Annotated in this window: 54 protein-coding genes and 2 riboswitches; of the genes, 37 read left to right on the top strand and 17 right to left on the bottom strand. The window is 72.0% G+C overall.

Annotation, left to right across the window (positions count from 1 at the left end; translation table 11 throughout):
• The coding region (locus tag AB0B01_RS22400) for an aminotransferase class V-fold PLP-dependent enzyme (protein ID WP_361721784.1) at positions 1–1,447 on the bottom strand (1,447 nt) is incomplete at its 3' end.
• 338 nt (positions 1,448–1,785) lie between these two features.
• On the opposite strand from AB0B01_RS22400, the gene coxB reads away from it, so the two are divergent.
• The 4 genes from coxB (at position 1,786) to AB0B01_RS22380 (ending at position 6,237) form a co-directional block, all read left to right on the top strand.
• Complete coding sequence (gene coxB / locus AB0B01_RS22395) at positions 1,786–2,760, top strand: cytochrome c oxidase subunit II (protein ID WP_361721781.1); 975 nt, start codon at positions 1,786–1,788, stop codon at positions 2,758–2,760.
• Positions 2,757–4,484, top strand: coding sequence for a cytochrome c oxidase subunit I (ctaD, locus tag AB0B01_RS22390; protein ID WP_361721778.1), 1,728 nt, complete (start codon positions 2,757–2,759; stop codon positions 4,482–4,484). The genes coxB and ctaD overlap by 4 nt, the downstream gene beginning before the upstream one ends.
• Positions 4,481–4,879, top strand: a complete 399-nt coding sequence (locus AB0B01_RS22385) for a cytochrome c oxidase subunit 4 (protein WP_361721775.1) — start codon at positions 4,481–4,483, stop codon at positions 4,877–4,879. The genes ctaD and AB0B01_RS22385 overlap by 4 nt, the downstream gene beginning before the upstream one ends.
• A 113-nt stretch (positions 4,880–4,992) precedes the next feature.
• Positions 4,993–6,237, top strand: a complete 1,245-nt coding sequence (locus AB0B01_RS22380; protein WP_361721772.1) for an Ig-like domain-containing protein — start codon at positions 4,993–4,995, stop codon at positions 6,235–6,237.
• 85 nt (positions 6,238–6,322) lie between these two features.
• Here AB0B01_RS22380 and AB0B01_RS22375 read toward each other — a convergent pair whose 3' ends face one another.
• Positions 6,323–6,724: a hypothetical protein gene (locus AB0B01_RS22375; protein WP_361721769.1), complete on the bottom strand. Its 402-nt coding sequence runs from the start codon at positions 6,722–6,724 to the stop codon at positions 6,323–6,325.
• Positions 6,725–6,923: 199 nt separating this feature from the next.
• Here AB0B01_RS22375 and AB0B01_RS22370 point away from each other — a divergent pair, with 199 nt between their 5' ends.
• The 7 genes from AB0B01_RS22370 to AB0B01_RS22340 all read left to right on the top strand — a co-directional run bounded on the left by AB0B01_RS22370 (position 6,924) and on the right by AB0B01_RS22340 (position 14,974).
• Positions 6,924–7,544, top strand: coding sequence for a heme-copper oxidase subunit III (locus AB0B01_RS22370; RefSeq protein ID WP_356853362.1), 621 nt, complete (start codon positions 6,924–6,926; stop codon positions 7,542–7,544).
• A 75-nt stretch (positions 7,545–7,619) separates the two neighbouring features.
• Positions 7,620–8,429, top strand: coding sequence for a c-type cytochrome (locus AB0B01_RS22365; protein ID WP_361721766.1), 810 nt, complete (start codon positions 7,620–7,622; stop codon positions 8,427–8,429).
• Positions 8,426–9,484 (top strand): Rieske 2Fe-2S domain-containing protein, encoded by a 1,059-nt coding sequence (locus tag AB0B01_RS22360; protein ID WP_361721763.1) that lies wholly within the window; start codon positions 8,426–8,428, stop codon positions 9,482–9,484. The genes AB0B01_RS22365 and AB0B01_RS22360 overlap by 4 nt, the downstream gene beginning before the upstream one ends.
• Positions 9,481–11,109, top strand: coding sequence for a ubiquinol-cytochrome c reductase cytochrome b subunit (locus AB0B01_RS22355; protein WP_361721760.1), 1,629 nt, complete (start codon positions 9,481–9,483; stop codon positions 11,107–11,109). Before AB0B01_RS22360 ends, AB0B01_RS22355 begins: the two co-directional genes overlap by 4 nt.
• A 145-nt stretch (positions 11,110–11,254) precedes the next feature.
• Complete coding sequence (trpD, locus tag AB0B01_RS22350) at positions 11,255–12,319, top strand: anthranilate phosphoribosyltransferase (RefSeq protein WP_361721757.1); 1,065 nt, start codon at positions 11,255–11,257, stop codon at positions 12,317–12,319.
• An 87-nt stretch (positions 12,320–12,406) separates the two neighbouring features.
• Positions 12,407–12,523: riboswitch (SAM riboswitch) on the top strand.
• Positions 12,524–12,738: 215 nt separating this feature from the next.
• On the top strand, positions 12,739–14,115 hold the full coding sequence (locus AB0B01_RS22345) for an aminotransferase class V-fold PLP-dependent enzyme (protein ID WP_361721754.1): 1,377 nt from the start codon (positions 12,739–12,741) through the stop codon (positions 14,113–14,115).
• 70 nt (positions 14,116–14,185) lie between these two features.
• Positions 14,186–14,974 carry a DUF2785 domain-containing protein gene (locus tag AB0B01_RS22340; RefSeq protein WP_361721751.1) on the top strand — a complete coding sequence of 263 codons (789 nt, stop codon included), beginning with the start codon at positions 14,186–14,188 and terminating at the stop codon, positions 14,972–14,974.
• A gap of 27 nt (positions 14,975–15,001) precedes the next feature.
• Here AB0B01_RS22340 and AB0B01_RS22335 read toward each other — a convergent pair whose 3' ends face one another.
• Together AB0B01_RS22335 and AB0B01_RS22330 are read right to left on the bottom strand one after the other, a co-directional pair.
• Positions 15,002–15,283, bottom strand: coding sequence for an Lrp/AsnC ligand binding domain-containing protein (locus AB0B01_RS22335; protein ID WP_030291798.1), 282 nt, complete (start codon positions 15,281–15,283; stop codon positions 15,002–15,004).
• The gene (locus AB0B01_RS22330; protein ID WP_361721748.1) at positions 15,280–16,002 is read right to left on the bottom strand and encodes a rhomboid family intramembrane serine protease; all 723 of its coding nucleotides are present in this window, start codon (positions 16,000–16,002) and stop codon (positions 15,280–15,282) included. The genes AB0B01_RS22335 and AB0B01_RS22330 overlap by 4 nt, the downstream gene beginning before the upstream one ends.
• Before the next feature lie 161 nt (positions 16,003–16,163).
• Here AB0B01_RS22330 and AB0B01_RS22325 point away from each other — a divergent pair, with 161 nt between their 5' ends.
• From AB0B01_RS22325 to AB0B01_RS22295, 7 genes are all read left to right on the top strand, one after another.
• A complete protein-coding gene (locus AB0B01_RS22325) occupies positions 16,164–16,403 on the top strand; it encodes a hypothetical protein (RefSeq protein WP_361721745.1) in 240 nt (79 codons plus the stop codon).
• A 43-nt stretch (positions 16,404–16,446) separates the two neighbouring features.
• Positions 16,447–17,811, top strand: coding sequence for an NYN domain-containing protein (locus AB0B01_RS22320; RefSeq protein ID WP_361721793.1), 1,365 nt, complete (start codon positions 16,447–16,449; stop codon positions 17,809–17,811).
• Positions 17,812–18,063: 252 nt separating this feature from the next.
• A complete protein-coding gene (locus tag AB0B01_RS22315) occupies positions 18,064–19,089 on the top strand; it encodes an NlpC/P60 family protein (protein ID WP_361721742.1) in 1,026 nt (341 codons plus the stop codon).
• A 266-nt stretch (positions 19,090–19,355) separates the two neighbouring features.
• Entirely contained in the window at positions 19,356–20,399 is a 1,044-nt protein-coding gene (locus AB0B01_RS22310) for an NlpC/P60 family protein (RefSeq protein WP_361721740.1), read from the top strand.
• Between the two features lie 33 nt (positions 20,400–20,432).
• A complete protein-coding gene (locus tag AB0B01_RS22305) occupies positions 20,433–21,554 on the top strand; it encodes a hypothetical protein (RefSeq protein ID WP_361721737.1) in 1,122 nt (373 codons plus the stop codon).
• 51 nt (positions 21,555–21,605) lie between these two features.
• On the top strand, positions 21,606–22,748 hold the full coding sequence (locus AB0B01_RS22300) for a glycosyltransferase family 4 protein (protein ID WP_361721734.1): 1,143 nt from the start codon (positions 21,606–21,608) through the stop codon (positions 22,746–22,748).
• A 108-nt stretch (positions 22,749–22,856) separates the two neighbouring features.
• Positions 22,857–24,473, top strand: a complete 1,617-nt coding sequence (locus AB0B01_RS22295) for a GMC oxidoreductase (RefSeq protein ID WP_361721731.1) — start codon at positions 22,857–22,859, stop codon at positions 24,471–24,473.
• Positions 24,474–24,542: 69 nt separating this feature from the next.
• Here AB0B01_RS22295 and AB0B01_RS22290 read toward each other — a convergent pair whose 3' ends face one another.
• The gene (locus AB0B01_RS22290; protein WP_361721728.1) at positions 24,543–26,339 is read right to left on the bottom strand and encodes an AMP-dependent synthetase/ligase; all 1,797 of its coding nucleotides are present in this window, start codon (positions 26,337–26,339) and stop codon (positions 24,543–24,545) included.
• Between the two features lie 229 nt (positions 26,340–26,568).
• On the opposite strand from AB0B01_RS22290, the gene AB0B01_RS22285 reads away from it, so the two are divergent.
• The 6 genes from AB0B01_RS22285 (at position 26,569) to AB0B01_RS22260 (ending at position 31,615) form a co-directional block, all read left to right on the top strand.
• Entirely contained in the window at positions 26,569–27,351 is a 783-nt protein-coding gene (locus AB0B01_RS22285) for a metallophosphoesterase (protein WP_361721725.1), read from the top strand.
• Between the two features lie 109 nt (positions 27,352–27,460).
• Entirely contained in the window at positions 27,461–27,910 is a 450-nt protein-coding gene (locus tag AB0B01_RS22280) for an SRPBCC family protein (protein WP_361721723.1), read from the top strand.
• 88 nt (positions 27,911–27,998) lie between these two features.
• Complete coding sequence (locus AB0B01_RS22275; protein WP_361721720.1) at positions 27,999–29,207, top strand: ArsA-related P-loop ATPase; 1,209 nt, start codon at positions 27,999–28,001, stop codon at positions 29,205–29,207.
• An 84-nt stretch (positions 29,208–29,291) separates the two neighbouring features.
• Positions 29,292–29,771: a DUF5304 domain-containing protein gene (locus AB0B01_RS22270; RefSeq protein WP_361721717.1), complete on the top strand. Its 480-nt coding sequence runs from the start codon at positions 29,292–29,294 to the stop codon at positions 29,769–29,771.
• Positions 29,772–29,832: 61 nt separating this feature from the next.
• Positions 29,833–30,774: an ROK family glucokinase gene (locus tag AB0B01_RS22265; protein ID WP_361721714.1), complete on the top strand. Its 942-nt coding sequence runs from the start codon at positions 29,833–29,835 to the stop codon at positions 30,772–30,774.
• A 76-nt stretch (positions 30,775–30,850) separates the two neighbouring features.
• A complete protein-coding gene (locus tag AB0B01_RS22260; protein ID WP_361721711.1) occupies positions 30,851–31,615 on the top strand; it encodes an endonuclease/exonuclease/phosphatase family protein in 765 nt (254 codons plus the stop codon).
• A 97-nt stretch (positions 31,616–31,712) separates the two neighbouring features.
• Here the strand turns inward: AB0B01_RS22260 and AB0B01_RS22255 are convergent, their stop codons facing one another.
• Positions 31,713–32,351 carry a hypothetical protein gene (locus AB0B01_RS22255; protein WP_361721708.1) on the bottom strand — a complete coding sequence of 213 codons (639 nt, stop codon included), beginning with the start codon at positions 32,349–32,351 and terminating at the stop codon, positions 31,713–31,715.
• Positions 32,344–33,129, bottom strand: coding sequence for an alpha/beta fold hydrolase (locus tag AB0B01_RS22250; protein ID WP_361721705.1), 786 nt, complete (start codon positions 33,127–33,129; stop codon positions 32,344–32,346). Before AB0B01_RS22250 ends, AB0B01_RS22255 begins: the two co-directional genes overlap by 8 nt.
• Positions 33,130–33,295: 166 nt before the next feature.
• Here AB0B01_RS22250 and AB0B01_RS22245 point away from each other — a divergent pair, with 166 nt between their 5' ends.
• The 5 genes from AB0B01_RS22245 to AB0B01_RS22225 all read left to right on the top strand — a co-directional run bounded on the left by AB0B01_RS22245 (position 33,296) and on the right by AB0B01_RS22225 (position 37,579).
• On the top strand, positions 33,296–34,036 hold the full coding sequence (locus AB0B01_RS22245; RefSeq protein ID WP_361721790.1) for a lysophospholipid acyltransferase family protein: 741 nt from the start codon (positions 33,296–33,298) through the stop codon (positions 34,034–34,036).
• A gap of 48 nt (positions 34,037–34,084) precedes the next feature.
• Positions 34,085–35,296, top strand: coding sequence for a DUF5931 domain-containing protein (locus AB0B01_RS22240; RefSeq protein ID WP_361721702.1), 1,212 nt, complete (start codon positions 34,085–34,087; stop codon positions 35,294–35,296).
• 23 nt (positions 35,297–35,319) lie between these two features.
• Positions 35,320–35,964, top strand: coding sequence for a response regulator transcription factor (locus AB0B01_RS22235; protein WP_361721787.1), 645 nt, complete (start codon positions 35,320–35,322; stop codon positions 35,962–35,964).
• 174 nt (positions 35,965–36,138) lie between these two features.
• Positions 36,139–37,167 carry a 6-phosphofructokinase gene (locus AB0B01_RS22230; RefSeq protein ID WP_361721699.1) on the top strand — a complete coding sequence of 343 codons (1,029 nt, stop codon included), beginning with the start codon at positions 36,139–36,141 and terminating at the stop codon, positions 37,165–37,167.
• A 118-nt stretch (positions 37,168–37,285) separates the two neighbouring features.
• Positions 37,286–37,579, top strand: a complete 294-nt coding sequence (locus AB0B01_RS22225; RefSeq protein WP_361721696.1) for a hypothetical protein — start codon at positions 37,286–37,288, stop codon at positions 37,577–37,579.
• An 89-nt stretch (positions 37,580–37,668) separates the two neighbouring features.
• On the opposite strand, the gene AB0B01_RS22220 is transcribed toward AB0B01_RS22225, so the two are convergent.
• The gene (locus tag AB0B01_RS22220; RefSeq protein ID WP_361721693.1) at positions 37,669–39,567 is read right to left on the bottom strand and encodes an anthranilate synthase family protein; all 1,899 of its coding nucleotides are present in this window, start codon (positions 39,565–39,567) and stop codon (positions 37,669–37,671) included.
• 274 nt (positions 39,568–39,841) lie between these two features.
• Between AB0B01_RS22220 and AB0B01_RS22215 the strand changes: the two genes are divergently transcribed.
• Positions 39,842–41,197 carry a class II 3-deoxy-7-phosphoheptulonate synthase gene (locus AB0B01_RS22215; RefSeq protein ID WP_361721690.1) on the top strand — a complete coding sequence of 452 codons (1,356 nt, stop codon included), beginning with the start codon at positions 39,842–39,844 and terminating at the stop codon, positions 41,195–41,197.
• A 141-nt stretch (positions 41,198–41,338) separates the two neighbouring features.
• Positions 41,339–41,587 carry a (2Fe-2S)-binding protein gene (locus AB0B01_RS22210; RefSeq protein ID WP_361721687.1) on the top strand — a complete coding sequence of 83 codons (249 nt, stop codon included), beginning with the start codon at positions 41,339–41,341 and terminating at the stop codon, positions 41,585–41,587.
• 51 nt (positions 41,588–41,638) lie between these two features.
• Here the strand turns inward: AB0B01_RS22210 and bfr are convergent, their stop codons facing one another.
• Entirely contained in the window at positions 41,639–42,118 is a 480-nt protein-coding gene (gene bfr / locus AB0B01_RS22205) for a bacterioferritin (protein WP_356853755.1), read from the bottom strand.
• Positions 42,119–42,289: 171 nt separating this feature from the next.
• On the opposite strand from bfr, the gene AB0B01_RS22200 reads away from it, so the two are divergent.
• A complete protein-coding gene (locus AB0B01_RS22200) occupies positions 42,290–42,922 on the top strand; it encodes a sulfite oxidase-like oxidoreductase (RefSeq protein ID WP_361721684.1) in 633 nt (210 codons plus the stop codon).
• Between the two features lie 13 nt (positions 42,923–42,935).
• On the opposite strand, the gene AB0B01_RS22195 is transcribed toward AB0B01_RS22200, so the two are convergent.
• The 6 genes from AB0B01_RS22195 to thiO all read right to left on the bottom strand — a co-directional run bounded on the left by AB0B01_RS22195 (position 42,936) and on the right by thiO (position 48,606).
• Entirely contained in the window at positions 42,936–43,436 is a 501-nt protein-coding gene (locus AB0B01_RS22195; RefSeq protein ID WP_361721682.1) for a DUF4396 domain-containing protein, read from the bottom strand.
• An 89-nt stretch (positions 43,437–43,525) separates the two neighbouring features.
• Positions 43,526–44,395 (bottom strand): deoxyribonuclease IV, encoded by an 870-nt coding sequence (locus AB0B01_RS22190; RefSeq protein WP_361721679.1) that lies wholly within the window; start codon positions 44,393–44,395, stop codon positions 43,526–43,528.
• 5 nt (positions 44,396–44,400) lie between these two features.
• Entirely contained in the window at positions 44,401–46,317 is a 1,917-nt protein-coding gene (pknB, locus tag AB0B01_RS22185; protein WP_361721676.1) for a Stk1 family PASTA domain-containing Ser/Thr kinase, read from the bottom strand.
• Positions 46,318–46,441: 124 nt separating this feature from the next.
• Positions 46,442–47,236, bottom strand: coding sequence for a thiazole synthase (locus tag AB0B01_RS22180; protein ID WP_361721673.1), 795 nt, complete (start codon positions 47,234–47,236; stop codon positions 46,442–46,444).
• A gap of 3 nt (positions 47,237–47,239) precedes the next feature.
• Positions 47,240–47,440, bottom strand: coding sequence for a sulfur carrier protein ThiS (gene thiS, locus AB0B01_RS22175; RefSeq protein ID WP_030156043.1), 201 nt, complete (start codon positions 47,438–47,440; stop codon positions 47,240–47,242).
• Entirely contained in the window at positions 47,437–48,606 is a 1,170-nt protein-coding gene (thiO, locus tag AB0B01_RS22170; RefSeq protein WP_361721670.1) for a glycine oxidase ThiO, read from the bottom strand. The genes thiS and thiO overlap by 4 nt, the downstream gene beginning before the upstream one ends.
• Positions 48,604–48,716: riboswitch (TPP riboswitch) on the bottom strand. Its footprint overlaps the gene before it by 3 nt.
• A 91-nt stretch (positions 48,717–48,807) precedes the next feature.
• On the opposite strand from thiO, the gene AB0B01_RS22165 reads away from it, so the two are divergent.
• The 5 genes from AB0B01_RS22165 to AB0B01_RS22145 all read left to right on the top strand — a co-directional run bounded on the left by AB0B01_RS22165 (position 48,808) and on the right by AB0B01_RS22145 (position 53,201).
• Positions 48,808–50,028 (top strand): FAD-dependent oxidoreductase, encoded by a 1,221-nt coding sequence (locus AB0B01_RS22165; protein ID WP_361721667.1) that lies wholly within the window; start codon positions 48,808–48,810, stop codon positions 50,026–50,028.
• 73 nt (positions 50,029–50,101) lie between these two features.
• A complete protein-coding gene (locus AB0B01_RS22160; RefSeq protein ID WP_361721664.1) occupies positions 50,102–50,467 on the top strand; it encodes an Rv2175c family DNA-binding protein in 366 nt (121 codons plus the stop codon).
• Between the two features lie 97 nt (positions 50,468–50,564).
• Positions 50,565–51,215 carry a thiamine phosphate synthase gene (thiE, locus tag AB0B01_RS22155; RefSeq protein WP_361721661.1) on the top strand — a complete coding sequence of 217 codons (651 nt, stop codon included), beginning with the start codon at positions 50,565–50,567 and terminating at the stop codon, positions 51,213–51,215.
• An 83-nt stretch (positions 51,216–51,298) separates the two neighbouring features.
• Positions 51,299–52,216, top strand: a complete 918-nt coding sequence (gene metF, locus AB0B01_RS22150) for a methylenetetrahydrofolate reductase [NAD(P)H] (RefSeq protein ID WP_361721658.1) — start codon at positions 51,299–51,301, stop codon at positions 52,214–52,216.
• A gap of 40 nt (positions 52,217–52,256) precedes the next feature.
• A complete protein-coding gene (locus AB0B01_RS22145) occupies positions 52,257–53,201 on the top strand; it encodes a hypothetical protein (RefSeq protein WP_361721655.1) in 945 nt (314 codons plus the stop codon).
• 43 nt (positions 53,202–53,244) lie between these two features.
• On the opposite strand, the gene AB0B01_RS22140 is transcribed toward AB0B01_RS22145, so the two are convergent.
• Together AB0B01_RS22140 and AB0B01_RS22135 are read right to left on the bottom strand one after the other, a co-directional pair.
• Complete coding sequence (locus AB0B01_RS22140; RefSeq protein WP_361721652.1) at positions 53,245–54,660, bottom strand: NAD(P)/FAD-dependent oxidoreductase; 1,416 nt, start codon at positions 54,658–54,660, stop codon at positions 53,245–53,247.
• Positions 54,661–54,682: 22 nt separating this feature from the next.
• A complete protein-coding gene (locus AB0B01_RS22135; RefSeq protein WP_361721649.1) occupies positions 54,683–55,315 on the bottom strand; it encodes a DUF4126 domain-containing protein in 633 nt (210 codons plus the stop codon).
• Between the last annotated feature and the right edge of the window lie 159 nt (positions 55,316–55,474).

Below are 55,474 nucleotides of genomic sequence, written 5' to 3'. Positions count from 1 at the left end.
CAGGGAGGCACGTGACCGTGCCCGGGCCGGCAGCGGATGAAAAATACGTTGGCCGGTCCTCCGGAGAGCTGCGCCGGCGCCGGACCGTGTAGGCCGTGCCCGGGGGGCGGGGGGACTCGCCCAGGTAGGTGTGGCCGCGCAGCGTGCACCACGCCGGGATGTCCAGGCGGGCGACCTCGTCGTCCGAGACGACGGTGACGGTGCCCCCCACCGGCACCGAGCCGATCACGCGCGCCAGCTCGATCACCGGCTGCGGACAGCGCAGGCCCAGCGCGTCGATCTCCAGGGAGTCGGCCACCGGCCCGCCCTCCACCGGCTCCGTCACGCCGAGCGTGCCGCGCACCCCGGCGACCACTCCCGGCAGGACCTCCAGGAAGCCGTTGACCTCCTCCGCGGTCGTGCCCGCCGGCAGGGAGACCCGTACGTTGCCCTCCGACAGCACCCCCATCGCCCGCAGCACGTGACTCGGGGTCAGGGTCGAGCTGGTGCAGGAGGACCCGGACGAGACGGAGTACCCCGCCCGGTCCAACTCGTGCAGCAGGCTCTCCCCGTCGACGTAGAGGCAGGAGAAGGTGACCAGGTGCGGCAGCCGCCGCTCGGGGTGGCCGACCACCTCCACGTCCGGCACCAGCCGGACCACCCGCCGCCGGATCCGGTCCACCAGGACCCGCAGCCGCTCCGCCTCCGCGTCGGCCTCGGCCCGGACGGCCCGCAGCGAGGCCGCCGCCGCCACGACGGCCGGGAGATTGGTGAAGCCGGGGGAGCGGCCGAACTCCCGCTCGTCCACCGGGCCTTGCGGTGAGAAGCGGGCGCCCTTGCGGACGGCCAGCAGGCCGACCCCCGCCGGGCCGCCCCATTTGTGGGCGCTGGCCGTCAGTACCGACCAGCCGCCCTCCACCGGCCCCCAGCCCAGCGACTGCGCCGCGTCCACCAGCAGCGGCACCCCCGCCGCCGCGCAGACCTCGGCGACCTCCGCCACCGGCTGCACCGTGCCCACCTCGTGGTTGGCCGACTGCAGGCAGGCCAGGGCGGTGGCCGGTCCGAGGGCAGAGGCGTAGTCGGCCGCGGAGACCGCGCCCGTGCGGTCCACCGGTACCTCCGTCACCGTCCCCCCGGCCGCCTCGTGCGCCGCCGCCGCGTGCAGTACAGAACTGTGTTCGACCGCCGATACGACCAGATGACCGCCGACGCGTCGGCGCCCGGCGAGGGCTCCCGCGAGGCCCGAGTGAACCGCGTGCGTCCCCGAAGGAGTGAACACGAGCTCGTCGGGGCGACAGCCCACCGCCTCCGCGGCCGCTTCCCGGGCCGCGTCCAGCAGCAGTCTGGCGCGCCGGCCCTCCCGGTACAGCCGGGCGGGGTCCGCCCAGCCCTCGTCCAGGGCTGCCTGCAGCGCCTGGCGGGCCACGGGGTGCAGGGGGGCGGCGGACGCGGTGTCGAAGTACGGCATCCGGTCACCGTAAAGGAGGAGTCGTGCGCAGCACGCCCTGGCGGGGTGGTGGTCGGGCGACGGGCGGGACGGCGGGGCGCGCCGTTCGAGGTCAGGGGCCGTCAGATGGGGTCCGCAGGCGGCCGTCCAGGGGGTGTTGGGCCGTCCCCCGTACGGCGGATCCATCCCTTCGGGGGCCGTAGCGGCGCGTTGGGCACCCTCCCCGCGCGACCCCAAATAGCGTCCAGTAGGGTTTGGTCCGCATAAACATCCAAACCCCTGCCTGCGTCAGGGCCGGCGACCGACCCGAATACGGCCGCGGCCGGCCGCGCGGGCCGAGACTCTCGGGAAGGCGCTACGTGAGTCCCTACGGCTCCGACCGCTCGCCGCGGCGCCCGATGCGGCGGAAGCTGCTGCAGGCGCTGACTGCGGGCGTGGTCCTGGCGACCGCCACTGGTTGCTCGTACAACTGGAAAAGCTTCCCCCGCCTCGGAATGCCCACCCCGGTCACGGAGGAGGCGCCTCGCATCCTCTCCCTGTGGCAGGGGTCGTGGGCGGCCGCTCTCATCACGGGCATCCTGGTCTGGGGCCTGATCCTGTGGAGCGTCATCTTCCACCGGCGCAGCCGGACGAAGGTGGAGGTCCCTCCGCAGACCCGGTACAACATGCCCATCGAGGCGCTGTACACCGTGGTCCCGCTCATCATCGTCTCGGTGCTGTTCTACTTCACCGCGCGTGACGAGTCGAAGCTGCTCTCCCTCTCCGCCAAGCCGGCGCACACGATCAACGTGATCGGCTTCCAGTGGAGCTGGGGCTTCAACTACGTCGAGAACGTCGACGGCGACGGTGGGACTCCGAAGGCCGGTGAGGTTCCCAAGGAGCTCGCCGCCATCCCGGACCGCTTCACCAAGGAATTCCCCGCGGGCGCCGAAGGCGTCTACGAGAAGGGCGTTCCCGGCGACCGCAACTTCCAGACCGGCAACCCGGGGCCGACCCTCTGGCTGCCCAAGGGCGAGAAGGTCCGCTTCATCCTGTCGTCGAACGACGTCATCCACTCGTTCTGGGTGGTTCCGTTCCTCATGAAGCAGGACGTCATCCCCGGTCACACCAACGTCTTCGAGGTGACGCCCTCGCAGGAGGGCACCTTCGTGGGCAAGTGCGCCGAGCTCTGCGGCGTCGACCACTCCCGGATGCTCTTCAACGTCAAGGTCGTCTCGCCCGAGCGATACCGGGCACACCTGAAGGAACTGGCCGAGAAGGGGCAGACCGGCTTCCTCCCGGCCGGCATCAAGCAGACCGACCCGGCCCGGAATGCGGAGACGAACAAACTGTGAGCATCCTCAACGAATCTCAGGGTGCCGCCGCCGACTCGTATGAGAACGAGCTGCCGGTGCGGCGCAAGCAGCCGGGCAATGTCGTCGTGAAGTGGATGACCACTACCGACCACAAGACCATCGGCACGATGTACCTGGTCACCTCGTTCGTGTTCTTCCTCATCGGCGGGATCATGGCGCTCTTCATGCGCGCCGAGCTGGCCCGTCCGGGTACGCAGATCATGTCGAACGAGCAGTTCAACCAGGCGTTCACCATGCATGGCACGATCATGCTGCTGATGTTCGCCACCCCGCTGTTCGCCGGTTTCGCGAACTGGATCATGCCGCTGCAGATCGGCGCGCCCGACGTGGCGTTCCCGCGGCTGAACATGTTCGCGTACTGGCTGTACCTCTTCGGCTCGACCATCGCGGTGGGCGGCTTCCTCACGCCGAACGGCGCCGCCGACTTCGGCTGGTTCGCCTACACCCCGCTGACCGACGCGGTGCACTCGCCCGGTATCGGCGGCGACATGTGGATCATGGGTCTGGCCTTCTCCGGCTTCGGCACGATCCTCGGCTCGGTCAACTTCATCACCACGATCATCTGCATGCGCGCTCCGGGCATGACGATGTTCCGCATGCCGATCTTCACCTGGAACGTGCTGCTGACCGGTGTCCTGGTCCTGCTCGCCTTCCCGGTGCTGGCCGCCGCGCTCTTCGCGCTGGAGGCCGACCGCAAGTTCGGTGCGCACGTGTTCGACCCGGCCAACGGCGGCGCCCTGCTGTGGCAGCACCTCTTCTGGTTCTTCGGACACCCCGAGGTGTACATCATCGCCCTGCCGTTCTTCGGCATCGTCTCCGAGATCATCCCGGTCTTCTCCCGCAAGCCGATGTTCGGTTACATCGGTCTGATCGGTGCGACGATCGCGATCGCCGGCCTCTCGGTGACCGTGTGGGCCCACCACATGTACGTCACCGGCGGTGTGCTGCTGCCGTTCTTCTCCTTCATGACCTTCCTGATCGCGGTCCCGACCGGTGTGAAGTTCTTCAACTGGATCGGCACCATGTGGAAGGGCTCGCTGTCCTTCGAGACCCCGATGCTCTGGACGATCGGCTTCCTGGTCACCTTCACCTTCGGTGGTCTGACCGGCGTCATCCTGGCCTCGCCCCCGATGGACTTCCACGTCTCCGACTCGTACTTCGTCGTCGCGCACTTCCACTACGTCGTCTTCGGCACCGTGGTGTTCGCGATGTTCGCCGGCTTCCACTTCTGGTGGCCGAAGTTCACGGGCAAGATGCTGGACGAGCGCCTCGGCAAGATCACCTTCTGGACGCTGTTCATCGGCTTCCACGGCACGTTCCTGGTGCAGCACTGGCTGGGTGCCGAGGGCATGCCGCGCCGTTACGCGGACTACCTCGCGGCCGACGGCTTCACCGCGCTGAACACGGTCTCGACCATCAGCTCGTTCCTGCTGGGCCTGTCGATCCTGCCCTTCCTGTACAACGTCTGGAAGACGGCGAAGTACGGCAAGAAGATCGAGGTCGACGACCCGTGGGGCTACGGCCGTTCGCTGGAGTGGGCGACTTCCTGCCCGCCGCCGCGGCACAACTTCCTCACCCTGCCGCGGATCCGTTCCGAATCCCCGGCGTTCGACCTGCACCACCCGGAGATCGCGGCCCTCGACCACCTTGAGGACCACGCCGGCACCAAGGCCGTCACCGGTGGCAAGGAGGCCGGCAAGTGAAGATCCAGGGCAAGATGTTCCTCTGGCTCTCCTTCTTCATCCTGATCATGGCCGTCGTGTACGGCGTGTGGTCGAAGGAGCCCGTCGGAACCACCGCGCTCTTCCTGGCCTTCGGCCTGAGCGTCATGATCGGCTACTACCTGGCCTTCACCGCCAGGCGCGTCGACGAGATGGCCCAGGACAACCTGGAGGCCGACGTCGCCGACGAGGCGGGCGAGCTGGGGTTCTTCTCCCCGCACAGCTGGCAGCCGCTCTCGCTGGGCATCGGCGGTGCGCTCGCCTTCATGGCCGTCATCTTCGGCTGGTGGCTCATGTACTTCTCGGCCCCGATCATCCTGATCGGCCTGTGGGGCTGGGTGTACGAGTACTACCGCGGTGAGAACGCCAACCAGTAGCGGTACCCGTGCATGACACCTGGGGCCCGGACACCTCGAACAGAGGAGTCCGGGCCCCTCGTTTGCAGTCACCCCGCGCGCCGTAATGCTCATACCTTCATAGCGTTGGCTCCATGAAGCACTCACCGCGTCTTTGGACGGTCATCAGCAGCTCCGTGCTGGTCGCCTCCCTCGGTGCCGGCGCCACCGCATGCGGGTCCGGCGACAACCCGCTGTCAGCCCGCCCGTACGACGCGGGCGACCAGGTCGCCATCAACCAGCCCTCGGGCGGCCGCCCCGTCGACCCCAAGCGGCCCCTGGAGGTCACCACCAAGGGGCACGGCGCCCGCATCACCGACGTGACCGCCGTGGACACCCACGGCCGCCGTCTCGCGGGCGAACTGTCCGCCAAGGGCGACCGCTGGCACAGCACCGCCTCCATGGCCGCAGGTACCCGCTACACGGTCACGGTGAGCACCGAGAACCAGCGCGGCGCCCCCGGCCAGCGCACCATGACCTTCGACACCACCCCGTCCAAGGCGCTGCTCCAGGTGAAGCTCGGTCCCCAGGCCGGCAGGTACGGCGTCGGGCAGCCCCTCACGGCCGAACTCAGCGAGGCCGTCAAGGACAAGGCCGCCCGCGCCGTCGTGGAGCGCGGCCTGGTCGTCGAGTCCTCGCCGGGAGTCGAGGGCGCCTGGTACTGGGTGGACGACAAGACCCTCCACTACCGGCCGAAGGACTACTGGCCGGCCCACTCCACCGTCTCGCTGCGGAGCAACCTGGAGGGGGTCAGGATCACCGACGACCTCAACGGGGCCGCGAGCAAGCCGCTGAAGCTGGAGATCGGCGACCGGGTCGAGGCCATCACCGACGCCGCGGCCCACTCCCTCACCTTCAAGCGCAACGGAGAAGTGATCAACACCATTCCGGTGACCACCGGAAAGCCCGGCTTCTCCACCCGCAACGGAGTCAAGGTGGTGCTCGGCAAGCAGTACTTCGTCCGGATGCGCGGCGACACCGTCGGCATCGGCGGCAGTGAGAACTACGACTTGCCCGTCTACTACGCCACGCGCGTCACCTGGAGTGGTGAATACGTCCACGCCGCCCCGTGGTCCGTGGGCTCCCAGGGATACGAGAACGTCAGTCACGGCTGCACCGGCATGAGCACGGGCAACGCCGCCTGGTTCTTCGAGAACATCACCGAGGGCGACGTCGTCAAGGTGATCAACAGCATCGGCGAGGACATGGCCCCGTTTGGAAACGGCTTCGGCGACTGGAACGTGGACTGGAAGGACTGGCGCCAGGGCAGCGCCCTGCTCAAGGGCACCCACGTGAACCACAACCCCGTCGACCAGGCCCGTCTGCGCCCCCAGGTCTGAGCGGCCCCGGCGGGGCCTGCCCCACTCGGGCGGGCCCCGCCGCGCAATGCCCCGTACGGGGACCCCCACGGGCCACTCGTACGGGCTACGCGTCCAGCGAGAGCCGGCAACGCAGCAGGCGGGCCAGGGCGTCCGCGAACTCCACCGGGTCGACCGGAAGGGTCACCGCCGCGTCCGCGCGGCTCCAGGTGGCCAGCCAGGCGTCCTGCGGGCGCCCCATGAGCAACAGGACGGGCGGGCAGCGGAAGATCTCGTCCTTGATCTGCCGGCACACCCCCATGCCCCCGGCCGGAACCGCCTCACCGTCCAGCACGCACGCGTCGATCCCGCCCGCGTCCAGCTCGCTCAGAACGGCCGGCAGCGTGGCGCACTCCACGAACTCGACCGGCGGCAGGTCCGCAGCGGGCCTGCGACCGGTCGCCAGCCGCACCTGCTCCCGCGTGCCCGCGTCGTCGCTGTAGACCAGAACCCGTGCAGTCGACTGCATTTCGTTCCTCCACGGTGCCGTGAAACACATTGATGATGCGCGGGATGCTACTCCGTCCGACCCGGTGTCAACATCGGTTCGCGCACCCTCGCCCGTGCCACGCGGAGGGCCGCTCTGATGGGCCGTTCGGGCCTTGCACACGCCCCTGACACTCCGAACGGCACCCCCCGGGGTGAGGGCGGGATAAGCGACCGACATAATGTCGGTCGTGGCGACAGCAACGACAGTAGATACCGGGCACGCGCACCCGACGGTCAACCGGCCGAACCTCGTCAGCGTCGGAACCATCATCTGGTTGAGTTCCGAGCTGATGTTCTTCGCGGCCCTCTTCGCGATGTACTTCACCCTGCGATCCGTGACGGGTCCCGAGTACTGGGCAGAGCAGGCTTCGGCCCTCAACCTGCCCTTCTCGGCAACGAACACGACGATCCTGGTGCTCTCCTCCCTCACCTGCCAGCTCGGCGTTTTCGCCGCAGAGCGCGGTGACGTGAAGAAGCTCCGGTCGTGGTTCGTGATCACATTCGTGATGGGTGCGATCTTCATTGGCGGCCAGGTGTTCGAGTACACCGAGCTGGTCAAGCACGAGGGCATGTCTCTCAAGTCAGGTCCGTACGGCACGGTGTTCTACCTGACCACCGGCTTCCACGGCCTGCACGTGACAGGCGGTCTCATCGCCTTCCTGCTGGTCCTCGGCCGGACGTACGCGGCCAAGAGGTTCACCCACGAACAGGCCACGTCGGCCATCGTCGTGTCCTACTACTGGCACTTCGTCGATGTCGTCTGGATCGGCCTCTTCGCGACGATCTACTTGATCAAGTAGCGAACACGTCGCCGGGCCCGACCCGGCACTCATCCAGAAACACCGACGCAGAAGATCCTGACACCGGGGTAATCCGTGAAAAAGCTCTCCGCACGACGACGCCATCCGCTGGCGGCGGTCGTCGTTCTACTCCTCGCGCTGGCGGCCACTGGGGGGCTGTACGCCGCCTTCGCCCCTGCGGGCAAGGCGCAGGCCGATGAAACCGCCCAGTCCCTCGCCATCGAGGAGGGCAAGAAGCTCTACGCCGTGGGCTGCGCAAGCTGCCACGGAACCGGCGGTCAGGGTTCCACTGACGGCCCCAGCCTGGTCGGCGTCGGCTCCGCGGCCGTCGACTTCCAGGTGAGCACGGGCCGCATGCCCGCCCAGCAGCCCGGCGCCCAGGTGCCGAAGAAGCCGGTCATCTACTCCCAGGCTCAGATCGACCAGCTGGCCGCGTACATCGCCTCCCTCGGCGCCGGCCCGATCAGGCCGACCGAGAAGCAGTACGACCCGGCGGGCGCCGACGTCGCCAAGGGTGGCGAGCTGTTCCGCAACAACTGCGCGCAGTGCCACAACTTCACCGGCGAGGGCGGCGCGCTGACGAACGGCAAGTACGCTCCCAACCTTGAGGACGTCTCGCCCAAGCACATCTACGAGGCCATGCTCACCGGCCCGCAGAACATGCCCTCCTTCCCCGACAGCACGATGCCGGAGAAGCAGAAGAAGGACATCATCGCGTACCTCCAGAACGTGAACGGCGAGAAGTCGGTCAGCCCTGGCGGCCTGAAGCTCGGTGGCCTCGGCCCCGTCTCCGAGGGTCTGTTCGGCTGGATCTTCGCTCTGGGTGCGCTGATCGCTGTCGCCGTCTGGGTCGCGGCCCACACCGCTAAGGCCAAGAAGTCATGAGTAGCCAAGACATTCCCGAAGACAAGCACCTGCCGAGCGAGCAGGGCGACGCGCACCACGGCGCCGTAGCGGTCGCGGACGACCCGTTCGCCGACCCCGGCCTGCCGGTCCACAAGCCGCGTATCCAGGACATCGACGAGCGGGCCGCGAAGCGCTCCGAGCGCACCGTGGCGATGCTGTTCACGCTGTCGATGCTGGCGACGATCGGTTTCATCGTCTCCTACGTGGCCATCCCGATCGAGAAGATCGTGTACATCTTCCCGCTCGGGAAGGTCAGCGGGCTCAACTTCGCGCTGGGCCTCACGCTGGGCACCGCCCTCTTCTGCATCGGCGCGGGCGCGGTCCACTGGGCCCGCACCCTGATGTCCGACGTCGAGGTCGCCGACGAGCGCCACCCGATCGGGGCCTCGCCGGAGGTCCGGGCGAAGGTGATGCAGGACTTCGCCGACGGTGCGAACGAGTCCGCCATCGGCCGCCGCCCGCTGATCCGCAACACCATGCTCGGCGCGCTGGCCCTGCTGCCGCTGTCCGCCGTGGTGATCATGCGCGACCTGGGCCCGCTGCCCGAGGACAAGCTGCGCAAGACCCTGTGGGCCAAGGGCAAGCTGCTCATCAACCAGAACACGAACGAGCCGCTGCGTCCCGAGGACGTCCAGGTCGGGTCGCTGACCTTCGCCATGCCCGAGGGCCTGGAGGAGACCCAGCACGACTTCCAGAACCAGATCGCCAAGGCCGCCCTGATGATCGTCCGGATCAAGCCGGAGGACATCAAGGACAAGCAGGAGCTGGAGTGGTCCCACGAGGGCATCGTGGCCTACTCCAAGATCTGCACCCACGTCGGCTGCCCGATCAGCCTGTACGAGCAGCAGACGCACCACGTGCTCTGCCCGTGCCACCAGTCCACCTTCGACCTCTCCGACGGCGCCCGAGTCATCTTCGGCCCGGCCGGCCACGCGCTTCCGCAGCTGCGGATCGGCGTGAACGGTGAAGGCTTCCTCGAAGCGCTCGGCGACTTCGAGGAGCCCGTCGGTCCTGCATTCTGGGAGCGCGGATGAGCACTGCCACTGACACGAAGCGCACGGCGCCTTCCAAGGGCGAGCGCGTAGCCGACTGGGCGGACGGCCGCCTGGGCATCTACAGCCTCGCCAAGGCGAACATGCGCAAGATCTTCCCGGACCACTGGTCCTTCATGCTCGGTGAGATCTGCCTCTACACCTTCATCATCATCATCCTCACGGGTGTGTACCTGACCCTGTTCTTCCACCCGAGCATGAACGAGGTCGTCTACCACGGCTCGTACGTGCCGATGCAGGGCGTCCAGATGTCCGAGGCCTTCTCCTCGACGCTGGACATCAGCTTCGACGTCCGCGGCGGTCTGCTCATCCGGCAGATCCACCACTGGTCGGCGCTGGTCTTCGTCGCGGCCATGGTCGTGCACATGATGCGCGTCTTCTTCACGGGCGCCTTCCGCAAGCCGCGCGAGGTCAACTGGATCTTCGGCTTCCTGCTGCTGGTCCTCGGCATGTTCACCGGTTTCACCGGTTACTCCCTGCCGGACGACCTGCTCTCGGGCACCGGTGTCCGCTTCATGGAGGGCGCGATCCTGTCCGTGCCGATCGTCGGCACGTACCTGTCGTTCTTCCTCTTCGGCGGCGAGTTCCCCGGCGGCGACTTCGTCGCGCGGTTCTACTCGATCCACATCCTGCTGCTGCCCGGCATCATGCTGGGCCTGCTGGTGGCACACCTGATCCTGGTCTTCTACCACAAGCACACCCAGTTCGCGGGTCCCGGCAAGACGAACAACAACGTCGTCGGCATGCCGCTGCTGCCGGTCTACATGGCCAAGGCCGGAGGCTTCTTCTTCCTGGTCTTCGGTGTGATCGCGGCCATCGCGGCGATCGCCTCGATCAACCCGATCTGGGCCCTCGGCCCGTACCGCCCGGACCACGTGTCCACCGGTGCGCAGCCCGACTGGTACATGGGTATGCCGGAAGGCCTGATCCGTGCCATGCCCGGCTGGGAGATCAACCTGTGGGGCCACACGCTCGTCCTGGGCGTGTTCGTTCCGCTGCTGCTCTTCCCGCTGGTGCTGGGCGCGATCGCCGTCTGGCCGTTCATCGAGTCCTGGGTCACCGGCGACAAGCGCGAGCACCACATCCTGGACCGCCCGCGCAACGTCCCGACCCGTACGGCCTTCGGTGCCGCCTGGATCGCGGAGTACATCGTGCTGCTGGTCGGCGGTGGAAACGACATGTTCGCGCAGTACTTCCACCTCTCGATCAACAACATCACCTGGTTCGTCCGGATCGGCTTCTTCGCCGTCCCGGTCCTGGTCTTCATCGCCACCAAGCGGATCTGCCTCGGCCTCCAGCGCCGGGACCGCGACAAGGTGCTGCACGGTCGCGAGACCGGCATCATCAAGCGCCTGCCGCACGGTGAGTTCATCGAGGTCCACGAGCCGCTTTCGCAGGGCGCACTGCACACGCTCACCGCGCACGAGCAGTACAAGCCGGTCGAGATCGGCCCGACGGTCGACGAGAACGGTGTCGAGCGCAAGATCGGCCGGATGCAGAAGCTCCGCGCGAAGCTCAGCAAGGGCTTCTACGCGGAGGACAACCAGATTCCGAAGCCCACGGTGGAGGAGTACAAGGAGATCCAGAGCGGCCACGGCCACCACTGATCCCGCTTGAGGGACTGATTTCGGTCAGTCCTGGTGTCGCCACGGCGAGAGCCCCGTCCAGGGTCTGGACGGGGCTCTTTGCCGTCCCGCGGGGCTGGATAGGCTGAAGCCCTTCCCATTCGACGTGGACCTTCAGGAGCGGACCATGAACGTTGTGACCCCGGCAGGCGGCGACAGCGTGGCGGCCCGCAGCTGGCCGGGCATCCTCGACGCCCTGCTCGGCGGCCAGGACCTGCGGGCCGAGGACACCGCGTGGGCCATGGACCGGATCATGCGTGGAGAGGCCACCGACGCCCAGATCGCCGGCTTCGTGGTCGCGCTGCGGGCCAAGGGGGAGACGGTCACGGAGATCAACGGCCTCGTACGGACCATGTACGAGCACGCCAACCTGATCGAGGTGCCCGGCCGGACCGTGGACATCGTCGGCACCGGCGGTGACGGGGCCAAGACGGTCAACATCTCCACCATGTCGGCCGTGGTGGTCGCGGGCACCGGCGCCAAGGTCGTCAAGCACGGCAACCGGGCCGCGTCCTCCGCGAGCGGGGCCTCGGACGTGCTGGAGAAGCTCGGCGTCAACCTGGACCTGCCGCCCGAGCGGGTGGTGCAGGTCGCCGAGGAGGCCGGGATCACCTTCTGCTTCGCGGTGAAGTTCCACCCGGCGCTGCGGCACGTGGCCGCGGCCCGCAAGGAACTGGGCATCCGGACCACCTTCAACTTCCTGGGACCGCTGACCAACCCGGCGCGGGTGCGGGCGCAGGCCACGGGCGTGGCCGACGCGCGGGTGGCCCCCATCGTCGCGGGCGTACTGGCCGAGCGCGGTTCCTCGGCGCTGGTGTTCCGCGGCGACGACGGCCTGGACGAGCTGACGACGACCGCCACGTCCCGAGTGTGGTGGGTGCGCGACGGCCGGGTGGACGAGCAGCCCTTCGACCCGCGGGACGTGGGCATCGAACTGGTCGACGTATCGCAGCTGCGCGGGGCGGACGCCTCGTACAACGCCGACGTCGCCCGCCGCCTGCTCGCGGGCGAGACGGGCCCGGTCCGCGACGCCGTCCTGCTGAACTCGGCGGCCGCCCTGGTCGCCCTGGACCCCGGCACCGGCTCCCTGGAGGAGCAGCTGCGGGCCGGGCTCGCCCGCGCGGCGGAGTCGGTCGACTCGGGCGCCGCCCGGGCGGCGCTTGAGCGCTGGGTGGCCGCCAGCAACGCATGAGGCGTGATCGTTTTTGAGCCAAGGCCCCGGTCCGGCATGTGGACCGGGGCCTTGCGCGTGGAGGATCTTGTGGCAGGATGCTGACCAGGTCACGAGTGACAGCGTTTAGGCCCCGGCTTGCTGTCCGGCAACCCTCCTTCCGTGGCGGGGTGCCCCGGGTGATGACCAGGTCGTAGGCAGCAAGGCCTACGGCAAGCGCGGATCCCTCGACACCAGGGGTCCTGGTCCATCGAGGAGCGTTTTCCGTGAGCAAGCGAATGCGATAGGGCGAATCCGCCCCTTCTTCACCCCTCGGACCAGGCCACTTCCGTGTGCCCCCCGTCGTCCGAGGACCTCCCCGTACCCCGGACGGCCGCCGAGCCGTACCCGCGTACGGGCACGCCGAAGCCATTCCGCCTTGCCTGCCGGGAGATACCGCCATGTCCGCATCCCTGAACACCGCTGCCGCCACCGCCGTCGACCCCGCCTGCGCCGAACCGCTGCCCGTCCTCGGCCGGGACGTCACCGTCCCCCTGGTCACCGGCGGCGAGGTCACCTACGCGGCCCTCGACTACGCGGCCAGTGCCCCCGCCCTGCAGCGGGTCTGGGACGACGTGGCCGCGTACGCGCCCTACTACGGCAGCGTGCACCGCGGTGCCGGCTACCTCTCCCAGCTGTCCACCGACCTCTTCGAGCAGAGCCGCGCCGCGGTCGCCGAGTTCCTCGACTGCCGGCCCGCCGACCAGGTGGTCTTCACCCGGTCCACCACGGACTCCCTCAACCTGCTCGCCGCCGTACTCCCCTCCGGCTGCCAGGTGTTCGTCTTCGAGACCGAGCACCACGCCTCGCTGCTGCCGTGGCGCGACGCCCAGGTCACCTACCTCAACGCCCCGCGGACCCCGGCCCAGGCCGTGGACACCCTGGAGCGCGCCCTGGCCGCACGCGAACCGTACGGCCCCGTCCTGGTCTGCGTCACGGGGGCGTCCAACGTGACCGGCGAGCTGTGGCCGGTGAAGGAACTCGCGGCCGCCGCGCACGCCCACGGCGCACGGATCGTCCTGGACGCCGCCCAACTGGCCCCGCACCACCCCGTCTCCGTGCAGGAGCTGGACGTGGACTGGGTCGCCTTCTCCGGGCACAAGCTGTACGCGCCGTTCGGCTCGGGCGTGCTCGCCGGCCGGGCGGACTGGCTGCAGCAGGCGGAGCCGTACCTCGCGGGCGGCGGTGCCTCCCGCAAGGTCGCCCGGCGCCAGGACGGCGGCGTGGACGTGGCCTGGCACACCACGGCCGCCCGCCACGAGGCCGGCTCCCCGAACGTCATCGGTGTCTACTCCATCGCCTCCGCCTGCCGGGCGCTGACGGAGGCGGGCTTCGACAGCCTCGTCGCCCGCGAGCAGCGGCTCGTCGCGAAGGTCCGCGAGGGCCTGGCGGAGGTCCCGGCGGTCCGGATCCTCTCCCTCTTCGGGGACGACGCCCCGCGCGTCGGGGTCATCTCCTTCGTGGTGGACGGCTGGAACAGCTCCCACTTCGCGGCCGCGCTGTCCGCCGAGTACGGCATCGGCGTCCGCGACGGCCTCTTCTGCGCCCACCCGCTGGTCCGCACCCTGCTCGGCAGCGAACCGCAGGCCCAGGGCGAATGCGGAGCGCCGGAGGCGGCGCCGGGGGAGCGGTCCCTCAACGCCATCCGCGTCAGCTTCGGCGCGGGCACGCCGGATGAGCACGTCGAGCGGTTCGTCGGCGCGGTCAAGGAACTCGTCGCGGACGGCGCCAAGTGGCAGTACCGCACGGAAGACGGCCGCTGCGTCCCGGCGGTCTGATCCCCGGCGCCGGACCCCGGCCCGCCGATAATCGCCGGCGGGCCGGGTGTGGGCTCCGTACTCTGCCGTCATGATCACGTGGCAGGCCGTCGAAGACGCCGGATACGGCGTCCCGGAGGGACACGACCTCGACGACCTGGTCGCCGGGCTCTCGCGGGCACTGGCCGATTCGGACCCCGAGGTACGGGACGGGGCGGCCTACTCCGTCCTGGCGACCTGGATCGCGCGCGGCGTGATCGACGCACCGCGCCGGCGGGCCCTCGGCGACGAGATGGCCGCCCGCTTCGCCGATCCGCGGATCCAGGCCCGCACGTTCGCCCCCCTGGTGCTGGACATGCTGGTCGAGGCAGGCGAGTTCAGCCCGGCGTGGGTGGACGCCTTCGCGCACTGGTACGTGGCCGAGGAGGACCTGCGCGGCCACGACGACACCCTCGGCTGGCTGCACGCGGTCGCGCACGGCGCCGATCTGCTGGCCGCGTTCGGGCTGCGCCCGGAGGTGGACCCCGTACGGATGCTCGGCCTCGGCGCGGCGCGGCTGCTCGCGCCCACCCCGTATGTGTTCGACCAGCAGGAGGACGACCGGCTGGCCCTCGCGCTGGCGCAGGTCCTGAACCGGCCCGGGCTCACCGGGGAGCAGGCCACCGGCTGGCTGCCGCCGCTGGAGGAGGGGATCCGGTCCATGGGCCGCGGCCCCGCCCCGGTGTGTGCGTCCAACACCATGCGCACCCTGCGGCAGCTGTACTACCTGGCCGACCAGGGCGTTCGTCCGCATCCCGGCGCGGACCGGGTCCCGATGCGGCACGGGCCCGTGCTGCGGCAGGCGCTCGCCGCGGTCCTGGACCTGGTGGACTGCCGCTGAAGCGAGCCGCGGGCGGGTACTGCGCCTCTACGCGTCCAGGCCGATCGCGAAGGCTGCTTCCAGGTCGTGCTGCGAGTAGGTGCGGAACGCCACGTGCGTGTCCGTCGCCTCCACGCCCGGGATCTTGCTGATGCGGCCCGGGATGATGTCCGCCAGGTTCTCGTGGCGGGCCACGCGGACCAGCGCGATCAGGTCGTAGGTCCCCGTGACGGAGTAGACCTCGCTGACGTTGTCCAGCGCGGCGATGGACTCGGCGATCTCGGGGATGCGGTCCACGCTGGTCTTGATGAGCACGATCGCGGTGATCACGGTTGGCTGTCTCCCTCGGTGGCCGTCGCTGGTCGCCTCACTCTAGTCGTACGCCGGTAGCGCACCCACGCGTAGACGAAGCCCACCGAGAAGCCGACCAGGTGGGCCAGGTACGCCACCCCCGGACCGCTGCCCGCGCGGTGCGCCGCCACCCACTGGAGGGCGAACCAGAACAGCAGCACGATCCACGCGGGGAAGCGCAGCGGCAGGAAGAACAGGAACGGGAACAGGCTCGTCACCCGCGCCCGCGGGAACAGGCAGAGGAAGGCGCCGAGCACCGCCGAGATCGCCCCCGACGCGCCGACCAGCGTCTGGTCGGAGGAGCCGTTGGCCGCCGCGTACGCCGCCAGGGCGAGGTAGCCCGTACATACGTAGAAGCAGAGGAACTCCGGGCGGCCCATCCGCTCCTCGGCCATCGCGCCGAAGACGTGCAGGAAGAGCATGTTGCCGAGCAGGTGCAGCCAGCTGCCGTGCACGAACAGGGCGGTGAGCGGGGTCAGCAGGGCCCGGCCCTGCCCGGTGAAGAGCTCGTCCGGGACCACGCCCCAGCGCCGGAAGTAGTCCGTCCCCGTCTCCAGCAGCTGCTCACCGGCTCCGTAGGACGGATTGAGGCCCGAGGCCGGGCCGAGCAGGAACACCACGCAGCAGCCGGCGATCAGTACGTGGGTGACCACCGGGCCCCTCGCGGCCCCGCGCAGGGCCTGCCACCTTACGATCATGCGATCGAGCATGGCCCAACCGGGCCCACCCGGGGCACCGGCAGGCCGTAGGGTTACGTGCTGCGGCTCGCTGATTGATGCAGACGGGCGGCTCCGATCGGACCAGGATCGGACCGGCTTTAATTGAAAGATACGCAAGATACAGAGGAGAGAGCGGCCTGATGACGGTTCCCCTGCCGACCGGCACCACGCGGTGGCGCTGCACCCTGTGCGGCAACCTCACGCGCTTCGATGTCACTCGTTCGTCGAAGGTCGTGGAGTACGTCCACCTGGATCTTGCCGGGGAGCCCAAGGTCGAGGAGCGCGAGGTGGTCAGTGAGACCATCGAGTCGGTCCGCTGCCGCTGGTGCAACGCGGTGGACCAGATCGAGCTCGTGGACAGGCCGGGCGCCGACTCCTGACGGAGCGGGGCCCACAGGTGGATCATCACGGTAGGGGTGACGGATTGTGGAGCCAGCAAGCGGCGCTGAGCCGGCCGACGCGGCCGGCGACGCCGCCGAGGTGCTCGACCGCCCGCTGCCGGAGGGCGTGCGGCGCCGGGTCGTCGCGCTCGTCTCGGACGCCTTCGGCGGACTGACGGTCGCGGACCTCCCGGCGCAGCTGCGCCAGTACGCGCGGTTCACCCCGTCCCGGCGTGCCAAGTTCGCGGGCAACGCCATGGCCGCGGCCGTGGAGGGCGACGCCGTCTTCCGAGGGCGCGTCGCCGAGAAGGTGCGCGAGGCGCATGCCGAACTGGCCGCTGCTCTGGAGTCCGGAGCGCCGCCCGCGGCCGCGGACCCGCTGGACGTGGCGGCGGCCGCGTACGTCCTGCGCCCGGTCGGCTGGGTCAAGCTGGTGGCCGCTGCCGGCGAGGAGGCGCAGCGCGCGGACGCCGAGCGGATCGGCGAGGAGACCCGGCGCGAACTGGAACGGCTGCGCGAGGAGCTGGCCCAGGTCCGGGAGCTGCAGCGGTCCGGCGGCGACCAGGTACGGGTCGAGCTGGAGGCGGCGCGCAAGGAAGCGGAATCGCTTCAGCGCAAACTGCGCAGCGCCTTGAGCGATGTGAAGCGCGGCGAGGCGGCCTTGCGCAAGGTGACCGCCGAGATCGACGGGATCCGCGGCGAGGCGTCCGCCCAGGTGGCCGCCGCCGAGAGCGAGACCCGGCGGCTCAAGTCCCGTCTCGCGGAGGTGGAAGCGGCGCTGGAGACCTCGCGCCGGGCCACCCGCGAGGGCCGCAGCGTCGAGGACATGCGGCTGCGCCTGCTGCTGGACACCGTGCTGGACGCGGCCCAGGGGCTGCGCCGCGAGCTGGCCCTGCCGCCGGTCTCGACGCGGCCCGCGGACACCGTGGACGCGGTGGAGCCGGGCCGGATGACCCCTAAGGACATCGCGGCGCGGGCGCTGTCGGAGACCGATCCGGCGTTGTTGGACCAGTTGTTGGCGCTGCCCCAGGTGCACCTGGTGGTCGACGGTTACAACGTGACCAAGACCGGCTATCCGACGATGCCGCTGGAGAAGCAGCGGCTGCGGCTGCTGGGCGGGCTGTCGATGCTGGCCGCGCAGACCGGGGCGGAGATGACCTGCGTCTTCGACGGCGCGGAGCTCGCGGCGCCGGTGCTGCTCGCGCCGCCGCGCGGAGTACGGGTGCTGTTCTCCAAGGCCGGGGTGACCGCGGACGAGCTGATCCGCCAGCTGGTACGGGCGGAACCGCCCGGCCGGCCGGTGGTCGTGGTCTCCACGGACCGCGAGGTGGCCGACGGAGTGGCCAAGGCCGGAGCCCGGCCCGTTACGTCCGCCTTGTTGCTGAAGCGGCTTTCGCGCGTTTCGTAACTCCTCGACGTAATGCCCGATTTGGCAGGGCAGCTGTGGAACGTACCGTCAAGTGCCCTGCACAGAGCGTGGGCTGTAGGTAAAGAACCTGGTCGGCGACCGAATTTTTTCTCGACAGGATTTGAACTGATCACAGAAGGGTCACTAGGGTCTGCTCAAACCTTCGTGCGGTAGGTCACTCATTCGGGGTGACGGCGAAGGTGTCGCCGAGTTGCGTTCTTCGGCGGCTCTAGGAAGAAGGAGCTCGCCTTCGTGGCGTCCCACCGTCGACCCAAGCAGCCGACCCGCACTCGTGTGACCGTGCTCACCGCCACGGCCGCCGCGGCCGTCGCCCTCTCCGCCCACGGCGCCTCCGCCGCTCCTGCGCAGCCGAGCAAGGACGAGGTCAAGGCCAAGGTCGACGCCCTCTACGAAGAGGCGGAGCAGGCCACGGAGAAGTTCAACGGGGCCAAGGAGCGCCAGGAGAAGCTGGAGAAGGAGATCGGGCAGCTCCAGGACCAGGTCGCCCGGGGCCAGGACGAGCTCAACCAGCTGCGCAGCACGCTCGGTTCGATGGCGAGCGCCCAGTACCGCACCGGCGGCATGGACCAGTCCGTCGCCCTCTTCCTCTCCGGTGACCCCGAGACCTACCTCGACAAGGCCTCCACCCTGGAGCAGTTGAGCGGCAAGCAGGTCGAAGCGGTCCAGAAGATCCAGGCCAAGCAGCGCAGCCTCGCGCAGCAGCGCCAGGAGGCCGCCGGCAAGCTCGCCGACCTCGACGCCACCCGCAAGGAGCTCGGCGAGAAGAAGAAGGCCTCGCAGGACAAGCTCGCCGAGGCCCAGGCCCTCCTCAACACCCTGACGGCGCAGGAGCGCGCGCAGCTCAAGGACGACGAGAGCCGCGCCAGCCGCAGCGACAGCGACCGCGCCGACCTCGGCAACGTGAAGGTCTCCGGCCGGGCGGGCGCCGCCCTCGAAGCCGCCAAGACCAAGCTGGGCAGCGCGTACGTGTCCGGCGCGACCGGCCCGAGCGCCTTCGACTGCTCGGGACTGACCCAGTGGGCCTACAAGCAGGCCGGCGTCGGCATCTCCCGTACCACCTACACCCAGGCCAACGACGGCACGCGCATCGGCAAGAGCCAGCTCCAGCCCGGTGACCTGGTGCTCTTCTACAGCGACCTGCACCACGTCGGCCTGTACGCGGGCAACGGAATGGTGCTGCACGCCTCGAACCCGCGCGGCGGCGTCAAGTACGAGTCCATCAACAACATGCCGTTCCAGTTCGGCGTCCGCATCTGACGCCCCCGCGGGCCCGCACCGCCCGCCCGCCCCCTGACGGGGGACGCGCCGTACACCGCCCATCCGGGCGAATTGCACGGCCCCGATGTGACCCCGCGCCCCGCCGGTGACCTGCGTCTCCGGCGGGGCGTCAGCATGTGTGCCCTGCCGGGGTCGTTGGCCGGTGTGCGGCCCTGCGGCTACTGTCTGCCAGCGCGGAAACCCGGCACACGGCCGTCCACGGGGGGCGGACCCGGGGCCCGCGCAGCGGAAGGGAGCGGTTTGACGTGGCGTCCCATCGCCGGCCCGGTTTCACCAGCCTCGACCGGAACACCAAGGTCACCGTCCTCACCGCTGCCGCGGCCACCGCCGCGGCCGCCCTGGCGGGAGTACCCGCGAGCGCGGCCCCGGCCCTGCCGCAGGAACCCGCGGGCGGCACCCGTGCCCAGGTCGACCGCCTCTTCGAGGAGGCCGAGCAGGCCACCGAGCGCTACAACAAGGCGGGCGAGAAGGCCGACAAGCTGCGCACCGAGATCGACCACGCCCAGGACGAACTGGCCCGCGGCCAGGACCGCATCAACACCATGCGCGGGGTCCTCGGCACCTTCGCCGGCGCCCAGTACCGCTCCGGCGGCATCGACCCCGCCGTCGAGCTGATGCTCTCCGAGGACCCCGACGAGTACCTCGACAAGGCCTCCACCCTCGACCGGCTCACCGGCCGCCAGGCCCGGCAGCTCGACGAACTGCGCAAGGAGCAGCGCCGACTGGCTCAGCAGCGCCACGAGGCCTCCCTCAAACTCGCCGAACTCGACGCCGTCCGCGCCGACGTGGCCCGCCAGAAGCGCGCCGTCACCGCGAAGCTGGCCGCCGCCCGGCAGCTCCTGAACTCCCTGCCCTCCGCCGAGCGCGCCGACTTCGAGCGGGCCTCCCGCTCCGGCGGCCGCCCCGAGGGGCTGCCCGACCCGTCCTCGCTCGGGCCCTCCTCGGGCCGCGCCGCGGCGGCGGTGAGGGCCGCCCGGGCCGCCGTCGGCCGTCCGTACGTGTGGGGATCCACCGGCCCCTCCGGCTTCGACTGCTCCGGCCTGATGGTGTGGTCGTACCGGCAGGCCGGCGTCTCCCTGCCCCGCACCTCCCAGGCCCAGCGGTACGCGGGCCGGCAGGTGCCGCTCTCGGAGGCGCGGCCCGGCGACCTCGTCACGTACCGCTCGGACGCCAGCCACGTCGGCATGTACGTGGGCAACGGCCAGGTGGTGCACGCCCCCTACCCCGGGGCGCGGGTGCGCTACGACCCGGTCGGGATGATGCCGGTGTCCTCGGTGACCCGGCCCTGAGGCGGCCCGGCCGGTCCTGCGTACGATCGGCTGGTGCTCCCGGTCCGCCGCGCCCTCGTCCGCATCCTGCCGCTCCTGCCGCTCCTGCTGTGCGGGCTGCTCGCGGGCTGCGGGGCGCCCTCCGCGGACCGGGCCGAGCAGCACATCCGGCAGGCCGTCGCCGCCTGGTCGCGGACGCCGCCCCCGCGGCTGGCCCCGATCCCGCTGGAGGGCTGGGCGTACGAGGTCACCGCGGTCCGGCGCAGCGGCGCGGCGGCCACCGCCCGGGCGCAGCTGCACTACCGGCTCGCCGGATACGACGCGGCCCCCGCCGGATCGGGCCGCGAGGTGCAGCTGCGCGAGACCGGCGGGCGGTGGCGGGTCACCGGGGACCGGGCTGCGCCGGGCGCCCCGCCGCAGCTGTGGGACCAGGGCCCGGTGACGGTGGTCCGGGGCTCGTACGCCCTGGTGCTGGGCGCCGGCCAGAGCCAGGCTGCACTGTCGGCGATCGCCGCGGAGGCGGACCGGGCGGTGCCCGCCGTGACCGCCGCCTGGCCGGGGGCGTGGGCCCGGCGGGTGGTGGTGCTGGTCCCCGGCTCCGTCGACGGGATGGCGGCGCTGCTGGGCCGGCCCGCCGCCGAGTACCGGGGCATGGGCGCCGTCACCACCGGCAGGGTGGACGCCGCGCCGGGCCCCGCCGACCGCGTCGTGATCAACCCCGAGGGGTACGCGCAGCTCAGCGCGGCGGGCCGGAGCATCGTCCTGACCCACGAGGTCACCCATGTCGCCACCCGGGCCGCGACCTCGGCCAGGACCCCGCTGTGGCTGTCGGAGGGCTTCGCGGACTGGGTGGCGTACCGCACCTCGGACGAGACCCCGGCGCAGGCGGCACCGGCCCTGGGCCGGGCCGTACGGCGGGGCGAGCTGCCCGGGGACCTGCCCGCGGACGAGGCCTTTGCCTTCGGCGGCGACCCGGAGGCCCTGGCGCGGGCGTACGAGGGGGCGTGGCTGGCCTGCCGGCTGATCGCCGGGCGGTGGGGCGAGGCGGCCCTGGTGGAGCTGTACGGGCGCGCCGGGCGCGAACCGCTGCCCGCGGCGCTCGACGCGGCGCTGGGGGTGGACCGGGCCGGGCTGACCAAGGCCTGGCAGGAGGCCTTGCGCACCTCCCTCCGCTGAGTGCACTCTCGCCGCCGACCGCTCCGGGCCTTCGGGTACTGTCGGCAGGCGATGCACAAGACCCTGATCGTGACCAACGACTTCCCGCCGAGACCGGGCGGCATCCAGGCCTTCCTGCACAACATGGCGCTGCGTCTGGACCCCGACCGGATCGTCGTCTACGCCTCCACCTGGAAGCACGGCGCGGAGGGCCGCGAGGCCACCGCGGCCTTCGACGCCGAGCAGCCGTTCCAGGTGGTGCGCGACCGTACGACGATGCTGCTGCCGACCCCGCGGGTGACCCGGCGGGCCGTGGGCCTGCTGCGCGAACACGGCTGCGAGTCGGTGTGGTTCGGGGCGGCGGCCCCGCTCGGGCTGATGGGCCCGGCGCTGCGCCGGGCCGGGGCGCGCCGGATCGTGGCCACCACCCACGGCCACGAGGCGGGCTGGTCGCAGCTGCCGGCCGCGCGGCAGCTGCTGCGGCGGATCGGCGAGGGCACGGACACGCTGACCTACCTGGGCGAGTACACGCGCTCGCGGATCGCCTCGGCGCTGACCGGGCCGGCGGCCGCGCGGATGGTGCAACTGCCGCCGGGCGTGGACGAGAAGACCTTCCACCCGGGCTCGGGCGGCGAGGAGGTCCGGGCCCGGCTCGGACTCTCGGACCGGCCGGTGGTGGTGTGCGTGTCCCGCCTGGTCCCGCGCAAGGGACAGGACACCCTGATCGAGGCGATGCCGCGGATCCTGGCGGCCGTGCCGGACGCGGCGCTGCTGATCGTCGGCGGCGGCCCCTACGAGGCGGATCTGCGCGCGCTGGCGGCCAGGACGGGGGTCGCGGACTCGGTGGTCTTCACCGGGGCGGTGCCCTGGGCCGAGCTGCCCGCCCACTACGGCGCGGGCGACGTCTTCGCGATGCCGTGCCGCACCCGGCGGGGCGGGCTGGACGTGGAGGGCCTCGGCATCGTCTACCTCGAAGCCTCCGCCACGGGGCTGCCGGTGGTCGCCGGGGACTCGGGCGGCGCCCCGGACGCGGTCCTGGACGGGGAGACGGGCTGGGTGGTCCGCGGTGGCGCCCCCGAGGAGGCGGCCGACCGGATCACCGCCCTCCTGCGGGATCCGGAGCTGCGCCGCCGCATGGGCGAGCGGGGCCGCGCCTGGGTCGAGGAGAAGTGGCGCTGGGACCTCCTGGCCGACCGCCTGCGCGAGCTGCTCTGAGTCCCGGACGCGGGGCGGGCCGTGATCGTCCGCCATGCCTGACTGGTACTCGGATGTCTGTCAACACCGCCTCTCGGCGGACGGCCGGATTCCGCCCATGATGCGGCCATGACACCTCACCTGACGCGCCGTCACTTCCTGGGCGTCGGCGCCCTCCAGACGGCCGCCGCCCTCGGCTTCACCCGTATCGGGGCGGCCTCGGCCGCGGCCGTCGAGCCGGCCCCCGCGCAGTACGCCCCCGCCATCGTCGTCGGCTCCGGCTACGGATCCGCCGTGGCCGCCCTCCGCCTCGGGCAGGCCGGCGTACGCACCGTCGTCCTCGAAATGGGGCGCCTGTGGGACACCCCCGGCCCGGACGGCAAGGTCTTCCCCTCCACCTCTGCCCCCGACCAGCGCTCCATGTGGTTCCGCACCCGCACCGAGGCCCCGCTCGCCCAGTTCCTCTGGCTCGACGTGGTCAACCGGGACATCAGCCCCTACCCCGGCGTCCTCGACCGCGTGAACCACGGAGACATGTCCGTGTACGTCGGCCGGGGCGTCGGCGGCGGCTCCCTCGTCAACGGCGGCATGGCCCCGACCCCGCGCCGCTCGTACTTCTGCGAGGTGCTGCCCCGCGTCGACGCCGACGCGATGTACGGCACCTACTACCCGCGCGCCCGCGCCATGCTCGGCGTCAACGAGATCGACCCGGCCTGGTTCGAGTCCACCGAGTGGTACCGCTTCGCCCGGATCTCCCGCAAACACGCCCAGAACACCGGCCTGAAGACCACCTTCGTGCCCAACGTCTACGACTTCGGCCACATGAAGCGCGAAGCCGCCGGCACCGCCACCCGGTCCGCCCTCGCCGGGGAGGTCATCTACGGCAACAACCACGGCAAGAAGAGCTTGGACAAGACCTATCTCGCCGCCGCGATCGGCACAGGCCACGTCACCATCGAGACCATGCAGCGCGTGGTCGGCGTCCGCCCGGACCCGGCGGGCGGGTACGTGCTGACCGTCCAGAGCAGCGACCTGACCGGCCGGGTGACCCAGGTGCGCGAACTGGGCTGCCGGCAGCTCTTCCTCGGCGCCGGCAGCCTCGGCACCACCGAGATCCTGCTGCGCGCCCGCGAGAAGGGGACCCTGCCCGGACTCAGCGAGAAGGTCGGGCTCGGCTGGGGCCCCAACGGCAACGTCATGACCGCCCGCGCCAACCACCTGTGGGACACGGTCGGAGCCAACCAGGCCACCATGCCCGCCCTCGGCATCGACGACTGGGACAACGCCGCGAACCCGGTCTTCGCGGAGATCGCCCCGCTGCCGATGGGCTTCGAGCACTGGATCTCGATGTACCTGGCCATCACCAAGAACCCCGAGCGCGGCCACTTCACGTACGACGCGGCCACCGACTCGGCCCGGCTCAACTGGCGGCGGGACCAGAACTCCCCGTCGGTCCGGGCCGCCAAGTGCCTCTTCGACCGCGTCAACCGGGCGAACTTCACGATGTACCGCTACGACCTCTTCGGCGGGAACAACCCCTTCGCCGACACGTTCACCTACCACCCGCTGGGCGGCTGCGTCCTCGGCGAGGCCACCGACGACCACGGCCGCGCCAAGGGCCACCGGGGGCTGTACGTGGTCGACGGCTCCCTGATCCCCGGCTCGCTCGGCGTGAACCCGTTCGTGACCATCACGGCCCTCGCCGAGCGGAACATGGAGCGGATCCTCGCCGAAGACCCGCGCTGAGGACCCCGCGCTGAGGACCCCGCGCCGAGACCTGCACCGCGGACCCGCGCCGAGGCGTGCCCCGGGGGCTCAGCCCCGGTACAGGGCCTCGATCTCGTCCGCGAAGTCCTTCGCCACCACATTGCGCTTCAGCTTCAGCGACGGCGTGATGTGACCCGACTCCTCCGTGAACTGGGAGGGCAGGATGCGGAATTTCCGCACCGATTCCGCCTTGGAAACCGCCGCGTTGCCGTCGTCCACGGCCTTCTGGACGGCGGCGATGAGGTCCGCGTCCTCGCGCAGCTCCGCCGCCGTGACCCCGGCCGGCTTGCCGTGCTCGGCGGCCCACCGGCCGAGGAACTCCTCGTCGATGGTGACCAGCGCCGCCACGAACGGCCGCGCGTCGCCGACCACCATGCACTCCGCGACCAGCGCGTGCGCCCGGATCCGGTCCTCGATCACCGCGGGCGCGACGTTCTTGCCGCCCGCCGTGACGATGAGCTCCTTCTTGCGGCCGGTGATCGTCAGGTAGCCGTCCTCGTCGAGGGTGCCGACGTCGCCGGTGTGGAACCAGCCGTCGGTCAGCGCCTCGGCGGTCGCGCTCTCGTTCTTCCAGTACCCGTTGAAGACGTGCTCGCCGTGCAGCATCACCTCGCCGTCGTCGGCGATCCGCACCACCGAGCCCGGCAGCGGCTGCCCGACCGTACCGATCTTCGGCCGGTCCCACGGGTTGAAGGCCGTGGCCGCGCACGACTCCGTCAGGCCGTAGCCCTCCAGCACCGTGAAGCCGATGCCGCGGAAGAAGTGGCCGAGGCGCTCGCCGAGCGGGGCGCCGCCCGAGATCGCGTACTCGCCGCGCCCGCCGAGGACGGTGTGCAGCTTGCTGTAGACCAGCTTGGAGAACAGCTTGTGCTTCAGCTTCAGGCCGAAGGACGGGCCCCGCGGGGTGTCCAGCGCCCGGCTGTACGCGATCGCCGTCTCGGCGGCCGCGTCGAAGATCTTGCCCTTGCCGTCGGCCTGGGCCTTGGCGCGCGCCGAGTTGTAGACCTTCTCGAAGACGCGCGGCACCCCGAGGATCAGCGTCGGCTTGAAGGACGCCAGCTCGTCGGTCAGGTTCTTGATGTCCGGTACGCAGCCCAGGCGGATCGGCGCCAGCACGGACGCCACCTCCACCAGGCGCCCGAAGACGTGCGCGGCCGGCAGGAACAGCAGCACGGAGCACTCGCCGGTGCGGAAGAGCGGGCTCAGCCGCTCCACCACGTTGCCGCACTCGGCGAAGAAGTTGCGGTGGGTCAGCACACAGCCCTTGGGGCGGCCGGTGGTGCCCGAGGTGTAGACGATGGTGGCCGGGTCGTCGGCGTTCGCCAGCGAGCTGCGCTTGTCGACCTCCTCGTCGGAGACGTCCGCGCCCGCCGCGTGCAGCGCCTGGACCGCGCCCTGCTCGATCTCCCAGACCTCGCGCAGCTCCGGCAGCCGGTCGCGCAGCGAGGCCACGGCCGCGCTGTGCCCGGGGCTCTCGGCGACGACGGCGACGGCGCCGGAGTCGCCGAGGATCCACTGGATCTGCTCGGGCGAACTGGTCTCGTACACGGGGACCGTGACGGCGCCCGCGCTCCAGATCGCGAAGTCGAAGAGCACCCACTCGTAGCGGGTGCGGGAGATCAGGGCGACCCGGTCACCGGGCTCGACGCCCGCCGCGATCAGGCCCTTGGCGGTGGCCCGCACCTCGGCCAGGAACTCGGTCGCCGTCACGTCCTGCCAGCCGCTGCCGGCCTTGCGCGCCATGACGGCGGTGTCTGGGTGCTGCGCGGCGTTGCGGCGGATGAGATCCGTCAGGTTCCCGTCCGACGGGACCTCGTACAGGGCCGGAAGGCTGAACTCGCGCAAGACTGCTGCTCCTCTGGGCGCCATCGCCACCGTGTGGACCGACCGGACGTTACCCACCGGTAGTGGGTTCCCGATAGAGGGAACCGGCCAGATGTTCCATGCGTCACATGACGCGGCACTGCCCTGCCGACAGTAGTCGACCCCGGTTCGGACCCGGAAGTAACCGCAGGTCCGGCCACCCGTCCCGGTGCCCCTACCCGCAATGCCCGAGCCCCCCTAGGGTGGCGGCATGAGTGGCAGGAAACGCAGCACGAGGGTCCATGTCGTCAGCGACGTCCACGGCAACGCCGAGGCGCTCGCCCGGGCCGGAGACGGCGCCGACGCGCTGATCTGCCTCGGTGACCTCGTGCTCTTCCTGGACTACGCCGACCATTCGCGCGGCATCTTCCCCGAGCTCTTCGGCGTGGAGAACGCCGACCGGATCGTCGAACTGCGCACTGCACGCCGGTTCGAGGAGGCCCGCGACCTCGGCCGGCGGCTGTGGGCCGGGCTGGAGCGCGAACAGCTGATCGAGGGCGCGGTGCGCCGCCAGTACGCCGAGATGTTCGCCGCGTTCCCCCACCCCACGTACGCCACGTACGGCAACGTCGACGTCCCGGGCCTGTGGCAGGAGTATGCCGCCCCCGGCACCACCGTCCTCGACGGGCAGCGGGTCGAGATCGGCGGCCGCGTCTTCGGCTTCGTCGGCGGCGGGCTGCCCTCCCCGATGCGCACCCCCTACGAGGTGGACGAGGAGGAGTACGCCGCCAAGGTGGAGGCGCTCGGCGAGGTCGACGTGCTGTGCTCGCACATCCCGCCGGAGGTGCCGGAGCTCTGCTACGACACCGTCGCCCGCCGGTTCGAGCGGGGGAGCGAGGCCCTGCTCGCGGCGATCCGGCGGACCCGCCCGAAATACGCCCTGTTCGGGCACGTCCACCAGCCGCTGGCCCGCCGGATGCGGATCGGCGGCACCGAGTGCGTGAACGTCGGCCACTTCGCCGCCACCGGAAGGCCGTGGGCCCTGGAGTGGTGACACCCGCACGCACGGTAGCCTGCACGCGGCGGCCGCCGGCCGCACACGTCCTCGAATGTCCCCCAGCTGCCGCTGGGAGGTGCCCCCAGCCCCGGAGGAGCGACCCGCGATGGCGGAACACACCAGCTCAAGCATCACGATCGATGCGGCGCCGGCCGACGTCATGGCCGTGATCGCCGACTTCGCCCGCTACCCCGAGTGGACCGGCGAGGTGAAGGAGGCCGAGGTGCTCGCCGCCGACGCCGAGGGCCGCGCGGAGAAGGTCCGGCTGCTGCTCGACGCGGGCGCGATCCGCGACGACCACACCCTCGCGTACACGTGGAAGGGCACGGACGAGGTCAGCTGGACCCTGGACAAGTCGCAGATGCTCCGCCAGCTCGACGGCTCTTACCTGCTGGCCCCGCTGGACGGCGGCAAGCGCACCCAGGTCACCTACCAGTTGACCGTGGACGTCAAGATCCCGATGCTCGGCATGATCAAGCGCAAGGCCGAGAAGGTCATCATCGACCGCGCCCTCGCAGGTCTGAAGAAGCGCGTCGAATCGACCGAGTCGGCCTGACCGCCCCGGCGATCGAGGCGCGGCCGGGGCGCGGTCCCCGGTCCGGGCGAAGCCGGCTCCGCCGGTGCGAACGAGGAGCACCTGCACCATGCACACACTGCTGATCACCGGCCCCGGCGGGGCCGGGCGGACCACCGTGGCCGCGGCCACGGCCGTCGCCGCCGTGCGGGCGGGGCAGCGGGTGCTGCTGCTCTCCGGTGACCCCGGCGACCCCCTGGCCGCCCTGGTCGGGGAGCCCGCGGGGGAGCCCGTCGAAGCCGCACCGGGCCTGCGGGCGCAGCCCGCGGGCGGGATGCTGGTGGCCCGGATCGACTCCGGCGAGGAGTTCCGCTCCGAGCTCGTCGCCCTCCAGGACCGCGGTTCCGCGCTGCTCGGCCTGGTCGGTGCCCGGCCGCTTGGCGCCGAGGAGCTCACCGAACTGCCCGGCGCCGAGCAGTTCGCCCTGCTGCGCGCCCTGCGCCGGGCCGCCGCTGCACCGGGCATCGACCTCGTCGTCGTCGACATGCCCCCGCTGCACCAGAGCGCGGCCGCCCTCGCCCTCCCCGCCCAGCTGCGCCGCTACCTCGCCCGGCTGCTCCCGGCCGAGCGGCAGGCGGCCCGCGCCCTGCGGCCCGTACTGGCCCAGCTGGCCGGGGTGCCGATGCCCGCGCAGTGGCTGTACGAGGCCGCCGCGCGCTGGGACGAGGAGCTGGCCGCCGTCCAGGCCGTCATCGAGGCCGACACCACCTCCGTCCGCCTGGTCGCCGAGCCGGGGCCGGGATCCGCAGCGGCCCTGCGCACCGGCACGCTCGGCCTCGCCCTCCACGCCCTGCCCGTGTCCGCGGTGGTCGTGAACCGGATGGTGCCGCAGGGCTCCCCCGACCCGTGGCTGGCCGGACTCGCCGCCCAGCAGGAGAAGTACGCCGCCCAGTGGGCCGCGCAGGCTCCCGGCACGCCCCTGGTCCCGGTGGCCCACCTGGGCCGCGACCCGCGGGGCCCGGAGGACCTGGAGCGGCTCGCGGCCACCGCGGGGCTGCTCCCGGACGCCCCCGCACCCCGTACGGCCTGGGTCGTCGAGGACCGGATCGCCGACGACGGGGTACTCGTCTGGGTGGTCCCGCTGCCCGGCGCCGACAAGGGCGAACTCGACTTGGTGCGCCGCGGCGACGAGCTGCTGCTCGCGGCGGGCCCGCACCGAAGGATCGTTTCGTTGCCCTCGGCGCTGCGCCGCTGCACCGTCTCCGGCGCCGCCCTGGCCGACGGCGAGCTCCGCATCCGCTTCACCCCCGACCCCGGGCTCTGGCCGCGCAGGCCGTGAACCGCGTACCCCCGTTCGGGTACCGTCGAAGGTAGTAGCACCGTACGCACCGCACGCCCCGCAGCTGCCCCAGGAGAGTCCGCCATGAGCGAGGCCACCGACCGTCCCACCGACGACGACGCCTGGGCCAAGGCCTGCGCCGAGGACCTCGCGGCGGAGCGGGAGCGCCGCCGCACCTACGAGGGTGGCGCCGCAAACGCCCCCGGCAGTGCCGCCGAGGAGCTCTTCAAGCTGTTCGAAGCCGTCGCCGACAAGGTCTCCGGCCTGAACGGCCCGCTGTTCGGCGCCGCGGCCCAGGGCGCCGTCCGGCAGTTCGTCCACCAGGCCAAGGCCGCCGCCAAGCCCGTCGTCGAGCGCAACCCCGAGGTCTTCGACCACCTCGCCGCGGCGGGCTCGGAGCTGCTCGCCGCCTACCGCTCGGCCGTCGAGGGCCACGAACGCCGCTGGACCCGCGACGAGCCCGCCCCCGGCCCCGGCCGGTCCGCCGACCAGCCGTCCGGCGACAGCTCCGACCCCCGTGACGAGGGCGGTACGGGCCCGTCGCAGCGGATCGATCTCGACTGAGACTCGTCCACCCTCGGGTACCGTTGGCCGTGGCGGGGTTTGACCGGAAACCGAGGGACTAATGGGACTCACCATCGGCGTCGACATCGGCGGCACGAAGATCGCGGCCGGCGTGGTCGACGAAGAGGGCACCATCCTTGAGACGTACAAGGTGCCCACCCCGCCGACCGCGGACGGAGTGACGGAGGCGATCTGCACCGCCGTCTCCGCAGTCAGCAGCAACCACAGCATCGAGGCCGTCGGCATCGGCGCCGCCGGCTACGTCGACGACAAGCGGGCGACCGTCCTGTTCGCGCCGAACATCAACTGGCGCCACGAGCCCCTGAAGGACAAGGTCGAGCAGCGCATCGGCCTGCCGGTCGTGGTCGAGAACGACGCGAACTGCGCGGCGTGGGGCGAGTACCGCTTCGGCGCGGGCCAGGGCCACGAGGACGTCATCTGCATCACGCTCGGCACCGGCCTGGGCGGCGGCATCATCATCGGCAACAAGCTGCGCCGCGGCCGCTTCGGCGTGGCCGCCGAGTTCGGCCACATCCGCGTGGTCCCGGACGGCCTGCTGTGCGGCTGCGGCAGCCAGGGCTGCTGGGAGCAGTACGCCTCCGGCCGCGCGCTCGTCCGGTACGCGAAGCAGCGCGCCAACGCCACCCCCGAGAACGCGACGGTCCTGCTCTCGCTCGGCGACGGCACCCCCGAGGGCATCGAGGGCAAGCACATCAGCCAGGCCGCGCGGGCCGGCGACCTGGTGGCCATCGACGCCTTCCGCGAGCTGGCCCGCTGGGCCGGCGCGGGCCTGGCCGACCTGGCCTCGCTGTTCGACCCGTCGGCGTTCATCGTCGGCGGCGGGGTCTCCGACGAGGGCGACCTCGTCCTCGACCCGATCCGCAAGTCCTTCAAGCGCTGGCTGGTCGGCGGTGCCTGGCGGCCGCACGCCCAGGTGCTGGCCGCGCAGCTCGGCGGCAAGGCCGGGCTGGTGGGCGCGGCGGACCTGGCCCGCCAGGGCTGAGCGGGCGACACGGCCGATGACGACTGCCCGCCGCGCCCTCTGGGCCGCGGCGGGCAGTCTGGCTATGTTGCGGCGTATGGACCTGACGTCGTGCCTGCCCCCGCTGGCGAACTCCATGACCGAGCCGGACGGCTCCGCCGTGATCCGGGTGCTCAGCTACAACATCCGCTCGCTGCGGGACGACGAGGAGGCGCTGGCCCGGGTGATCCGCGCCTGCGCCCCGGACCTGGTGTTCCTGCAGGAGGCTCCGCGGTTCTTCCGCTGGCGCAAGCACGCGGCGCGGCTGGCCGCGAAGACGGACCTGGTGGTGCTGTCGGGCGGTGCGACCGCCGCCGGACCGCTGCTGCTGTGCTCGCTGCGGGCCTTCGTGGAGCGCACGGAGGACGTCCTGCTCCCGCGGACGCCGGGCCTGCACCGGCGGGGTTTCGCCACGGCGGTGGTCCGGTTCGGCGCGGTGCGGGTGGCGGTCCTGAGCGCGCACCTGTCCCTGGACGCGCAGGAGCGCCGGACCCAGGCCGAGCTGCTGCTGTCGCGCCTCGCCTCGGCGGACACCCCGTACGCGATCGCGGCGGGCGACATCAACGAGCCCCCGTCGGGCCCGGCGTTCCGCCGCCTCTCCGGCGTCCTCCAGGACTGCTGGACGGTGTCCCCCTGGGGCGGCGAGCACACCTTCGTCCGCTCCGGTCCGCCGCGGCGGATCGACGCGGTCTTCGCGACGCCCGGGGTGGAGGTCCTGACCTGCGGTGTCCCCGAGGGGCTGGCGGGCGTCACCCCGGCGGACCTCAAGGCGGCCACGGACCACCTCCCGGTCCTGGCCACCCTCCGCCTCCCGGCCCCCTGACGGCACGGGCCTTGACGCACGGGCCCTGAGGGCACGGGCCCCGGGGCCACGGCCCCACCGGAGGGCGGGTGCGACCGGGCCGGCCGGACCGGAAAGGTCAGACCACGGCTCCGCGGCCCGGGTCGTCGTCATCGTCGTCGCCCTGCGACATCCTGGCCACCAGCGTCGCGAATCCGCCGAGGAACCCGCCGACGCACAGGGTCGTGAGCCACCAGGTCATGTCCCACTGGAGCAGCACCGCCACCAACAGCAGCACCGGCCCGCCCACCACGGCCAGCCACGCGAACTTGGCCGTCGTGTCCGCCTGCGGAAGCTCCGGCTCCGGGGGAACGAAGTGGCCCTCGTCGTCCGGCTCCGCCGGAGTGTGGTCCCGCGGCCCGGTGCCGGGTCCGCCCGTGCCCACGCCCGGGGCGAACACCACCGAGCTGCCCAGGGACGCAGCCGGAGGCTCCGGCTCGGGCTCCGGCCCGGACCCGGGCTTCGGACCCGGCTCCGGCTCCGGCCTCGGCTTCGGCTCGGGCTTCGGCCCCGGCTCCGGCCCGGATGCCGGACCGGGTCTGCGCTCCGGGTCGGGCTCGACGTCCTTCTCCGGCAGCGCCAGGTTCTCGATGGGTCTGAAGGGCCGGGCCCCCGGCGGGTCCGGCGGCTCCTGCCCGTATCCGGCGACGATCGCCGCCCAAGCCGCCTCCTCGTCCAGCGGGGGGACACCCCCCGAGGACTCCTCGTGCTCAGCCACCGCTGGCCGCCCCCTCCCTGCCACTGCCGACGCTCTCCGCGAGCCGCCCGACGAACGCGTAACTGTCCGCGAAGATCCGCTCCGCGTCATGGTCCAACGTCGCGACGTGGTAGCTCTGTTCCAGCAGCGTCTCGGTAACGTCCGTCGAGGAGATCCGCGCGAGGATTCGCGCCGAGTCCACCGGCGGCACGACATGGTCCTGCGGGCTGTGCAGCAGCAGGACCGGCTGCGTCACCTGCGGCAGTTCGCCGTCCACCAGCTGGAGGAACTTCCGCAGCGAGTGCGCGGCGTGCGTCGGCACCCGGTCGTACCCGACCTCCTCGGACCCCGGCTTCGCGATGTCGCTCGCGATGCCCGGCGTCGACCGGATGAAGTGCCGGGCGACCGGAAGGGCGACGGCCAGCGGGTCGTGCACCTTGTTGGCCGGGTTGACGAGGACGAGGCCGCTGATCGCGTCCCCGTGCTTGGCCGCCAGCCGCAGGCTCAGCGCCCCGCCCATCGAGAGCCCGAACACGAACACCTGCGTGCACCGCTCCTGGAGCTCCCGCAGCGCCCGGTCCACCTCGGCGTACCAGTCCTGCCAGCCCGTGAGCTGCATGTCCTGCCAGCGCGTGCCGTGCCCGGGCAGCAGCGGAAGCGAGACCGACAGCCCCTGCGCGGCGAGATAATCGGCCCAGGGGCGCAGCGACTGCGGGGAGCCGGTGAAGCCGTGGCAGAGAAGCACGCCGACCTCTCCGCCCTCGTGGCGGAACGGCTCGGCTCCAGGGAGGACGGGCACCAGGATCTCCTTCAAGAGGGCGGGCTGGGGAGTGCGTAGCGCTGTGTGACTTCACCGTACGCGACCGGGATGACACCGACCAGGGTCGTCGACCGCTCCGGCGTGAGCCAGGGGTTAAGGTCTGTTCGACAGACACAGGAAGGCTTTCGAGTTGATCTACGGCGCAATGAAGTTCTCCATCGGCGGGTCCCTGAAGCTCGCCTTCAGGCCGTGGGTGGAGGGCCTGGAGAACATTCCCGCCGAGGGGCCGGCGATCCTCGCGAGCAATCACCTGTCCTTCTCCGACTCCTTCTTCCTGCCGGCCGTGCTGGACCGGAAGGTCACCTTCATCGCGAAGGCGGAGTACTTCACCTCCCCCGGCATCAAGGGCAAGCTGACGGCCGCCTTCTTCAAGGGCGTGGGCCAGCTCCCGGTGGACCGCTCCGGGGCCCGGGGTGCGGGTGAGGCCGCCATCAAGAGCGGCATCGAAGTCATCGAGCGCGGGGAGCTGTTCGGTATCTACCCCGAGGGGACCCGTTCACCCGACGGCCGCCTCTACCGGGGCAAGCCCGGCGGGCTGGCCCGGGTGGCCCTGGCCACCGGCGCCCCCGTGATCCCCGTCGCGATGATCGACACGGAGAAGATCCAGCCGCCCGGCAAGGTGGTTCCCAAGCTGATGCGCCCCGGCATCCGCATCGGCAAGCCGCTGGACTTCAGCCGCTACCAGGGCATGGACAGCGACCGCTTCATCTTGCGCTCGGTGACCGACGAGGTCATGTACGAGATCATGAAGCTTTCGGGCCAGGAGTACGTCGACATCTACGCGACCGCAGCCAAGCGCCAGATCGCCGACGCCGAGAAGGCGGAGAAGGCGGCCCGGGCCGCCGAGAAGAGCTCCGAGAAGAGCGGCGACAAGAGCACCGAGTAGACGCGCGGCAGGAGAACCGGGCGGGGCCGCCGGTACGGGGTGGGGGAGATGGCGAAACGCGAGCGCGTCGTACGCATGTCGGTCGAGCAGCCGCTGTGGCGTGCCCTGACCGCCTACCGGCTGCTCACCATGGTCTACGCGGTGCTGCTGTTCGTGTCGGCGTACCGGCGCTTCGACCGCCCCGCGATCGCCGCCGGCTACCTCGCCGTCCTCGCCGTCTGGACCCTCGCCACCCGCCGCAAGGCGGCGAACGCCGCCGGCTGCACGAAGCGGTTCCTCGGCGCCGACCTCGCCGTCGCGCTCGTCGGGATCCTGCTGACCCCGCTCGCCGACACGCAGGAGCGGATCGCGGCCGGCGGCCCGACCCTGCCGTCCATCTGGACCGCGGGCTCGGTCCTCGCCTTCGCCCTCAAGGGCGGCTGGCGCTGGGCCGGCTTCGCCTCCACCTTCGTCGCCGCCGCCAACATCGTCGTCCACGGCGGCAACCCCACCCGCGACACCCTGCACAACGTGCTGCTGGTCTGGGTCGCCTCCATCGCCATCGGGTACGTCGTCGAGGTCGCCCGGGCCAGTGAGGCCACCCTGGCGCGCGCCCTGGAGATCGAGGCCGCCACCCGCGAACGCGAGCGGCTGGCCCGCGACATCCACGACGGGGTCCTCCAGGTCCTCGCCATGGTCCAGCGGCGCGGCAGCGAGCTGGGCGGCGAGGCCGCCGAGCTCGGCCGGATGGCGGGGGAGCAGGAGGTGGCGCTGCGCACCCTGGTCTCCAGCGGGCTGGTGCACACCTCGCGGGTCTCCCGTGACGAGGCGCTCGGCGCGCTGGTGGACTCGTACGAGGTGGAGGAGCCGGGCGCCGACGAGGGCGAGGTCGATCTGCGGACGCTGCTGGCCCCGCACGCCGGATCCCGGGTGAGCTTCGCCGAGCCGGGCACCCCGGTGCCGCTGCCGGGACCCGCGGCGCGCGAGCTGGCCGCGGCGGTCGGCGCCGCCCTCGACAACGTGCGCAAGCACGCCGGGGACGGGGCCCGGGCCTGGATCCTGGTCGAGGACTGGGGCGGCGAGGTGATCGTGACCGTACGGGACGACGGGCCGGGCATCCCCGCGGGCCGGCTCGACCAGGCGGAGGGCGAGGGCCGGATGGGCGTGGCCCTGTCCATCCGCGGGCGGCTGCGGGACCTCGGCGGCACCGCCGAGCTGGTGTCCGTCCCCGGGCAGGGCACCGAAGTGGAACTGAAAGTACCGAGGGGGAGGACCCAGTGACCGAGCCGAACGAGATCAAGGTCATGGTCGTCGACGACCATCCGATGTGGCGGGACGCGGTCGCCCGCGACCTGGCCGCCGCGGGTTTCGACGTGGTCGCGACCGCCGGCGACGGCCCCGAGGCGGTCCGCCGGGCCCGCGCCGCCGCCCCCCACGTGCTCGTCCTCGACCTCAACCTGCCCGGGATGCCCGGCGTCCAGGTCTGCAAGGAGCTCGTCGGGGCCAACCCCGCACTGCGCGTCCTGGTCCTGTCGGCCAGCGGCGAGCACGCCGACGTCCTGGAAGCGGTCAAGTCCGGTGCGACGGGCTACCTGCTGAAGTCGGCGGGGGCCCAGGAGCTGATCGACGCCGTCCGCCGCACCGCGGCCGGCGACCCGGTCTTCACCCCGGGCCTGGCCGGCCTGGTGCTCGGCGAGTACCGGCGGCTGGCCACGGACCCCGCGCCGGCCACCGCCGACGAGCCGAAGGCCCCGCAGCTGACCGACCGGGAGACCGAGGTGCTGCGGCTGGTCGCCAAGGGGCTGTCGTACAAGCAGATCGCGGAACGGCTGGTCATCTCGCACCGCACCGTGCAGAACCACGTACAGAACACCCTGGGCAAACTCCAGTTGCACAACCGGGTGGAGCTCGTGCGGTACGCGATAGAGGCCGGGCTCGACGACGCGTAGACCCGCAAGCGGTGTCGTACGTCGTACTTACGTCCCCGTACGAGTGAACAGGCGTACGCAACGTCCCGTAATTCCACCGGAATTGACCCTTCCCAGACCCTTGATGTGACCTGAGTCACCACTAGCGTGGCCGTCATGCGGGCCCAGTGGGCCCTGTGGCAAAGGGAGAGTGACATGAAGGTCGGAGTGCTGACCGGCGGCGGCGACTGCCCCGGGCTCAACGCGGTCATCCGCGCCGTCGTCCGCAAGGGCGTGCAGGAGTACGCGTACGACTTCACCGGCTTCAAGGACGGCTGGCGCGGCGTGGTCGAGGGCGACACCGTCCCGCTCTCCATCCCCGCCGTACGCGGCACCCTGCCGCGCGGCGGCACCATCCTCGGCTCCTCGCGCACCAATCCGTTCAAGCAGGAGAACGGGGTCCGACAGATCAAGGAGAACCTCGCCAAGTACGAGGTCGAAGCACTGGTCGCGATCGGCGGCGAGGACACGCTGGGCGTCGCGGCCCGGCTGTACGAGGAGTTCGGCATCCCCTGCGTCGGCGTGCCGAAGACCATCGACAACGACCTGTCGGCGACGGACTACACCTTCGGCTTCGACACGGCCGTGGGCATCGCCACCGAGGCCATCGACCGGCTCCACACCACCGCCGAATCGCACATGCGGGTACTGGTCGTCGAGGTGATGGGCCGGCACGCCGGCTGGATCGCCCTGCACTCGGGGCTGGCCGGCGGCGCCAACGTCATCCTCATCCCGGAGCAGCGTTTCGACCTGGACCAGGTGTGCGCCTGGGTGACCTCCCGCTTCAAGGCGAGTTACGCGCCGATCGTGGTGGTCGCCGAGGGGGCGATGCCGAAGGACGGGGAGATGGTGCTGAAGGACGCCACCACGGACTCGTTCGGACACGTCCGGCTGTCCGGCGTGGGCGAGTGGCTGGCCAAGGAGATCGAGGCGCGGACGGGGAAGGAGGCCCGGACGACGGTGCTCGGGCACATCCAGCGCGGCGGTACGCCGAGCGCCTTCGACCGGTGGCTGGCGACCCGGTTCGGACTGCACGCCATCGAGGCCGTGCACGACGGGGACTTCGGGAAGATGGTCGCCCTGAAGGGGACGGACATCGTCCGGGTGCCGATCGCCGAGGCGACGGCGAAGCTGAAGACGGTGGACCCGGCGCTCTACGCCGAGGTCGGGGTCTTCTTCGGCTGAGCCGACCGGGGCGCGGGGGTGAAGAGGGGGCAGGTGCCCGGCCCCCGGCGCCCGGATTTCCCGCCCCGTTCACCGGACGGCCACCGGGGACGGGCTGCCGGGGGCCTACATTCGGCGCGTGGACTTCCCCGAGACCGTGCGCTGGACCTTCGCAGGCCTCGCCTGCCTGACGCTCGCCGCCCTGGTGCGCGAGATCCGCCGACTGCGCCGGGCGGAGCCCGGCGGCCGGGCCCGCGTCCGGTGGGACGCGGCCGACCAGGGCGCCGGGCTCGTCCTCACCGTCGGCGGTGCGCTGGGCAGCCTCCACCTCTTCGGCGCGGGCCTGGTTCTGACCGGCGTGGTCCTCGGCGGCAAGGCCGTCCGCGCGGTACGGGCCCGCCGCCGCACGACGGTGGGCCGGCCGAGCACCTGACCCGGGGCCGCGCCGACGGCCGTCCCGGGTGCGCCCGAGCCGCCCGCGCCGACGGCCGTCCCGCCGCGCGCGGCCGCGCCGTGCGGCGGCTACGCCGGGGCGGCCGTCCGGACGCCGGCCAGCAGGCCCCGCAGCAGCTCGGCCCCCCGCAGGGTCAGCACGGACTCCGGGTGGAACTGCACCCCCGCGAAGCCGCCCGCGGCCGAGCGGAGCGCGTGGACCTCGCCCGTGGCCGGGTCGCGGGCGACCTCCACACCCCGCCCCGCCAGGTCGGCGGCCCGCTCGCCGGAGCAGTGCGCCGTGAAGGTGTTGTAGAACCCGACCACCTCCGGCGTCCCGAACAGGTCGATCCGCGTCTGCGCCCCCTGCGCCGGCTCCGCCTTGCGGACCAGCGGCAGCCCGAGCTCCGCCGCCAGCAGCTCATGGCCCAGGCAGACCCCGAGCAGGCCGCCCCGGTGCGAGCCGAGGAGTCCCCCGGCCAGCCCGCGCAGCATCCGCATCTTGGGATCCCCGGGATCCGCCGGGTTCCCCGGGCCGGGGCCCAGCACGACCGGACCGTCCCAGGCCAGGGCGGCCGCCCGCAGCCCCGGATCGTCGTAGCGGCGTACGGTCACCTCCACCCCGGCCACCCGCAGGACGTGGGCCAGCATCGCCGTGAAGGTGTCCTCGCCGTCGACCACCAGCGCATGCCCCGTCACCGCGGCCGGCCGCTCCTGCATCCGCAGCCAGAACGGCGCCAGGTCGCGCCGCCGGTCCGCCAGGGCCGCCTGGACCCGGGGGTCCGCCGCCAGTCCGGCCGCCGCGGGCTCCGGGCGGGGCGCCGCCGGGCGGACCCCGAGGGCCGCCAGCACGCCCGCCGCCTTCGCGTGGGTCTCGGCGACCTCGCCCGCCGGGTCGGAGTGCCGGACCAGGGTCGCCCCGACCGGCACCCGAAGCGTGCCGTCCGGCGCGATGTCGGCCGTCCGGATGAGGATCGGGGAGTCCAGGGTCTGGGACCCCGTCCCGTCCACGCCCAGCAGGGCCAGGGCGCCCGCGTAGTAGCCGCGGCCGCCGGACTCGTACCGCTCGATCACCCGGCAGGCGTTCTGCACCGGCGAACCGGTCACCGTCGCCGCGAACATCGTCTCCCGCAGCACCTCCCGCACGTCCAGCGAGGAGCGTCCCCGCAGCTCGTACTCGGTGTGCGCGAGGTGCGCCATCTCCTTCAGCCGCGGCCCGACGACGACCCCGCCCCGGTCGCCGACGGTGCACATCATCTTCAGCTCCTCGTCGACCACCATCGACAGCTCCTCGGTCTCCTTGCGGTCGCCGAGGAAGGAGAGCAGGGACTCGGCGGTCGGCCCCCCGGCCGGGTACCGGTACGTGCCGCTGATCGGGTTCATCACGACGGTGCCGCCGGACATCCGCACGTGCACCTCGGGGCTGGCCCCGACCAGGGTGCGGTCCCCGGTGTGGACGACGTACGTCCAGTACGCGCCCCGCTCGCCGAGGAGCAGCCGCCGGAACAGCGCCAGCGCGTCGGCCCGGCCGAAGCCCTCGATCCGGCCCTCGTAGGTGCGCCGGATGACGAAGTTCGCCCCCTCGCCGCGGCCGATCTCCTCCCGGATCACGCGCTCGACCGTGGCCGCGTACTCCTCGTCGGGTACGTCGAAGCCGCCGCCCTCCACCCGTACCGCGTGGTCCGGCAGCGCCGCCACCGCCTGCGCGAGGGGGAGCTCGTACGCCTCCTCGGCGACCAGCACGGCCAGCGGCGTGCCGTCGTCGCGTACGTCGAAGCCGCGCTCCCGGATCTGGCGGAACGGCACCAGGGCGAGGGTGGGCAGCTCCCGGACCGGGAGCTCGGCCAGGTGCCCCGCCTCGTGGACGGCGCCGATCAGCACCTCGACGGTGTCGTGGTCGCGGCCGGGGGTGCGCCGGCGCAGCAGGGCGAACGGCGGGCAGGCGTCGTCGAGCAGGCGCTGCAGGTCGGGGAGCAGGCTGGGTGCCATGGGGTGGTCGTCCTTCCGGTGGAGAGGGACGGCCCGGCCCGCAAGCACGAAGGCCGCCCCTGGGGGCGGCCTTCGCTTCGCTCGTGTCAGTGGGTACGCGCGAGGGGTGAGCCGCCGGGAGCGGGCCACCACCAGTTCTGGAGGGAGAGCGCGTACATGTGCTGCACCCTAGCCGACACGTCGGAGCGACGGGCGAGTAACACTGGCAGGGACATCCGTCTCACGTAGTGGTCCCCGGGCTGGACCCCGGGCGTAACGCCGTAATGTGTACGAGGTGACCGTGAACGCTGAAACCCACGCCCCCGCCGTCAAGGCGACCTGGCGAGACCTTCCCGCGGCGCAGCAGCCTTCGTACCCCGATGCCGAGGCCCTGCGCGCTGTCGTCGCGGACCTCGAATCGTATCCTCCCCTCGTTTTCGCGGGTGAGTGCGACCAGCTGCGCGCCCGTCTGGGAGCCGTCGCCAAGGGCGAGGCGTTCCTGCTTCAGGGCGGCGACTGTGCCGAGGCCTTCGACGCCGTCTCCGCCGAGCACATCCGCGCCAAGCTGAAGACGCTGCTCCAGATGAGCGCCGTACTGACGTACGCGGCCTCCGTGCCCGTCGTCAAGGTCGGCCGTATCGCCGGCCAGTACTCCAAGCCCCGCTCCAAGGACACCGAGACCCGCGACGGCGTCACCCTGCCGACCTACCGCGGTGACTCCGTCAACGGCTTCGCCTTCACCGAAGAGGCCCGGATCCCGGACCCCGAGCGGCTGAAGCGCATGTACCACGCGTCCGCCTCGACGCTGAACCTGGTGCGCGCCTTCACCACCGGCGGTTACGCCGACCTGCGCCAGGTGCACGCCTGGAACCAGGACTTCGTGAAGTCCTCGCCGTCCGGGCAGCGCTACGAGCAGCTTGCGCGGGAGATCGACAACGCGCTGAACTTCATGAAGGCCTGCGGCACCGACCCGGCCGAGTTCAAGGCCGTCGAGTTCTACGCCTCCCACGAGGCGCTGCTGCTGGACTACGAGGGCGCGCTGACCCGCACCGACTCGCGGACCGGCAAGCTGTACGACACCTCCGGCCACATGGTCTGGATCGGTGAGCGCACGCGCCAGCTGGACCACGCGCACATCGAGTTCTGCTCGCAGATCGCCAACCCGATCGGCATCAAGCTCGGCCCCACCACCACGGTGGACGAGGCCCTGACCTACATCGACCGGCTGGACCCCGAGCGCGAGCCGGGCCGGCTGACCTTCGTCGTCCGCATGGGCGCCGACAAGGTCCGCGACAAGCTCCCCGAGCTGGTCGAGAAGGTCACCGCCTCGGGCGCGACCGTCGCCTGGGTGACCGACCCGATGCACGGCAACACCTTCGAGGCCGCCTCCGGCCACAAGACGCGCCGTTTCGACGACGTGCTCGACGAGGTCAAGGGCTTCTTCGAGGTCCACAAGGGCCTGGGAACCCACCCGGGCGGCATCCACGTGGAGCTGACCGGCGACGACGTCACCGAGTGCGTGGGCGGGGGCGACGAGATCTTCGTCGACGACCTGCACCAGCGCTACGAGACGGCCTGCGACCCGCGGCTGAACCGCAGCCAGTCCCTGGACCTGGCGTTCCTGGTCGCCGAGATGTACCGGGACCAGTAAGCACTCCATGACGGTGGGGCGCGGATCCGTGTGATCCGCGCCCCACTGTCGTTCCCGGGTCTTTTAGGCAAGCCTCACTTTGGGTACGGTTAGGTAAGCCTCACCGAATGGGGATGGCTCACGACCGTTCCTGTCAGGGAGGTGAACCGCGTGTACGTCTGCTCTTGCTTCGGGGTAACCGACCAGCAGGTCAAGGAACACGCGGCCGCCGGGGCCTGCACCCCGCGCCAGATCGCCTCGGCCACGAAGGCCGGCACCGATTGCGGCTCGTGCGTCCGCACGATCCAGGGCCTGCTCGGCCGCGGAGCGTGCCCGCGCCGCGAGCTGCTGGAGAAGGGCAGGGCGACTGCCGTCCTCGCCGCGGCCCCGGAGCTCGCCGAAGCCGCGTAGGGCCGGCGCCCCGCGTCCGGCGGGCGATACCCGAGCCCGGTGCCTTCGGGCTCAGCTCTCCGGCTGTTCGATCAGCTGCGCGATGTAGAGCGCCTCACCGATGCTCTCGATGAGCTCCAGCTGCGTGTCGAGGTAGTCGATGTGGTGCTCCTCGTCGGCCAGGATGTCCTCGAACAGACGCGCCGAGGTGACGTCCCCCTTGCCGCGCATCACCTCGATCCCGCGCCTGAGCCGGTCGATCGCCTCGACCTCGACCTGCCGGTCCGCCTGGAACATCTCCGTCAGGGTCTGGCCGACCCGGACGTGGAAGAGGCGCTGGTAGTTCGGCAGCCCGTCCAGCATGAGGATGCGTTCGGTGAGCCGGTCGGCGTGCTTCATCTCGTCGATGGACTCGCTGCGGGTGTATTCGGCGAGCTTGGTCCAACCCTTGTTGTCCTGGATCCGGTAGTGGAGCCAGTACTGGTTGATCGCCGTGAGCTCGCCGGTCAGCTGCTCGTTCAGAAACTCGAGGACCTCGGGGTCGCCCTGCATCGCAGAGGCTCCTTCCAGGCAATGTCAGCACGTGACGGGGCAGTGCGCGCATCCTTGCACCGCCGCAAGAGGTCGTCCAGTAAGTGCCTCCTTAGTGGGAGTTACCATGACTTGCCCGAATCGTCTCGCACCTGGTCGTGACCACCCCGCGGCGTCTGTCACCATGGAGGCATGGGTCAGCCGGAAAGCCGGGAATCTCCGGGAGCAGATCAGCCGGAGCTTCCACCGGGGCAGCGGTTGCAGCGCGGCTGGCCGGTCACCCATTACGGTCCGGTGCCCAAGTTCAAGCCCGACCGCTGGGAGTTCCGCGTCTTCGGCGCCACCGCGGACGGCGAGAAGCACTGCTGGAACCACGAGGAGTTCACGGCCCTGCCGTTCGACTCGGTCGTCGCGGACCTGCACTGCGTGACCAAATTCAGCATGCCGGGCGCCGAATGGGGCGGTGTGCTCGCCCGCCGCATCCTCGACCTGGCGCCGCCTGCCCCGCAGGTCACGCATGTGATGGTGTGGGCCGAGTACGGCTTCAGCTCCAATATGCGGCTGGCCGACTTCGCCTCCGAGCGTACGGTTTTCGCCACCCACCAGGGCGGCGAGCTGCTCACCGCCGAACACGGTTTCCCGCTGCGGCTCGTGGTGCCCCACCTGTACGCCTGGAAGGGTCCGAAGTGGGTGCGCGGCGTGGAGTACATGACCGCCGACCGCCGCGGCTTCTGGGAGGAGCGCGGCTACCACAACATCGGCGACCCCTGGCGCGAGCAGCGCTACTCGTACCAGGAGGAGCCGGGGGACGGCCCCGAGCTGTAGCCCGCCGCCGTAGCTAGTGGTGGTACCGGTGGACGACCGCGTGGCCCTTGCCGCGGCCGATCATCCATTTGTTGACCGGTGTGGTGACGAGGAAGGCGAGCACGAGCGAGACCGCCAGCGCGATCCAGAACAGTGCCTCCGCCAGGTGGGCGTCCATCGCCCCCGGCCACAGGGCGATCACCCCGTTGTCGATCAGTTCCATGACGGCGATCGAGAGGGTGTCGGCGGCCAGCGCCACCCGGACGGCGGTACGCAGTCCCACGCCGGCCGCGAGGATCCCGCGCAGCGTGAGCGCGTAGCCGAAGAAGAACGCCAGGACGATCGCCAGGACCATGGTGGGCGCGTTCCCCCAGCCGAAGGCGGTGCCGATGACCATGCCGAGCACCTCGCCGATGGCGCACCCGGTCAGGCAGTGCAGGGTGGCCCGGGCGGCCGTCGCCCAGCTGACCCGCCCGTGGCGCTGGTGGTGCCCGTGGTGGCCGTGGTGCTCGTGCTCTTCGTGGACGTGGTTCATCGCAACCCCCCAGGGAACGCCGGAGAACGGTTCTGCCAATGAGCAGAAACCGTATACCCCCCGGGGGTATTCCTCAACGCTCTCGCGGATCAGTGGATCTCGCGCAGCTCCTTCAGCAGCGCCACGTCCGCCGCGTGTCCCTCCGGGCCGCCGGGCGTCTCGATGATCAGCGGTACGCCCTCCATCGCCGGGTGGGTGAAGAGCTCGCCGAAGGCCTCCCGGCCGATGTGGCCCTGGCCGATGTTGGCGTGCCGGTCCTTGTGGGCGCCCACGCCCTCCTTGGAGTCGTTGGCGTGGATCAGCTTCAGCCGCCCCTCGCCCACCGTGTCCACCAGCAGGTCCAGCGTCTGCTTCACGCCGCCCGGCTCGGCCAGGTCGTGCCCGGCGGCGAAGATGTGGCAGGTGTCCAGGCAGATCCCGAGCTTCGGGTGGTGGTCGAGCGCCTCGAAGTACGGGCCGAAGTCCCAGGTCCGGGAGCACAGCGAGGAGCCCTGGCCGGCCGTGGACTCCAGCAGGAGGAAGGGGTCGTCCTCGTGCGTCAGCTCGTCCAGCAGCGGCAGCATGTGTTCCCTGACCTGCGCGTACGCGAGCTCGCGCGGGCGTCCCCCGGTCGCCGAGCCGGTGTGCACCACCACCCCGAGCGCCCCGATCTCCCGGCCCCGGCGCAACGAGTGGCGCAGGGACTCCACCGACTTCTCGACGGTCGCCGCGGTGTGCGAGCCGAAGTTGATCAGATAGGGGGCGTGCACGTAGGCCGGCATGGCCCCGGCAGCGCACCCCTCGCGGAACAGGGCGTCCTGCGCGGGATTGCCGACGGGTGTGGCCCACCCGCGCGGATTGGCCACGAAGACCTGCACGGCCTCGGCGCCCATCTGCCGGGCGTAGGCCAGTCCCACCGAGGCGAGTCCGCCGGCGACCGGGACGTGTCCGCCGACGGGATTGCGTACGGCCTGTTCCATGACGCTTACAGCCCCTTGGTGCGCAGGATGATCGTGCCGCCCTCGGGAGCGTTCTGGCCGCCCGGCACCGACTGGGCCTCCACGGTGTTGCTGAAGGAGAGGAAGGGCCGCTCTACCTTCACCTTGAAGCCGGCCGCCTCCAGGATCTTGCGGGCCGCGTCCACCTCCTGGCCGGTCACGTTCGGCACCGGGAGCTGGCGGGGGCCCTTCGAGACGGTGAGCACCACCGTGTCCCCGGCCGCGGCCTGGGCACCCGCGCCGATCGACTGGTTGGCCACCGTGCCGGCGGGGGAGGGCGAGTTGACCTCCTCGGCGGCCGTCTCCACCTTCAGGCCGAGGTCCTGGAGCGCCGCCCGCGCCTGGTCCACCGGCCTTCCGGCCACGTTCGGCACCTGGACGGGGCGGCCCTTGCTGACCACGAGCGCGACGGCGGTGTCGGGCGCCCGCTTCTGGCCGCCCCCCGGGTTGGTGCCGATCACCGAGCCCTGCGCGACGTCCTGGCTGAACGCCTGGGTGACCAGGCCGGGGGCCAGGCCGCTCTTGGTCAGCTCGGCCTTGGCCTCCTCCAGCGGCCGGCCCTTCACGTCCGGTACGACGACGACCTCCGGGCCGCGCGAGATGGTCAGCACCACCGCGCCGTTGCCGCGGATGCGCTTGCCGCCCTGCGGATCGCTGTTCATGACGGTCCCGCGGTCGAAGGCGTCGCTGAACTTCCGGTCGACCCGCTTCACCCCGAGACCGGCCGCCGACAGCTCCGACTTGGCCTGGGCCTCGGTCTTGCCCAGCAGATTGGGCACCTTGGTGAACTGCCCCGAGTTGATGTACCAGACACCGGTGCCCAGGCCGAGGGCGAGCAGCACGCCCGCGACGACGAGGAACAGGCCGCGGCGGGAGCGGCCCTGCGCGGCGGACGACCCGGAGGGCCCGGACGGCGGCGGAATCGGCGGCGTCGCCAGCCGGGAGGTCTGGTGCAGGGGCGGCTGCGCCGCGACCGGCCGCGGGATCACGCTGGTGCGGTCCTCGGCGGCGGACCGCTCCTCGGCGCGCGCCTGCGGCGGTACGGCGTCCAGCTCGATGTCGCTGAGCTGCGCCCGGGCGTCGAGGGTGGCGCCGAGGAGGGCGGCGGCGTCGTAGGGGCGCAGCTCGGGGTTGCGGGCGGTGGCCTGCGCGACGAGCCCGTCCAGGGCGGCCGGCAGTCCGGGGACGGCGGCCGACGGGGGCGGCACGTCCTCGTGGAGGTGCTGGTAGAGCACCTGCGCGGCGGTGCCGCCGGTGTGCGGCTTGGAGCCGGTGAGCATCTCGTACAGGACGACGCCGCAGGCGTACACGTCCACGCGGGTGTCGGCGACGCCGTTCTCGATCTGCTCGGGGGCGAGGTAGGAGACGGTGCCGAGGACGGAGCCGGTGGTGTGGGTGACCGAGTCCACGGAGCGGACGAGCCCGAAGTCGGCCACCTTGACCCGGCCGTCGTCGCCTATCAGGACGTTCTCGGGCTTCATGTCGCGGTGCACGAACCCGGCCCGGTGGGCGGCGCCGAGGGCGGCGAGGACGGGTTCGAGGATGTCGAGCGCGGCGCGCGGCTGGAGGGCGCCGCGCTCACGGAGCACGTCACGCAGCGTGCAGCCGGAGACGTACTCCATGGCGAGGTACGTGTACGGCCCGTCGGTGCCCTGGTCGAAGACGGCGACCACGTTGGGGTGGGCGAGGCGCGCCACGGACTTGGCCTCGCGGATGAAGCGGTCGACGAAGGCGATGTCGGCGGCGAGGGCCGGGTGCATGACCTTCAGGGCCAGGACGCGGTCGAGGCGGGTGTCGACGGCCCGGTAGACCGTTGCCATGCCGCCGGCCGCGATGCGGGCGTCGATGCGGTAGCGGTCGTCGAGCGTCTGCCCGACGAGGGGGTCGTCCAGGGTCGTGTCCACCCGGGGATTCTACGAGCCGGTCAGCTGCCGCCGGGCTCGGTGGTCCGGCTTGCAGCGCACCTGTGACGTGGCCGACGCCGTCCGGTGCCGCTGCGCGGGCCCGGGCGCGCGCAGCGGCGGCCCGTCAGAACGCCGGGCGCTCCGGGTCCAGGGCGGCACGGCCCTCCGCGGGGGAGGAGGCCTCCGCGAAGCGGCGCTGGGGGATGCGGCCCGCCCGGTGGGCCAGCCGGCCCGCCGACACCGCGTCGCGCATGGCCGCGGCCATGAGGACGGGCGCCTGCGCCCGGGTGACCGCCGAGGCCAGCATGACCGCCGCGCACCCCAGCTCCATCGCCAGCGCCGCGTCCGACGCCGTGCCCGCCCCCGCGTCCAGGATCACCGGGACCCCGGCCCGCTCCGCGATCAACTCGAAGTTGTGGGGGTTGCGGATCCCCATCCCCGACCCGATCGGGGAGCCCAGCGGCATGATCGCCGCACAGCCGGCGTCCTCCAGCTTGCGCGCCAGCACCGGGTCGTCGTTCGTGTACGGCAGCACGGTGAAGCCCTCGTCGACCAGGGTCTCGGCCGCCGCCAGCAGCTCCTCCCCGTCCGGCAGGAGCGTCCGCTCGTCCGCGATGACCTCCAGCTTGATCCAGTCCGTGCCCAGCGCCTCCCGCGCGAGCCGCGCCGTGAGCACGGCCTCGCCCGCCGTGAAGCAGCCCGCCGTGTTCGGCAGGACCGCGATGCCCAGCTTGGAGAGCAGCGAGAGGACGGATCCCTTGACCGTGGGGTCCAGGCGCCGCATCGCCACCGTCGTGAGTTCGGTCCCCGAGGCGATCAGGGCCCGTTCCAGGATCTCCAGGCTCGGCGCCCCTCCCGTACCCATGATCAGGCGGGAGGAGAAGGTCCGGTCGCCCAGTGCGAAGACGTCGTCGGCCATGGCTCAGCCCCCCTGCACCGCGGTGAGAACCTCGACGCGGTCGCCCTCGCCCACCGGCGTGAGGGGCCACTGGCCGCGCGGGACCACGGTCTCGTTGAGGGCGGCCGCGACACCGGACGGGGCCGCGGTCAGGGTGGCGACCACGGCGTCGAGCGTGGTGCCGGCCGCGATCTCGCGCGGCTCGCCGTTGACGGAGATGGTCATGCGTACGACTCCTCGCGTGCGGAACTGAAGCGGCGGGGGCTGAACGGCCGGGCGAGCTCCGCCACCGTGCCGGTGGCCAGCAGCTGGGCCATCACATCGCCGGTCAGCGGGGTCAGCAGCACCCCGTTGCGGTAGTGCCCGGTGGCCAGGTGCAGACCCGGCAGGTCGGTCGGGCCGAGCAGCGGGGCGTTGTCGGGGGAGCCGGGGCGCAGCCCGGCCCGGGTCTCGGTCAGCGGCAGTTCGGTGATGCCGGGCACCAATTCGTGGGCGTCCCGCAGGAGTTCGTAGACCCCGCCGGCGGTGACCGTGGTGTCCCAGCCGAGTTCCTCGCTGGTGGCGCCGACGACGAGCTCGCCGTTCTCCCGCGGCACCAGGTAGACGTGGCTGCCGCGTACGACCGCCCGCACCGTGCGGGACAGGAACGGCGCGTACGCCGCCGGCACCGCGAGCCGCAGCACCTGCCCCTTCACCGGCCGCACCGGAGGCAGCACCTGCGCCGGTACGCCGTCCAGCCTCCCGCTGAGCGAACCGGCAGCCAGCACCACCTGGTCCGCCCCCAGCAGCGTGCCGTCGTCGAGCTCCGCCCCCGCGGCCCGGTCGGCGCTCACCACCAGCCGCCGCGCGCCCGCCCGGTGGATCTCCACCCCCGCGCCCTCGCAGGCGGCCAGCAGCGCGGCCGCCAGCCGGCGCGGGTCGACCTGGTGGTCGCCGTCGACCCGCAGCCCGCCCCGTACGCCCGGGGCCAGCATCGGCTCCAGGCGCCGGCACTCGCGGCCGGTGAGCCACTCGGACTCCAGTCCGCAGCGGCGCTGCAACGCGTGCAGTTCGCGCAGGTGGAGGCGGTCGTCGGCGTCGAGGGCCACGGCGAGGGTGCCGCAGGCGCGGTAGCCGATGTCCATGCCGCCGCTCGCCTCGGCCAGCTCGGCGGCGAACTCCGGATAGCGGGCGGCGGAGGCCAGGTTGAGGCCCAGCAGGGTCTCCTCGCCGTAGTGGAGCTCGGTGACGGCGGCCAGCATGCCCGCCGCGACCCAGGCGGCCCCGCCGCCCGGGGCCGGATCGGCGAGCACGGTGCGCAGTCCGCGCCGGGCGGCCCGCCAGGCGGTGACCAGGCCGATGATCCCGCCCCCGATGACGAGGACGTCGGATCCCTTTCGAGATGAGTGCATGGGCGTCCAGCCCCTCCCTTCGCCGGCATGACCCGGATCAGGTTCGTACGGTCGGAGGCCGGCCAGCCTCCCTCTCAGCCCGGTACGCCCGGACTCCCGCGATAGGTACGGTGGCCAGACTAACCCTGGCGCCGCCCTCCGGTAAGGCGGCTTCCCCGGCCTCCGTTCCTGATGGGCTGTCAGGTGGCTAGGGTGGGCGGCGTGAGCGAGCAGACGGAAAAGACTGAGAGCGGCATCGTCATCGTCGGCGCCGGAATGGCCGGGGTGCAGACCGCGGTCGCCCTGCGGGAGCAGGGCTGGACCGGCCCCCTGACCCTGCTGGGCGCCGAACCCCACCAGCCCTACGACCGGCCCCCGCTGTCCAAGGCGGTCCTGCTCGGCAAGGCCGAGGACTCCGCCTTCGACGTGGACTTCGAAGGGCTGGGGATCGAGCTCCGGCTCGGCACGGAGGTGACCGCCCTGCGCGCCGCCGACCGCGAACTCGACACCGAGGCGGGTCCGGTCCCGTACGAGGTCCTCGTGCTGGCCACCGGTGCCGAACCGCTGACCCTGCCGGGCGCCGAGGGCGTCCCCGGCGTGCACCTGCTGCGCACCCTGGACGACGCGGCCCGGCTGCGCCCGGTGCTGGCGACCGCCCCGGCGGCGGTCGTGGTCGGGGCGGGCTGGATCGGGGCGGAGTTCGCCACCGCCGCGCGGGAGGCGGGCTGCGCCGTGACGGTGGTCGAGGCGGCCGACCGGGTGCTGGCCGGGGCACTGCCCGGGGAGGTCGCCGCCCCGATGGCCCGCTGGTACGAGGAGGCGGGGGCCGAACTGCTGACCGGCACCAAGGTGGCCTCGGTGGAGCCCGGCCGGGTCCTGCTGGCGGACGGCCGGGAGCTGGCTGCGGGCGCGGTGGTCGTGGGCATCGGGGCCCGGCCGGCGACGGGCTGGCTGGCGGGATCGGGCGTGGAGCTCGGGCCCGACGGCGCGGTGGTGGCCGACGCGCACCTGCGGACCGCGCTGCCCGGCGTGTACGCGGTGGGGGACTGCGCGTCCTTCCCGTCGGCGCGGTACGGGGCGCGGCTCCTGGTGCACCACTGGGACAACGCGCTCCAGGGGCCGCGGGTGGTGGCGGCGAACATCCTGGCGGGCGAGCCCGTGCAGGTGTACGACCCGGTCCCGTACTTCTGGTCGGAGCAGTTCGGCCGGTTCGTGCAGTACGCGGGACACCACGCCGGTGCGGACACCCTGCTGTGGCGCGGGGACCCGGCCGAGCCCACGTGGTCGGTGTGCTGGCTCCGCGACGGGGCGCTGGTGGCGCTCCTGGCGGTGGGCCGCCCCCGGGACCTGGCGCAGGGCCGCAAGCTGATCGAGACGGGCACCCCCCTCGATCCCGCCAAGGTCGGCGACCCGGAGACCCCCCTGAAGTCGGCGGCCGCCTAGGAGGGGCATCGGGGAGACCCGGACGGGCGGGCTCGGGTACCGGGTGTCGGTGCGAGGTGGCAGGCTTGTGTCCGTGACCGAGATTGACGCAAAGATCGATGCCCTTGTCCCCGCCTGGCTGTACCTCCCCGACATCGCGGAGATGCTCGACATCGAAGTGACCCGGGTCCGCCAGCTGGTCAAGGAAGGTCAGCTGATCGCCGTGCGCCGTGGCGAGAACCGCGCGCTGCAGGTACCCGCCCCCTTCATCGACGGCGACAAGGTCGTCAAGGGCCTGGCCGGCCTGCTGACCGTCCTCCGTGACGACGGCTTCTCCGACGAGGAGATGCTGGAGTGGCTGTTCACCGCCGACCCGACCCTGCCCGGCACCCCCGTGCAGGCCCTGAGGGAGAATCGCGGCACGGAGGTGAAGCGCCGGGCCCAGGCGCTCGCCCTCTGACCGGAGTCCCGATTCCCGGGTCCTGAGCGGACTCGGCCGATCCATCGCGGTGTGCGGGCCGAGCGGCCCGCGCACCGCGCCACCACGGGGGGTACCCATGTCCGCGAACGCCCAGCTGTCCGACGCCCGGCTCTACCTGTGCACGGACGCCCGCAAGCGGCAGGGCGACCTCCCCGAGTTCCTCGACGCCGTCCTGGCCGGCGGAGTGGACATCGTCCAGCTCCGCGACAAGGGCATGGAGGCGGGCGAGGAGCTCGAACACCTCCAGGTCTTCGCCGAGGCCGCCCGCCGGCACGGCAAGCTCCTCGCGGTGAACGACCGCGCCGACGTCGCCCATGCCATCGGCTCCGACGTGCTGCACCTCGGCCAGGGCGACATCCCGGTGCCCGCCGCCCGCGCGATACTCGGCGGAGGAGTGCTCGTCGGGCGCTCCTGCCACGCCGAGTCCGAGGTCGACGCCGCCGTCGCGGAACCCGGCGTGGACTACTTCTGCGCCGGCCCCTGCTGGCCCACCCCCACCAAGCCCGGCCGCCACGCCCCCGGCCTGGATCTCGTCCGGTACGCGGCCTCCCTCACCCAGGACCGGCCCTGGTTCGCCATCGGCGGGATCGACGCCGGCAACCTGGACGAGGTCCTGGACGCCGGAGCCACCCGCGTCGTGGTCGTGCGCGCCCTGACCGAGGCCTCCGACCCGGGAGCGGCCGCGGCCGAGCTGGCCAAGCGGATCCGGGCGCGCGCTTCCCAGTAGCCCCCGGGCGGAGGGTGTCCAAAAGGCTGTCCAAAAGGCGGACGCCGCTTCGGCGTCCGCGACCCCCCGTCTAACCTGCCCGTATGGCCCTTGGTACCGCTTCCACCTGGACGGATCGTGCACGCACGGTCCGTGACCTTCTGGCGTCCGGGGATCCCTCGTACTCCTTCGAGTTCTGGGCTCCCAAGACCGAGAAGGGCGAGCGCAACCTCTGGAACGCCCTGCGCCGCATCGAGGCGGTCGCGCCGAGCTTCGTCTCGGTCACCTACGGGGCCGGCGGCTCCACCCGCGGCGGCACCGTCAAGGCCACCGAGCAGATCGCCGCGGACACCACCCTGACCCCGGTCGCCCACCTGACCGCCGTCGACCACTCGGTCGCCGAGCTGCGCCACGTCATCGGCCAGTTCGCGGACGCGGGCATCCGCAACATGCTGGCCCTGCGCGGAGACCCGCCGGGCGACCCCATGGGCCCGTGGGTGGCGCACCCCGAGGGCGTCCACTTCGCCGCCGACCTGGTCCGGCTGGTCAAGGAGTCCGGCGACTTCTGCGTCGGCGTCGCGGCCTTCCCCGACATGCACCCGCGCTCGGAGGACTGGGACACGGACATCCGGCACTTCGTGGACAAATGCCGTGCAGGTGCGGACTATGCGATCACCCAGATGTTCTTCGATCCGGAGAACTATCTGCGGCTGCGCGACAGCGTCGAAAAGGCGGGCTGTGAGACCCCGATCATCCCCGAGGTCATGCCTGTTGTGAACATCAGGCAGCTCGACCGGCTGCCCCAACTCAGCAACGCGGTCTTCCCCGAGGCCGTGAAAGAGCGCATGCTCGCCGTCAAGGACGATCCGGCCGCTGTACGCTCCATGGGGATCGAGTTCGCCACGGAGTTCTGCGCGCGGCTGCTGTCCGAGGGTGTCCCAGGGCTGCACTTCATCACGCTGAACAACTCCACGGCGACTCTCGAAATCTACGAGAACCTGGGCCTGCACCAGCGGGCCTGATCGGCCGTACCCGGGGCGGCCGTACCGAGAGGTGCCACGCATGGGAATGACGGTCCTCTACATCGCGTTCGGTTTCGTCGCGCTGTGGCTGCTTGCCGAGGTCCTGATGCAGTACAAGGCCCGGCTGCGCTGGCGCCTGCTCGCCTTCGCCGGGTTCCTCGGCGTGGTCGCCGGGGTGCTGCTGCCCTCGGTGCTGGTCATCGCGGTCGGCGCGGCCGCCTTCGCCGTGGGCCAGACCCTGGTCACGCTCTCCTTCCGCAAGGGCTTCGTGGCCGGTTGGGCGCTGCGCCGCGGCGGTCAGCCCGTACGCCAGACCCGGCGGCGGCGGGCGGGCGGTCCGCGCCCGGAGCCGGCGCTGGAGGTGACCGCCCTGGAGTACGGGGCCGAAGGCCCGGACGGGCCCGGCGTGGACGCCGACGAGGACGCCGGGGACTCCACCCCCTCGCCGCAGCCGCAGTTCCAGGCCTCGACCGAGCAGTTCTACAGCCCGGAGCCGCTGCCCGAGGACACCGGCTCGTACGGGATACAGAGCTTCGCCCCCGCCGCGGACGCGGGACAGGGCGCCGCCTTCACCTCGGCGTACACCGCGTCCGAGCAGGACGCCCACCAGTACGCCCCCTCCTTCGATGCGCAGGCCTACGACCCGCAGTCCCAGGGCGGCTACGACTACTCCGGCTACCCAGGAGGCGGCGAGCAGCAGGTCTACGCCGCCTACTCCGACCCGTACATCGGCACCGGCGGCGGGGTCATCCCGCCGCAGCCGTACGACTACACCCCGTACGGATCGGGCTACACCCCCGACCCCTACGCGAGCCAGGGCGGCCAGCAGTCGTACACGATGGACACCCCGCCCGGAGGGGTGTGGGTGCCGCAGCAGCGGGACGTGGCGCAGCCGTACCCGGAGGAGCAGGGCGGGTACCCCCAGCAGCAGCCGCAGCAGTACCCGTACCAGGGCACCGGGGAGTACGAGCAGTACCGCTACTGAGAGCCGGTCACCGCTGCTCCGCCCGAGCGGAGCAGCGGGCCGCTCACTGCGAGCCCTTGAAGTCCGCGCCCTCCACGATCAGCCCGGCCACCAGCGCCCCCGTCATCCCGGCGTGCGCGAGCCCGCCGCCGGGGTGGGCCCAGCCGCCCGCCAGGAACAGGCCGGGCAGGGCGGTGGTGTTGGCGGGCCGGAGCAGCCGGCCCTGGGCCCCCGCCAGCGCCGGCGGCGGTACCGCGCCGCCCAGGGCGCCGGTGGCGGCCTCGACATCGGCCGGAGTACGGGCCTCCCACCACAGCAGCCGCTCGCGCAGCCCCGGCACGGCCCGGGCGGCGAGGTCGAGCAGCGCCTCCGGGTCGGGGGCCTCGTCCGTGCCCGCCGCACCGCACACCGCGCTCAGGGTGACGGTCTCGTGGTCCGCGTCGGGGCGGGTGGCGGGGTCGTCGGGGCGCAGGACGGTGAGCAGCGTGTCCGCGGAGTGGACCAGGGTGCGGTGGACGGCGTCCTCGGAGCGGGCGCCGCGCAGCGCGAGCAGGAGCGTGTACCGGCTCGTCACCTGCGGACCGTCCGCCGGGACACCGCCGGAGGGCAGCGGCACCCGCAGCGGCCTCGGATCGACACCGCAGACCACGAAGTCCGCGGCCGCCTCCGTCCCGTCGGCCAGCAGCAGCCCGGCCGCGCGGCCCTCCCGCTCCAGCACCTCCCGTACCGGCGCGCCGAAGACGAAGGCCACCTTCCGCTCCAGGCAGCGCTCGTACACCGCGGTGGCCAGCGCCCGCATCCCGCCGCGCACGTACCAGCTGCCGAAAGTCTGCTCCATGTACGGGAGCACGGCCGCGGAGGCGGGCGCGGTGGCGGGGTCGATCCCGTACGCCCGCACCCGGGCGGCCAGCAGCTCCCCGAGCCCGCCGCCCAGCTCGCGCGCGGCCACCTCGGCGAGGGTCGGCGGCCGGCGGCGCAGCAGGCCGCTCTTGCGCAGGGCGGGGTAGGGGTCGCGGCCGAGGACCTGCCAGTCGGGGCGCAGGGGTTCCTCCAGCAGCGGGCGGCGGGTGGCGTTCCAGGCGTCCCGGGCCCGGCCGAGCACCCCGTTCCAGCGCTCCCCGGCGCCCACGCCGAAGGACTGGTCGAGGACGGCGGCGGCCCCGCCGCGGGAGGCGCCCGGGAGGGTGACCTCCGTCCCGTCGGCGAGGACGTGCCGCAGCGCCGGGTCGACCTGGACCAGCTCGACGCAGTCCTCCAGGGGGCGCTTGCCCGTCTTGACGAACAGGTCGCGGTAGACGGCGGGAAGGTGCAGCAGGCCGGGACCGGTGTCGAAGGCGAAGCCGTCCCGCTCGTGGCGTCCCAGTGAGCCGCCGTGGGTGGAGCCCCGCTCGTACACCGTCACCTGATGCCCTGCCACGGCCAGTCGGGCCGCCGTGGCCATCGCGCCCATCCCGGCGCCGATCACCGCAATTCGTGCCATGCGGATGACCCTATCGAGGCGGTCACCAGGGTGGTGGCCCGGCCCGTCCGGGGAGCCGGCCGACGCCCGCCAGCCGCTTCTCCTCCCGGCGCTGGGCGCGGCGGCGCAGGAAGCGGCGGATCCTGCTCCAGAGGAAGAACAGCGCGGCCAGGCCGGTGGCCAGCAGGACGGCCGCGATGATCGCGGCGGCCGTGGGGTGGAACACGGCGAAGGTCACGATGCCGGCCACGCCGAGGTCCTCGGCGGTGCTCAGCACGATGTTGCTGACGGGCTCCGGCGAGGTGTTGACCGCCATCCGGGTGCCGGCCTTGACGAAATGGCTGGCGAGCGCGGTGGAACCGCCGATGACCCCGGCGGCGATGTCGGAGAGCGAGCCGCTCTGGCCGGCGAGCAGCGCGCCGACCACGCCACCGGCGACCGGCCGGATCACGGTGTGCACCGCGTCCCAGACGGAGTCCACGTACGGGATCTTGTCGGCTACGGCCTCGCAGAGGAACAGCACGGCAGCGACGATCAGCACGTCGGTGCGTTGCAGGGACGTGGGGACCTCGTCGGTCAGTCCGGTCGCGCCGAAGACGCCGAGCAGGAGGACCACGGCGTAGGCGTTGATCCCGCTGGCCCAGCCGCTGGTGAAGACCAGGGGGAGCACACTCACCCGGTCATCATGACGCAGGATCAGACACCGGCACAGCTGGGGGCGGTAAGAGGGCGGAACGTTGAGCGCGCAGAACGGTGAGGGGGGGGGGGGGCGCGGGCGCGCGGCGCCCGGCCCCGCAGTACGGGGTTCAAGGTGCTGGGTGGCGGGTGGCGGGCG

It is taken from the genome of Streptomyces sp. NPDC044571 (genome assembly GCF_040647115.1).
Taxonomy (GTDB): domain Bacteria; phylum Actinomycetota; class Actinomycetes; order Streptomycetales; family Streptomycetaceae; genus Streptomyces.
This window is presented reverse-complemented; position numbering and strand designations above follow the sequence as displayed.

Excerpts from the sequence above, each read along its gene's own strand:
- trpD (WP_361721757.1), top strand. The coding sequence starts at position 11,255 with ATGAACGTTGTGACCCCGGCAGGCGGCGACAGCGTGGCGGCCCGCAGC.
- AB0B01_RS22195 (WP_361721682.1), bottom strand. The coding sequence starts at position 43,436 with ATGAACCACGTCCACGAAGAGCACGAGCACCACGGCCACCACGGGCAC.
- AB0B01_RS22140 (WP_361721652.1), bottom strand. The coding sequence starts at position 54,660 with ATGGCACGAATTGCGGTGATCGGCGCCGGGATGGGCGCGATGGCCACG.
- AB0B01_RS22375 (WP_361721769.1), bottom strand. The coding sequence starts at position 6,724 with ATGCAGTCGACTGCACGGGTTCTGGTCTACAGCGACGACGCGGGCACG.
- AB0B01_RS22380 (WP_361721772.1), top strand. The coding sequence starts at position 4,993 with ATGAAGCACTCACCGCGTCTTTGGACGGTCATCAGCAGCTCCGTGCTG.
- AB0B01_RS22270 (WP_361721717.1), top strand. The coding sequence starts at position 29,292 with ATGAGCGAGGCCACCGACCGTCCCACCGACGACGACGCCTGGGCCAAG.
- AB0B01_RS22240 (WP_361721702.1), top strand. The coding sequence starts at position 34,085 with ATGGCGAAACGCGAGCGCGTCGTACGCATGTCGGTCGAGCAGCCGCTG.
- AB0B01_RS22275 (WP_361721720.1), top strand. The coding sequence starts at position 27,999 with ATGCACACACTGCTGATCACCGGCCCCGGCGGGGCCGGGCGGACCACC.
- AB0B01_RS22330 (WP_361721748.1), bottom strand. The coding sequence starts at position 16,002 with ATGATCGTAAGGTGGCAGGCCCTGCGCGGGGCCGCGAGGGGCCCGGTG.
- AB0B01_RS22235 (WP_361721787.1), top strand. The coding sequence starts at position 35,320 with ATGGTCGTCGACGACCATCCGATGTGGCGGGACGCGGTCGCCCGCGAC.
- AB0B01_RS22280 (WP_361721723.1), top strand. The coding sequence starts at position 27,461 with ATGGCGGAACACACCAGCTCAAGCATCACGATCGATGCGGCGCCGGCC.
- AB0B01_RS22245 (WP_361721790.1), top strand. The coding sequence starts at position 33,296 with ATGAAGTTCTCCATCGGCGGGTCCCTGAAGCTCGCCTTCAGGCCGTGG.
- thiE (WP_361721661.1), top strand. The coding sequence starts at position 50,565 with ATGTCCGCGAACGCCCAGCTGTCCGACGCCCGGCTCTACCTGTGCACG.
- AB0B01_RS22340 (WP_361721751.1), top strand. The coding sequence starts at position 14,186 with ATGATCACGTGGCAGGCCGTCGAAGACGCCGGATACGGCGTCCCGGAG.
- AB0B01_RS22370 (WP_356853362.1), top strand. The coding sequence starts at position 6,924 with ATGTCGGTCGTGGCGACAGCAACGACAGTAGATACCGGGCACGCGCAC.
- AB0B01_RS22145 (WP_361721655.1), top strand. The coding sequence starts at position 52,257 with ATGGGAATGACGGTCCTCTACATCGCGTTCGGTTTCGTCGCGCTGTGG.
- AB0B01_RS22285 (WP_361721725.1), top strand. The coding sequence starts at position 26,569 with ATGAGTGGCAGGAAACGCAGCACGAGGGTCCATGTCGTCAGCGACGTC.
- AB0B01_RS22190 (WP_361721679.1), bottom strand. The coding sequence starts at position 44,395 with ATGGAACAGGCCGTACGCAATCCCGTCGGCGGACACGTCCCGGTCGCC.
- thiO (WP_361721670.1), bottom strand. The coding sequence starts at position 48,606 with ATGCACTCATCTCGAAAGGGATCCGACGTCCTCGTCATCGGGGGCGGG.
- AB0B01_RS22180 (WP_361721673.1), bottom strand. The coding sequence starts at position 47,236 with ATGGCCGACGACGTCTTCGCACTGGGCGACCGGACCTTCTCCTCCCGC.
- AB0B01_RS22325 (WP_361721745.1), top strand. The coding sequence starts at position 16,164 with ATGACGGTTCCCCTGCCGACCGGCACCACGCGGTGGCGCTGCACCCTG.
- metF (WP_361721658.1), top strand. The coding sequence starts at position 51,299 with ATGGCCCTTGGTACCGCTTCCACCTGGACGGATCGTGCACGCACGGTC.
- AB0B01_RS22345 (WP_361721754.1), top strand. The coding sequence starts at position 12,739 with ATGTCCGCATCCCTGAACACCGCTGCCGCCACCGCCGTCGACCCCGCC.
- AB0B01_RS22200 (WP_361721684.1), top strand. The coding sequence starts at position 42,290 with ATGGGTCAGCCGGAAAGCCGGGAATCTCCGGGAGCAGATCAGCCGGAG.
- thiS (WP_030156043.1), bottom strand. The coding sequence starts at position 47,440 with ATGACCATCTCCGTCAACGGCGAGCCGCGCGAGATCGCGGCCGGCACC.
- AB0B01_RS22300 (WP_361721734.1), top strand. The coding sequence starts at position 21,606 with ATGCACAAGACCCTGATCGTGACCAACGACTTCCCGCCGAGACCGGGC.
- AB0B01_RS22360 (WP_361721763.1), top strand. The coding sequence starts at position 8,426 with ATGAGTAGCCAAGACATTCCCGAAGACAAGCACCTGCCGAGCGAGCAG.
- AB0B01_RS22220 (WP_361721693.1), bottom strand. The coding sequence starts at position 39,567 with ATGGCACCCAGCCTGCTCCCCGACCTGCAGCGCCTGCTCGACGACGCC.
- AB0B01_RS22295 (WP_361721731.1), top strand. The coding sequence starts at position 22,857 with ATGACACCTCACCTGACGCGCCGTCACTTCCTGGGCGTCGGCGCCCTC.
- AB0B01_RS22265 (WP_361721714.1), top strand. The coding sequence starts at position 29,833 with ATGGGACTCACCATCGGCGTCGACATCGGCGGCACGAAGATCGCGGCC.
- AB0B01_RS22355 (WP_361721760.1), top strand. The coding sequence starts at position 9,481 with ATGAGCACTGCCACTGACACGAAGCGCACGGCGCCTTCCAAGGGCGAG.
- AB0B01_RS22260 (WP_361721711.1), top strand. The coding sequence starts at position 30,851 with ATGGACCTGACGTCGTGCCTGCCCCCGCTGGCGAACTCCATGACCGAG.
- AB0B01_RS22230 (WP_361721699.1), top strand. The coding sequence starts at position 36,139 with ATGAAGGTCGGAGTGCTGACCGGCGGCGGCGACTGCCCCGGGCTCAAC.
- bfr (WP_356853755.1), bottom strand. The coding sequence starts at position 42,118 with ATGCAGGGCGACCCCGAGGTCCTCGAGTTTCTGAACGAGCAGCTGACC.